The organism is Rhizobium sp. Root483D2, from assembly GCF_001426685.1.
Classification (GTDB): Bacteria; Pseudomonadota; Alphaproteobacteria; order Rhizobiales; family Rhizobiaceae; genus Pararhizobium; species Pararhizobium qamdonense.
This window is the reverse complement of sequence record NZ_LMFB01000044.1, coordinates 251,936-307,124: the sequence shown is the minus strand read 5'-3', so window position 1 is coordinate 307,124 and position 55,189 is coordinate 251,936. Positions and strand designations below refer to the sequence as shown.

Annotated in this window: 62 protein-coding genes (2 of these 62 cut by a window edge); 37 read left to right on the top strand and 25 right to left on the bottom strand. The window is 61.1% G+C overall.

Going from position 1 to position 55,189, the window contains the following annotated elements; translation table 11 throughout:
- Positions 1-519, bottom strand: the 5' portion of a protein-coding gene (locus ASD32_RS28655) for an alpha/beta hydrolase (protein ID WP_060641407.1). Its footprint begins 405 nt before the window's first position; the window shows 519 of its 924 coding nt (coding positions 1-519); it begins with the start codon at positions 517-519; the stop codon falls past the left edge of the window.
- A gap of 324 nt (positions 520-843) precedes the next feature.
- Positions 844-2,946, bottom strand: a complete 2,103-nt coding sequence (locus ASD32_RS28650) for a lytic transglycosylase domain-containing protein (protein WP_060641406.1) — start codon at positions 2,944-2,946, stop codon at positions 844-846.
- A 299-nt stretch (positions 2,947-3,245) separates the two neighbouring features.
- Between ASD32_RS28650 and dapA the strand changes: the two genes are divergently transcribed.
- Together dapA and smpB are read left to right on the top strand one after the other, a co-directional pair.
- The gene (gene dapA, locus ASD32_RS28645; protein ID WP_060641405.1) at positions 3,246-4,130 is read left to right on the top strand and encodes a 4-hydroxy-tetrahydrodipicolinate synthase; all 885 of its coding nucleotides are present in this window, start codon (positions 3,246-3,248) and stop codon (positions 4,128-4,130) included.
- Positions 4,130-4,606, top strand: coding sequence for an SsrA-binding protein SmpB (gene smpB, locus ASD32_RS28640; RefSeq protein ID WP_060641404.1), 477 nt, complete (start codon positions 4,130-4,132; stop codon positions 4,604-4,606). The genes dapA and smpB overlap by 1 nt, the downstream gene beginning before the upstream one ends.
- A 66-nt stretch (positions 4,607-4,672) precedes the next feature.
- Here smpB and ASD32_RS28635 read toward each other — a convergent pair whose 3' ends face one another.
- On the bottom strand, positions 4,673-5,251 hold the full coding sequence (locus tag ASD32_RS28635; RefSeq protein WP_060641403.1) for an NYN domain-containing protein: 579 nt from the start codon (positions 5,249-5,251) through the stop codon (positions 4,673-4,675).
- 585 nt (positions 5,252-5,836) lie between these two features.
- On the opposite strand from ASD32_RS28635, the gene rpoZ reads away from it, so the two are divergent.
- The 8 genes from rpoZ (at position 5,837) to era (ending at position 13,022) form a co-directional block, all read left to right on the top strand.
- Positions 5,837-6,244, top strand: coding sequence for a DNA-directed RNA polymerase subunit omega (gene rpoZ / locus ASD32_RS28630; protein ID WP_060641402.1), 408 nt, complete (start codon positions 5,837-5,839; stop codon positions 6,242-6,244).
- Positions 6,245-6,420: 176 nt separating this feature from the next.
- Entirely contained in the window at positions 6,421-8,643 is a 2,223-nt protein-coding gene (locus ASD32_RS28625) for a bifunctional (p)ppGpp synthetase/guanosine-3',5'-bis(diphosphate) 3'-pyrophosphohydrolase (RefSeq protein ID WP_060641460.1), read from the top strand.
- Positions 8,644-8,884: 241 nt separating this feature from the next.
- Positions 8,885-9,037 carry a DUF3563 domain-containing protein gene (locus ASD32_RS29290; protein WP_082546971.1) on the top strand — a complete coding sequence of 51 codons (153 nt, stop codon included), beginning with the start codon at positions 8,885-8,887 and terminating at the stop codon, positions 9,035-9,037.
- Positions 9,038-9,257: 220 nt separating this feature from the next.
- Positions 9,258-9,836, top strand: a complete 579-nt coding sequence (locus tag ASD32_RS28615; RefSeq protein WP_060641400.1) for a DUF2062 domain-containing protein — start codon at positions 9,258-9,260, stop codon at positions 9,834-9,836.
- 85 nt (positions 9,837-9,921) lie between these two features.
- Complete coding sequence (gene acpS, locus ASD32_RS28610) at positions 9,922-10,329, top strand: holo-ACP synthase (RefSeq protein ID WP_060641399.1); 408 nt, start codon at positions 9,922-9,924, stop codon at positions 10,327-10,329.
- A gap of 190 nt (positions 10,330-10,519) precedes the next feature.
- Positions 10,520-11,266, top strand: a complete 747-nt coding sequence (gene lepB, locus ASD32_RS28605; RefSeq protein ID WP_060641398.1) for a signal peptidase I — start codon at positions 10,520-10,522, stop codon at positions 11,264-11,266.
- Entirely contained in the window at positions 11,263-11,979 is a 717-nt protein-coding gene (rnc, locus tag ASD32_RS28600) for a ribonuclease III (protein WP_060641397.1), read from the top strand. Before lepB ends, rnc begins: the two co-directional genes overlap by 4 nt.
- Before the next feature lie 98 nt (positions 11,980-12,077).
- Positions 12,078-13,022, top strand: coding sequence for a GTPase Era (era, locus tag ASD32_RS28595; protein ID WP_060641459.1), 945 nt, complete (start codon positions 12,078-12,080; stop codon positions 13,020-13,022).
- 36 nt (positions 13,023-13,058) lie between these two features.
- On the opposite strand, the gene arsH is transcribed toward era, so the two are convergent.
- From arsH to ASD32_RS28580, 3 genes are read right to left on the bottom strand one after another with little or no spacing between them, the layout of a single operon-like run.
- Entirely contained in the window at positions 13,059-13,784 is a 726-nt protein-coding gene (arsH, locus tag ASD32_RS28590) for an arsenical resistance protein ArsH (protein ID WP_060641396.1), read from the bottom strand.
- A complete protein-coding gene (gene arsC, locus ASD32_RS28585; RefSeq protein ID WP_060641395.1) occupies positions 13,759-14,181 on the bottom strand; it encodes an arsenate reductase (glutaredoxin) in 423 nt (140 codons plus the stop codon). The genes arsH and arsC overlap by 26 nt, the downstream gene beginning before the upstream one ends.
- A gap of 34 nt (positions 14,182-14,215) precedes the next feature.
- Positions 14,216-14,572: a helix-turn-helix transcriptional regulator gene (locus ASD32_RS28580; RefSeq protein WP_060641394.1), complete on the bottom strand. Its 357-nt coding sequence runs from the start codon at positions 14,570-14,572 to the stop codon at positions 14,216-14,218.
- Positions 14,573-14,757: 185 nt separating this feature from the next.
- Between ASD32_RS28580 and ASD32_RS28575 the strand changes: the two genes are divergently transcribed.
- From ASD32_RS28575 to nadA, 10 genes are all read left to right on the top strand, one after another.
- Entirely contained in the window at positions 14,758-15,756 is a 999-nt protein-coding gene (locus ASD32_RS28575) for a glutathione S-transferase family protein (protein ID WP_060641393.1), read from the top strand.
- A gap of 303 nt (positions 15,757-16,059) precedes the next feature.
- The gene (locus ASD32_RS28570; RefSeq protein ID WP_060641392.1) at positions 16,060-17,316 is read left to right on the top strand and encodes a cyclopropane-fatty-acyl-phospholipid synthase family protein; all 1,257 of its coding nucleotides are present in this window, start codon (positions 16,060-16,062) and stop codon (positions 17,314-17,316) included.
- A 125-nt stretch (positions 17,317-17,441) separates the two neighbouring features.
- Complete coding sequence (locus ASD32_RS28565) at positions 17,442-19,763, top strand: Tex family protein (protein ID WP_060641391.1); 2,322 nt, start codon at positions 17,442-17,444, stop codon at positions 19,761-19,763.
- 95 nt (positions 19,764-19,858) lie between these two features.
- On the top strand, positions 19,859-20,623 hold the full coding sequence (gene recO, locus ASD32_RS28560) for a DNA repair protein RecO (RefSeq protein ID WP_060641390.1): 765 nt from the start codon (positions 19,859-19,861) through the stop codon (positions 20,621-20,623).
- The gene (locus tag ASD32_RS28555; RefSeq protein WP_060641389.1) at positions 20,620-21,129 is read left to right on the top strand and encodes a PaaI family thioesterase; all 510 of its coding nucleotides are present in this window, start codon (positions 20,620-20,622) and stop codon (positions 21,127-21,129) included. The genes recO and ASD32_RS28555 overlap by 4 nt, the downstream gene beginning before the upstream one ends.
- Before the next feature lie 183 nt (positions 21,130-21,312).
- Positions 21,313-24,174, top strand: coding sequence for a DUF2339 domain-containing protein (locus tag ASD32_RS28550; RefSeq protein ID WP_060641388.1), 2,862 nt, complete (start codon positions 21,313-21,315; stop codon positions 24,172-24,174).
- A gap of 39 nt (positions 24,175-24,213) precedes the next feature.
- Entirely contained in the window at positions 24,214-24,870 is a 657-nt protein-coding gene (locus ASD32_RS28545; protein WP_060641387.1) for an HD domain-containing protein, read from the top strand.
- A gap of 81 nt (positions 24,871-24,951) precedes the next feature.
- Positions 24,952-25,797: an MOSC domain-containing protein gene (locus ASD32_RS28540; RefSeq protein WP_060641386.1), complete on the top strand. Its 846-nt coding sequence runs from the start codon at positions 24,952-24,954 to the stop codon at positions 25,795-25,797.
- 228 nt (positions 25,798-26,025) lie between these two features.
- Positions 26,026-27,270, top strand: a complete 1,245-nt coding sequence (locus ASD32_RS28535; RefSeq protein WP_060641385.1) for an MFS transporter — start codon at positions 26,026-26,028, stop codon at positions 27,268-27,270.
- A gap of 169 nt (positions 27,271-27,439) precedes the next feature.
- Complete coding sequence (gene nadA, locus ASD32_RS28530; RefSeq protein ID WP_060641384.1) at positions 27,440-28,519, top strand: quinolinate synthase NadA; 1,080 nt, start codon at positions 27,440-27,442, stop codon at positions 28,517-28,519.
- Here nadA and ASD32_RS28525 read toward each other — a convergent pair.
- On the bottom strand, positions 28,503-29,462 hold the full coding sequence (locus tag ASD32_RS28525; protein ID WP_210171123.1) for a hypothetical protein: 960 nt from the start codon (positions 29,460-29,462) through the stop codon (positions 28,503-28,505). The two genes, nadA and ASD32_RS28525, sit on opposite strands and share 17 nt — an antisense overlap.
- On the opposite strand from ASD32_RS28525, the gene ASD32_RS28520 reads away from it, so the two are divergent.
- Together ASD32_RS28520 and nadC are read left to right on the top strand one after the other, a co-directional pair.
- Complete coding sequence (locus ASD32_RS28520) at positions 29,455-31,053, top strand: L-aspartate oxidase (protein ID WP_060641382.1); 1,599 nt, start codon at positions 29,455-29,457, stop codon at positions 31,051-31,053. The genes ASD32_RS28525 and ASD32_RS28520 overlap by 8 nt on opposite strands.
- Positions 31,054-31,219: 166 nt before the next feature.
- The gene (gene nadC, locus ASD32_RS28515; RefSeq protein ID WP_060641381.1) at positions 31,220-32,128 is read left to right on the top strand and encodes a carboxylating nicotinate-nucleotide diphosphorylase; all 909 of its coding nucleotides are present in this window, start codon (positions 31,220-31,222) and stop codon (positions 32,126-32,128) included.
- A gap of 10 nt (positions 32,129-32,138) precedes the next feature.
- Here the strand turns inward: nadC and ASD32_RS28510 are convergent, their stop codons facing one another.
- Together ASD32_RS28510 and ASD32_RS28505 are read right to left on the bottom strand one after the other, a co-directional pair.
- Entirely contained in the window at positions 32,139-32,351 is a 213-nt protein-coding gene (locus tag ASD32_RS28510; RefSeq protein ID WP_060641380.1) for a DUF6434 domain-containing protein, read from the bottom strand.
- 10 nt (positions 32,352-32,361) lie between these two features.
- Positions 32,362-32,592, bottom strand: coding sequence for a hypothetical protein (locus ASD32_RS28505; RefSeq protein ID WP_060641379.1), 231 nt, complete (start codon positions 32,590-32,592; stop codon positions 32,362-32,364).
- Positions 32,593-32,710: 118 nt separating this feature from the next.
- Here ASD32_RS28505 and ASD32_RS28500 point away from each other — a divergent pair, with 118 nt between their 5' ends.
- Positions 32,711-33,442, top strand: coding sequence for a sulfite exporter TauE/SafE family protein (locus tag ASD32_RS28500; protein WP_060641458.1), 732 nt, complete (start codon positions 32,711-32,713; stop codon positions 33,440-33,442).
- A 132-nt stretch (positions 33,443-33,574) separates the two neighbouring features.
- On the top strand, positions 33,575-34,060 hold the full coding sequence (locus ASD32_RS28495) for a superoxide dismutase family protein (protein WP_244490305.1): 486 nt from the start codon (positions 33,575-33,577) through the stop codon (positions 34,058-34,060).
- Positions 34,061-34,084: 24 nt separating this feature from the next.
- Here ASD32_RS28495 and ASD32_RS28490 read toward each other — a convergent pair whose 3' ends face one another.
- The 9 genes from ASD32_RS28490 to ASD32_RS28450 all read right to left on the bottom strand — a co-directional run bounded on the left by ASD32_RS28490 (position 34,085) and on the right by ASD32_RS28450 (position 40,136).
- Positions 34,085-34,912 carry a mechanosensitive ion channel family protein gene (locus ASD32_RS28490; RefSeq protein ID WP_082546970.1) on the bottom strand — a complete coding sequence of 276 codons (828 nt, stop codon included), beginning with the start codon at positions 34,910-34,912 and terminating at the stop codon, positions 34,085-34,087.
- Between the two features lie 125 nt (positions 34,913-35,037).
- Complete coding sequence (locus ASD32_RS28485; protein WP_156383408.1) at positions 35,038-36,015, bottom strand: NAD regulator; 978 nt, start codon at positions 36,013-36,015, stop codon at positions 35,038-35,040.
- Positions 36,005-36,544, bottom strand: a complete 540-nt coding sequence (locus ASD32_RS28480; RefSeq protein ID WP_060641377.1) for a tyrosine phosphatase family protein — start codon at positions 36,542-36,544, stop codon at positions 36,005-36,007. Before ASD32_RS28480 ends, ASD32_RS28485 begins: the two co-directional genes overlap by 11 nt.
- Position 36,545: 1 nt before the next feature.
- Positions 36,546-37,154, bottom strand: coding sequence for an HD family hydrolase (locus ASD32_RS28475; protein ID WP_082546969.1), 609 nt, complete (start codon positions 37,152-37,154; stop codon positions 36,546-36,548).
- Positions 37,151-37,990, bottom strand: coding sequence for a folate-binding protein YgfZ (locus ASD32_RS28470; protein WP_060641456.1), 840 nt, complete (start codon positions 37,988-37,990; stop codon positions 37,151-37,153). The genes ASD32_RS28475 and ASD32_RS28470 overlap by 4 nt, the downstream gene beginning before the upstream one ends.
- A 73-nt stretch (positions 37,991-38,063) precedes the next feature.
- Positions 38,064-38,813: a hypothetical protein gene (locus tag ASD32_RS28465; protein WP_060641375.1), complete on the bottom strand. Its 750-nt coding sequence runs from the start codon at positions 38,811-38,813 to the stop codon at positions 38,064-38,066.
- 12 nt (positions 38,814-38,825) lie between these two features.
- On the bottom strand, positions 38,826-39,095 hold the full coding sequence (locus ASD32_RS28460; RefSeq protein ID WP_113004128.1) for a hypothetical protein: 270 nt from the start codon (positions 39,093-39,095) through the stop codon (positions 38,826-38,828).
- 126 nt (positions 39,096-39,221) lie between these two features.
- Positions 39,222-39,644: a TIGR02301 family protein gene (locus ASD32_RS28455; protein ID WP_082546968.1), complete on the bottom strand. Its 423-nt coding sequence runs from the start codon at positions 39,642-39,644 to the stop codon at positions 39,222-39,224.
- Positions 39,645-39,698: 54 nt separating this feature from the next.
- The gene (locus ASD32_RS28450; protein ID WP_162252714.1) at positions 39,699-40,136 is read right to left on the bottom strand and encodes an NUDIX domain-containing protein; all 438 of its coding nucleotides are present in this window, start codon (positions 40,134-40,136) and stop codon (positions 39,699-39,701) included.
- A 113-nt stretch (positions 40,137-40,249) separates the two neighbouring features.
- Here ASD32_RS28450 and ASD32_RS28445 point away from each other — a divergent pair, with 113 nt between their 5' ends.
- From ASD32_RS28445 to ASD32_RS28435, 3 genes are read left to right on the top strand one after another with little or no spacing between them, the layout of a single operon-like run.
- A complete protein-coding gene (locus ASD32_RS28445) occupies positions 40,250-40,519 on the top strand; it encodes a hypothetical protein (RefSeq protein WP_244490300.1) in 270 nt (89 codons plus the stop codon).
- On the top strand, positions 40,516-41,202 hold the full coding sequence (locus ASD32_RS28440; protein ID WP_156383407.1) for a nucleotidyl transferase AbiEii/AbiGii toxin family protein: 687 nt from the start codon (positions 40,516-40,518) through the stop codon (positions 41,200-41,202). Before ASD32_RS28445 ends, ASD32_RS28440 begins: the two co-directional genes overlap by 4 nt.
- A 1-nt stretch (position 41,203) precedes the next feature.
- The gene (locus tag ASD32_RS28435; protein WP_060641373.1) at positions 41,204-41,983 is read left to right on the top strand and encodes an SOS response-associated peptidase; all 780 of its coding nucleotides are present in this window, start codon (positions 41,204-41,206) and stop codon (positions 41,981-41,983) included.
- A gap of 4 nt (positions 41,984-41,987) precedes the next feature.
- On the opposite strand, the gene ASD32_RS30425 is transcribed toward ASD32_RS28435, so the two are convergent.
- Positions 41,988-42,125 carry a hypothetical protein gene (locus ASD32_RS30425; protein WP_200953657.1) on the bottom strand — a complete coding sequence of 46 codons (138 nt, stop codon included), beginning with the start codon at positions 42,123-42,125 and terminating at the stop codon, positions 41,988-41,990.
- Between the two features lie 413 nt (positions 42,126-42,538).
- Here ASD32_RS30425 and cysS point away from each other — a divergent pair, with 413 nt between their 5' ends.
- From cysS to cimA, 8 genes are all read left to right on the top strand, one after another.
- Positions 42,539-43,930: a cysteine--tRNA ligase gene (gene cysS, locus ASD32_RS28430; protein ID WP_060641452.1), complete on the top strand. Its 1,392-nt coding sequence runs from the start codon at positions 42,539-42,541 to the stop codon at positions 43,928-43,930.
- A 56-nt stretch (positions 43,931-43,986) separates the two neighbouring features.
- A complete protein-coding gene (locus ASD32_RS28425; protein ID WP_244490299.1) occupies positions 43,987-44,241 on the top strand; it encodes an AbrB/MazE/SpoVT family DNA-binding domain-containing protein in 255 nt (84 codons plus the stop codon).
- Positions 44,238-44,660, top strand: a complete 423-nt coding sequence (locus ASD32_RS28420; protein WP_244490298.1) for a type II toxin-antitoxin system VapC family toxin — start codon at positions 44,238-44,240, stop codon at positions 44,658-44,660. Before ASD32_RS28425 ends, ASD32_RS28420 begins: the two co-directional genes overlap by 4 nt.
- Positions 44,657-45,139 (top strand): GFA family protein, encoded by a 483-nt coding sequence (locus ASD32_RS28415; RefSeq protein WP_060641371.1) that lies wholly within the window; start codon positions 44,657-44,659, stop codon positions 45,137-45,139. Before ASD32_RS28420 ends, ASD32_RS28415 begins: the two co-directional genes overlap by 4 nt.
- Positions 45,136-45,630 carry a GFA family protein gene (locus ASD32_RS28410; RefSeq protein WP_060641370.1) on the top strand — a complete coding sequence of 165 codons (495 nt, stop codon included), beginning with the start codon at positions 45,136-45,138 and terminating at the stop codon, positions 45,628-45,630. Before ASD32_RS28415 ends, ASD32_RS28410 begins: the two co-directional genes overlap by 4 nt.
- A gap of 1 nt (position 45,631) precedes the next feature.
- Positions 45,632-46,102 (top strand): GFA family protein, encoded by a 471-nt coding sequence (locus ASD32_RS28405; protein WP_060641369.1) that lies wholly within the window; start codon positions 45,632-45,634, stop codon positions 46,100-46,102.
- A 35-nt stretch (positions 46,103-46,137) separates the two neighbouring features.
- Complete coding sequence (gene pip, locus ASD32_RS28400) at positions 46,138-47,097, top strand: prolyl aminopeptidase (protein WP_060641368.1); 960 nt, start codon at positions 46,138-46,140, stop codon at positions 47,095-47,097.
- 217 nt (positions 47,098-47,314) lie between these two features.
- Complete coding sequence (cimA, locus tag ASD32_RS28390) at positions 47,315-48,928, top strand: citramalate synthase (RefSeq protein WP_060641366.1); 1,614 nt, start codon at positions 47,315-47,317, stop codon at positions 48,926-48,928.
- A 9-nt stretch (positions 48,929-48,937) separates the two neighbouring features.
- On the opposite strand, the gene ASD32_RS28385 is transcribed toward cimA, so the two are convergent.
- The 3 genes from ASD32_RS28385 to ASD32_RS28375 all read right to left on the bottom strand — a co-directional run bounded on the left by ASD32_RS28385 (position 48,938) and on the right by ASD32_RS28375 (position 51,615).
- Positions 48,938-49,237 (bottom strand): type II toxin-antitoxin system RelE/ParE family toxin, encoded by a 300-nt coding sequence (locus tag ASD32_RS28385; RefSeq protein ID WP_060641365.1) that lies wholly within the window; start codon positions 49,235-49,237, stop codon positions 48,938-48,940.
- Positions 49,234-49,521, bottom strand: a complete 288-nt coding sequence (locus tag ASD32_RS28380; protein WP_060641364.1) for a type II toxin-antitoxin system ParD family antitoxin — start codon at positions 49,519-49,521, stop codon at positions 49,234-49,236. The genes ASD32_RS28385 and ASD32_RS28380 overlap by 4 nt, the downstream gene beginning before the upstream one ends.
- 108 nt (positions 49,522-49,629) lie before the next feature.
- Positions 49,630-51,615: a bifunctional 2',3'-cyclic-nucleotide 2'-phosphodiesterase/3'-nucleotidase gene (locus ASD32_RS28375; RefSeq protein ID WP_060641363.1), complete on the bottom strand. Its 1,986-nt coding sequence runs from the start codon at positions 51,613-51,615 to the stop codon at positions 49,630-49,632.
- Between the two features lie 241 nt (positions 51,616-51,856).
- Between ASD32_RS28375 and rarD the strand changes: the two genes are divergently transcribed.
- Positions 51,857-52,795 carry an EamA family transporter RarD gene (gene rarD / locus ASD32_RS28370; protein WP_060641362.1) on the top strand — a complete coding sequence of 313 codons (939 nt, stop codon included), beginning with the start codon at positions 51,857-51,859 and terminating at the stop codon, positions 52,793-52,795.
- A 92-nt stretch (positions 52,796-52,887) separates the two neighbouring features.
- Here the strand turns inward: rarD and ASD32_RS31045 are convergent, their stop codons facing one another.
- The 3 genes from ASD32_RS31045 to ASD32_RS28355 form a co-directional block, all read right to left on the bottom strand.
- Complete coding sequence (locus ASD32_RS31045) at positions 52,888-53,040, bottom strand: type II toxin-antitoxin system RelE/ParE family toxin (protein ID WP_348270756.1); 153 nt, start codon at positions 53,038-53,040, stop codon at positions 52,888-52,890.
- 68 nt (positions 53,041-53,108) lie between these two features.
- The gene (locus ASD32_RS28360) at positions 53,109-53,345 is read right to left on the bottom strand and encodes a hypothetical protein (protein ID WP_060641361.1); all 237 of its coding nucleotides are present in this window, start codon (positions 53,343-53,345) and stop codon (positions 53,109-53,111) included.
- Between the two features lie 113 nt (positions 53,346-53,458).
- Positions 53,459-54,079, bottom strand: coding sequence for a TIGR00730 family Rossman fold protein (locus tag ASD32_RS28355; RefSeq protein WP_082546975.1), 621 nt, complete (start codon positions 54,077-54,079; stop codon positions 53,459-53,461).
- Positions 54,080-54,337: 258 nt separating this feature from the next.
- Between ASD32_RS28355 and ASD32_RS28350 the strand changes: the two genes are divergently transcribed.
- Positions 54,338-55,189 carry the beginning of a LysM peptidoglycan-binding domain-containing protein gene (locus ASD32_RS28350; RefSeq protein WP_060641450.1) on the top strand. Its footprint extends 1,164 nt past the window's final position, so the window shows 852 of its 2,016 coding nt (coding positions 1-852); it begins with the start codon at positions 54,338-54,340; its stop codon lies off the right edge, out of view.

Sequence of the window (55,189 nt, the reverse complement as noted above, 5' to 3'; positions counted from 1 at the left end):
CAGCGGCTGCTGCGCCTGCAGATAGTGCCGGATCTGCAGCAATCCGGCGATTTCGATGACCGGTCCGATGTCGTTGAGCGCGGCGCCTGCAAGCAGGGCGGGCCGCATGGCGGCGAGAAAATGCAGGATCAGGCCGCCGCGGGACGTGCCGATGAAGATTGCCTTTGCAATACCAAGATTTTCGCAGGCGCTGAGGACATCTTGCGCCTCCACGGGAAGCTGGTACCGGCTTTTGTCCGTGTCCCAGTCCGACGATCCGCGCCCGCGATAATCCAGCGCGATGACGCGGCGTGGGCGCTGCGGCTGGGTTGAAAGCTGCATTGCCAGACGATGAAAATCACGGCTGTTACGGCTGAGGCCCGGCAGGCAAACGATGGGCAACGATGCCGCCGTTTGCGGATCGGCATGGCCATAATCGCGCGCATAAAGCTGCAATCCGTCGCTGGATGAAAACCGGTGTTCCTGAAAGCTGATCCCGTTCGTCACGATGTCTCCCTTCGCACATGTTGGGAGAAGCATAGCGGCTAACGCCGGACCTGAAAGAGGGACGGCGGGAGTTTGTGCTTTATGCTGTTCAGTGCTGTCCCAGCTTGAGGTGCTCTAACAGGATGCTGACAAAGCATATTCCCGGAATTTTGCAGTCCATTTGGGAAATTGCGCGAGCTGCAAAATCCCCTCATCGCCCTTGTGGTGGGGATCCAGTCAGCTCAAGTCTTTGAGCTGAAAGAGTTTTTTGACCCGACGGACGTCGGGTCGATGGATCCCCGCCACAAGGGCGAGGATGACGGAGAGTGGGGTATCGCTCTCGTCAAACAAGCGTCAACAGGGTTTGTCGGCAGCCTGCTAACGCCCCACGCGCAGATCCTGGACGATATCGGCGGTCTGTCCAAGCCTTGATTTATAGACCTGATAATTCTCCATCACCCGCTGCACATAGTTGCGGGTCTCGGCAAAGGGAATGCGCTCGATCCAATCAACGACATCGTCGATAGATTTGCCGCGCGGGTCGCCATAGCGGTTGATCCAGTCCGGAACGCGTCGGGGACCGGCATTATAGGCGATGAAGGTCAGAACGTAGGAGCCGCCGAAATCGTCGATCTGTTCGCCGAGATAATGCGCGCCGAGCGTGGCATTATAGGCGGTGTCGGTCGTCAGGCGTTCCTGGGAATAGGCAAGGCCGTGCCGCCCGGCGACACCCTTGGCCGTTCCCGGCAGGATCTGCAGCAGTCCGCGCGCATTGGCCGGCGAGATCGCGGCCGGATTGAACGCGCTTTCCTGGCGGGCGATGGCATAGGCGAGTGCCTTGCCCGCACCGCTGATATTGGCATTGGCCGGAATGACGCCGATCGGGAAGGCAAGGGCCGCAACGTCGATGCCGCGGCCAAAGGCAATCTTGCCGATCTGCAGCGACAGTTGATGGCCGCCGGCTTTTTCCGCGCGCGCCGAAAGAATGGCGAGTTCTCCCGGGCTCGTCAGCTCGTCGGCCAGCGCCCGGTAGAGATTGTCAGCCCGCCAGCCATGCCCCGCCGCCTCCAGCCGTGCAATCGCCTGCACCGCCTCGCGGCCCTCGAACCGGGCGCGATCGTCGCCTGACGGCGATGGATAGGTGACATTCAGCCCCTTGCGCCCGAGCTTCGCTGCGGCAAGCTGTCCGTAAAAGGTGCCGGGAAGGGTGGCTGCCTTGGCAAAATAGTCCTTTGCATCGCCGGGAGCGCCGGCTTCGGCGGCACGTCCCAGCCAATACCAGGCGCGCGAAACCGAAATCGGCCGGTTGGAGGCCTGCAGGATGCGTTGAAAGTGCTGCGCGGCGGTTGGCGCGTCCTTCAGACCCCGCAGGGCATACCAGCCGGCATGGAATTCGGCATCGACAATATCGGCCGGATTGACGGCCGAATGGTTTGCAGCGATCGCATAGGCAGCCTTGAATTTGCCCTGGTCGAGCAGACCCCGGCTGATGATCCGCTGTTCCACCCACCATTCGCCCGGATTGACCAGCGCATCCTTGTCTTTCGAAAGCCCGGCGAGAAGCTTGGCCGCTTCCTCATATTTCTGCTGCTTGCGCAGATATTCGACCCGGATGAACAGATAGGCCGGCTCATTGGCCCATGAACGGTCGACAGCCGCAATCAAAGCCTCCGCATTTGCAGCCTTCTTGGCAACGGCGATCCAGGCGCGGTACAAAGATTGCGCCTTGCCGAGATCGCTGAAACGGCTGGCCTGGTCGAGGCGGCCGCGATAGAGCAGCATTTCCATGCGCTGCTTGTGGTCGCCTGCCGTCAGAAGGCTTGGAAATTCCGCCAGGATCTTGGTCTCGGTTTCCGTGTCGAGCGCATCTTTCAGCCAGAGGCCGCGTAACAATTTTGCTGCCGCGCTGCGCTCGCCCGTCTCCTGCAGAGCCCGCGCCAGAATGATCGTGCCATCCGGCGTTTCCGGCCGCGTCGTGCCGAACGCGGAGAGAATATCGGCGGGCGCCGGATTTTCGCGGTACATGGCGCGTTCGGAATTGGCACGCAATGCGCTCAGCCCCGGCCAGCCCTTCAATTCCTGCTGCGCGGCGGCGATCTCATAGGACGGAACGCCCTTTTGACCGGACGTGGCAATCGCCCAGGTCAGGATATGACGGTCGAGCGTGCCCTTGGCCATCGCGTCGCGCGCAAGAATGGCTTTTGCCGCATCCCGGTTGGAGAGCGCGTCAAGGCCGGTTTTCAGGTTCGAATTGACCGGGATCGCGGCGGTGGCAGAGATGATGGAGCCGGTAACCTCGGAACTTGCAACACCGGAGGAGGGTGCCCGTCCGGTCTTCACCAGCGTTTGCCCTACCAGTGCCTGCGGCTTCGACCGGGGCAAGGGCACCTGAAGGCCCTGCGCTGAAGCGGAAATGGCGGAGAACAGCACGGCCGACGCGCTGAGCGTCGCAATCATGCGGCGTAACATTTGCCCACGCATCCAGAACCCCACGCTTGCCCCTGACAGTCTCTCATTTGGCGATGCAATTGCTAACGAAAGGTTACCGGTTTTCATTCAATCCCATAAATATCGCCGCGTCTATTCTGGCCGATGGACCTACCCTGAAAAGTGCGAAACTGCCGCTCAAACCGGCGCAATAGACGGGAACCGGCAACGAATGGCGCGATAGAGAGCTTGCCGCAGGCATTGCACATGATTAAGGTGCGCCAGTTTTCTAACCATGAAATGCGGCTAAAGCGTGGGTTGGTTTCAAGCTCCCGGGCCGTCAGGAGTCGTGCATGTTCAAGGGATCCATTCCCGCACTCGTCACCCCGTTCACCGCCTCCGGCGCTGTGGATACGGATAGCTTTGCCGCGCATGTCGAATGGCAGATCAGCGAAGGCAGTCACGGTCTGGTGCCGGTCGGCACGACCGGTGAATCGCCGACTTTGTCCCATGCCGAGCATAAACGTGTGGTGGAACTGTGCATCGAGACGGCGGCCAAGCGCGTGCCGGTGATCGCCGGCGCCGGCTCCAACAACACGACAGAGGCTGTCGAATTGGCGCAGCATGCCGAAAAAGCCGGCGCAGACGCCGTTCTGGTGGTGACGCCCTATTATAACAAGCCGACCCAGAAGGGGCTGTTCGCCCATTTTGCCGCTGTCGCCGAAAGCATCAAGCTGCCTGTTGTCATCTATAACATCCCCGGCCGGTCGGTTGTGGATATGAGCGTCGAGACGATGGCCGCCCTGCACAAGGCGTATCCGTCGATTATCGGCGTCAAGGATGCGACCGGCAAGATCGAGCGCGTCTCCGAGCAGCGCCTGTCCTGCGGCGCCGGCTTCGTGCAACTGTCCGGCGAGGACGCGACCGCGCTCGGTTTCAACGCCCATGGTGGCGTCGGATGCATCTCGGTCACCGCCAATGTGGCGCCGCGCCTGTGCGCGCAGTTCCAGGAAGCAACGCTTGCCGGTGATTACGCAACTGCGCTCGACTACCAGGACAAGCTGATGCCGCTGCACAAGGCGATCTTCATGGAGCCCGGCCTATGCGGCGCTAAATACGCGCTCAACCGCCTGCGCCAGATGAGCCGGACCGTCCGTTCGCCGCTTCTGTCCACCTTAGAGCCGGCAACCGAGGCTGCCATCGATGCGGCCCTTGTCCATGCGGGGCTGATCAACTGATGGCACCGAAGGGCAGCCAGCGTGTGGTCAAGAAAATTGTCGCGGAGAACCGGAAGGCCCGCTTCAATTACGAGATCATGGATACCTACGAGGCCGGTCTGGTTTTGACCGGAACCGAGGTCAAGTCGCTGCGCGAAGGCAAAGCCAATATCGCCGAATCCTATGCCACCGACGAGGGTGGCGAGATGTGGCTGATCAATTCCTATCTGCCGGAATATCTGCAGGCCAACCGTTTCAACCACGAGCCGCGCCGCCGCCGCAAGCTTCTCCTGTCCAAACGGGAAGCCCACCGGCTGCAAAGCGCGATCAACCGCGACGGCATGACGCTCATCCCGCTCAAGATCTATTTCAACGATCAGGGCAGGGCGAAACTGGAACTGGCATTGGGCAAGGGCAAGAAGCTGCACGACAAGCGCGAGACCGAAAAGGAACGCGACTGGAACCGACAGAAGAGCCGGTTGCTGAAGGATCGCTAAGCGGCAAGCGGCATTCGCATATTAAAAAAAAGGACCGGCTGGATGATCAGCCGGTCCTTTTTCATGTCAATCGTGGAATTCGTCGTGGACCGGCTCGGTCACCCGCACGGGGCGTTCCGAAGGGTCGCGGCCGACTTCGGCTTTCAGGCTCACAAGCTCGATGAAATGGTCGGCTTGGCGGCGCAGGTCGTCGGCGATCATGGGGGGTTGCGTCGACATGGTGGAGACCACGGAAACCTTGCGGCCCTTGCGCTGCAGCGCTTCCACCAGGGTGGTGAAATCGCCGTCGCCGGAAAAGATCACCAGGTGATCCACGGTTTCGGACTGTTCCATCGCATCGATGGCCAATTCGATATCCATGTTGCCTTTGATCTTGCGGCGGCCGAGAGAATCAGTGAATTCCTTGGCCGGCTTTGTCACAACCTTGTAACCGTTATAGTCTAGCCAGTCGATCAATGGCCGGATTGATGAATATTCCTGGTCTTCGATCAGCGCCGTGTAATAATACGCCCGAAGCAGGTAACCCCGCTTCTGGAAGGCTTTGAGAAGCTTGCGATAATCAATGTCGAAACCAAGGCTTTTCGAAGCGGCGTACAAGTTGGCCCCATCGATAAAGAGCGCGATTTTTTCGCGTGGGTCGAACATCGTAATTCCTTTTTGTTGTCTCAATGTTTTTTGTTTTCAACCCAGGCGAGTATAAACGTCCTTGCGGCAGAACAGTCCGAATACATTAAGATTTCATCATATTCCAGCTTTCTAAAGCCAGCATTCGCTTTAGTCTAAGAAAATTGCGCTTGGAATAGCTATTTCTCGCAGTTTTTTGCCAGAAATAAGAGAGATCCGGCTTTGTTTAGATTTTTTTTCTGATGGGCGGGGCCGGGCGGCATCGGCGCGAATGTCAATTTCTCCATGGCCCATCAGGGTTTAGCGATATTCAATCATCATTTCGGCAGATGTCAAAGCCAATCGATGCGCCGTGGTTACCGGATTTTAATTTTATCGCAGCCGCGCGTTCCGCAAGGATTTCCGGATATCTTTTTCCCCATTGCAGGAAAAACTTGAATTTATGTGGGTTTGATTGTATCGGGCAGGTTAATTCCTGAAATCGGAGCTGTGCATACCGTCAAGCCGACGGCTGGGCGGGTTCCGGTGTTGTTAATCGGCGCAGCAACGGGTTGTCGAACGGCATCCGTGATTTGAGTTGCGCTCTTGAGATCCAAAGGACAGGCAATGGCCCGCGTCACCGTTGAAGATTGCATCGACAAAGTCGATAACCGTTTCGAGCTTGTGCTTCTGGCAAGCCACCGTGCCCGCCTGATCTCGCAGGGCGCTGCCATCACCATCGATCGCGACAACGACAAGAACCCCGTCGTGGCGCTGCGCGAAATCGCCGATGAGACGCTGTCGCCGGGCGATCTGAAGGAAGACCTGATCCACTCGCTGCAGAAGCATGTCGAAGTCGATGAGCCCGAGCCCGATCCGGCTTCGATGATCAGCGGCGACGCTGCTTCCGTTTTTGCCGATCAGTCGGGCGAAGACGATCAGCCGGAAGTCGTCACATTCGACCGCATGTCGGAAGAAGAGCTGCTGGCCGGCATCGAAGGCCTGGTTCCGCCGGAAAAAAGCGACGATTATTGAGCCAAATGCGGTGTCCGGCCTTGCGGCCGGACGCGCTGCTCTGATGCAATGCCGCGTTTTCGTTTGGAATTCGCGCGGCGCCGGTATTTGCAAAGCAGTGCGCCACTCCTATGATTGGCGCACTTTTTGTTTTCCGGACCTCTTTTTTTCCGGACCTCTCCTGGAGCCCCTCGCGGATGATGCGCCAATACGAGCTCGTTGAGCGCGTTCAAAAATACAAGCCCGATGTGAACGAGGCGCTTCTCAACAAGGCCTATGTTTACGCCATGCAGAAACATGGCCAGCAGAAGCGGGCGAGCGGCGATCCCTATATCTCCCATCCTCTCGAAGTCGCAGCCATTCTCACTGAGATGCATCTCGATGAATCGACCATCGCGGTCGCTCTTTTGCACGACACGATCGAGGACACGACGGCGACCCGCGCCGAAATCGACGATCTTTTTGGCGAGGATATCGGCGCGCTGGTCGAGGGGCTGACCAAGATCAAGAAGCTCGATCTCGTCACCAAGAAGGCCAAGCAGGCGGAAAACCTGCGCAAGCTGCTCCTGGCGATTTCCGATGATGTGCGCGTCCTGCTCGTCAAGCTCGCCGACCGGCTGCACAATATGCGCACGCTCGATCATATGTCGGCGGAAAAGCGCGCGCGGATTTCTGAAGAGACGATGGATATCTATGCGCCGCTGGCCGGCCGCATGGGTATGCAGGACATGCGCGAGGAACTGGAAAACCTCTCCTTCCGCCATATCAATCCCGAAGCCTTCGAGACGGTCACCCGCCGCCTTGAAGAGCTGTCGACCCGCAATGAAGGGCTGATCAAGAAGATCGAGGACGAGCTTGGCGAACTGCTGCAGGCGAGGGGCCTGACGGGCACTCTGGTCAAGGGGCGCCAGAAGAAGCCCTATTCCGTCTTCAAGAAGATGCAGTCGAAGTCGCTCTCCTTCGAACAGCTGTCCGATGTCTGGGGCTTCCGCATCATCGTTGCCGATATTCCTGATTGCTACCGGGCGCTCGGCATCGTCCACACCCGCTGGCGCGTCGTTCCCGGCCGGTTCAAGGATTATATCTCGACGCCGAAGCAGAACGACTACCAGTCCATCCACACCACCATCGTCGGTCCGTCCCGCCAGCGCATCGAGCTGCAGATCCGCACGCGGCTGATGCACGAGATCGCCGAATACGGCATTGCCGCGCACACGCTCTACAAGGATAGCGTCGAGCCGGTCGGCGAGGTGAAGCTGTCGCCGAAGTCGAACGCCTATTCCTGGCTGCGCCGGACGATAGAATCGCTGGCCGAAGGGGATAATCCCGAAGAATTTCTCGAGCACACCAAGCTCGAACTGTTTCAGGACCAGGTCTTCTGCTTCACGCCGAAGGGTCAGCTGATCGCTTTGCCGCGTGGCGCGACGCCGATCGATTTTGCCTATGCGGTGCATACCAATATCGGCGATACCTGCGTCGGCGCCAAGATCAATGGCCGCATTATGCCGCTGGTCACCCGTCTCAACAATGGCGACGAGGTCGAGATCGTGCGTTCCGGCATCCAGGTGCCGCCGCCGGCCTGGGAAGAGATCGTCGTGACCGGCAAGGCCCGTGCCGCCATCCGGCGTGCAACCCGTGCCGCCGTGCGCAAGCAATATTCCGGCCTCGGTTACCGTATTCTCGAGCGCACGTTCGAGCGCGCCGGCAAATCGTTCACCCGCGAGGGCATGAAGCCGGTCCTGCACCGGCTCGGCCACAAGGAGATCGAGGATGCCATCGCTGCCGTTGGCCGTGGTGAATTGTCTTCGCTCGATGTGCTGCGCGCGGTCTATCCCGATCACCAGGACGAGCGTGTCACCATCAAGCCCAGCGACGATGGCTGGTTCAACATGCGCAGCGCCGCCGGCATGGTCTTCAAACTGCCCGGCCGTCCCAAGGACATGTTCGATGTCCTGGATGGAGAGGGGCCGGAAGCCCTGCCGATCCGCGGCCTGTCCGGCAATGCCGAGGTGCATTTCAGCGCGTCCGGCGCAGTGCCCGGCGACCGCATCGTCGGGATCATGGAGAAGGACAAGGGGATCACCATCTACCCGATCCAGTCGCCGAGCCTGCAGAAGTTCGACGAGGAATCCGAGCGCTGGATCGATGTGCGCTGGGATCTGGATGAGGCCAACAACACCCGCTTCATGGCGCGCATCCAGATCAACGCGCTCAACGAACCCGGCACACTGGCCGAAATCGCCCAGGCCGTCGCCACCAGCGATATCAATATCCGTACCCTGTCGATGGGGCAGGTGGCGGCCGATTTCAGCGAGTTCCAGCTGGATATCGAAGTCTGGGACTTGCGCCAGCTCAACCACCTGATCACCCAGATCCGCGACCTGCCAAGCGTCTCCACGGTCAAGCGGGTGTTCGAGTAAGGGCTCGAGTGCGCTTGCCTATCGTTTGACGGCGGCCCAGTCCGGCGGCGCCTCTGTTTCGCCGGAATTGACAGCTCTTGCGCATAGCTTGGCGGCAATTGCCGTTTGATTGTGCATTCTTTGAGGCGAAAATAGGCTGGCCATGCGCCGAGTGCATGGCTGCCGCCTTTTAGTAGCTCTGGTGCATAAACGCCGCGTCCACTATCTTCAGCGTCGGGAGGTAAACGAAAGAAGGTTTACCATGTTTAAGCAACTGAAGAAGATCACCAACGCCCTGCGCGTCCCGTCTGTCGAAGACCGCGAACTGAACTATCTGAATGGTTCGCTCGACCGGATCGACCTGGAATACCGTCAGCGTCAGATCGACCGCGGCCTGTTCCGCAACTCGTTCTAATCTCTGCCATCACTGCCCTGTCCGGCTGCCTGCTTCGGCAGGCTGCCGGGACCTATGCAAAGAGCGTATAGCAGCTCGTCTTTTTGCGCCTGATGCGCAGCTTCTGGACTACCCGCCAATATCAGCGCAAGCGCGGCGTTTTTGCACCTGTAGCGCTTGAAATGCCGATTTTCGCGCAGCCGCCATTGAACAGCCATATCCGCATCGTCTATCAGAGCCTATGTTGTTCAGACGTAAAAAACCGCCGACCTGGTCGGGAAAGCTCCGTGAATTCCTGTGGCCGCGAAAGGGTTTTTCGCGCGGGCTGCGGTATCTGTCGATGCGCGTGCTGCGCCTGTCGTCCTCGCCCCATTCGATCGCGGTCGGCGTTGCCGCCGGTGCTGCCTCCTCCGCCACGCCATTTGTCGGCTTTCACATTCTCATCGCGCTCGCCTTTGCCTATCTCCTGTCCGGCAACATGATCGCAGCCGGCATTTCAACGGCTCTAGCCAATCCGTTGACCATCCCGTTCATCCTGGCGGCCACCTATGAGGTTGGCCTGATCGTGCTGGGGACGGAGGGCAATGGTGCGATGGCCGGTCAGGATATCCTGCATATGCTGCGCCATCTCGAATTCTCGCATCTTTGGGAGCCGGTCTTGAAGCCGATGCTGATCGGCTCATTGCCGCTTGCGGCGGTCAGCGCGGCCGTCTTCTACGTGGCAGCCTTTTATGCCGCCAGGCTGTTCCAGTCCCGCCGCCAGATGCGCCGTCAAAACAAGCTGCGCGCCCGCAGCGTCGCCTTCGCTGAGGACGTCTGAGCGCTGACGGCTGTTGAACCGCAATATTTGGCAAAGGGCGTACGGGTGCGCCTGTGGCCCCCTCTTTTAAGGTATTTTCATTTCGATGATTATCGGCATCGGCAGTGACCTGATCGACATCCGGCGTATCGCCAGTTCGCTTGAACGCTTCGGTGAACGTTTCAGCCATCGCTGCTTCACGGATGTCGAGATCCGCAAGTCGGAAGGCCGCAAGAACCGCGCCGAATCCTATGCCAAACGCTTTGCCGCCAAGGAGGCCTGTTCTAAGGCCTTGGGAACCGGTCTTTCGCAGGGCGTGTTCTGGAAGGATATGGGCGTCGTCAACCTGCCGGGCGGCAAGCCGACCATGCAATTGACCGGCGGGGCTGCCGCGCGGCTGGCCGAAATCCTGCCGGATGGCCATCGCGGTGTCATCCACTTGACCATCACCGACGATTTTCCCCTGGCGCAGGCCTTCGTCATAATTGAAGCTCTGCCCGTTGCTCAAGATTGAGGAAGCGTTTAGAGCATGTCTCGATGACGTGGACCGTATAATCGGGCTGAGGTTCATTTGAAAGGACGGCGCCGCGCACGATAGGCGTGAAGGCAGCCTCCGATCGGATGACCTGGCAGGATACGGAACATCAAGCAATTCTCCGCCCGGCTTTCAAGCGCGGGCGGGACCAGATCAAGGAACAAGTCGCGTGGCAGAACATATCGACAAGAAGCAGGCCGGCGGCCTTTGGGAAAACGTCAAGGTCATCATCCAGGCGCTTCTCTTGGCCGTGGTGATCCGCACGGTATTTTTCCAGCCGTTCACCATCCCGTCGGGCTCGATGATGCCGACGCTGCTCGTCGGCGACTATATCTTCGTCAACAAGTTCGCCTATGGCTATTCGAAATACTCGCTGCCGTTCTCTCCCGACCTGTTCGAAGGCCGGATCTTTGCCAGCGAACCCAAGCGCGGCGATGTCGTGGTGTTCCGTTTCCCGCCGAACCCGGACATCGACTATATCAAGCGCCTGATCGGCCTGCCGGGCGATAAGGTCCAGGTGCGCGACAGCATTCTCTATGTCAACGACAAGGCCGTTGAGCGCGTGCCAGACGGCATGTTCCGCGCCGACGATCAGTATGACACCGGCGCCGATGTGCCCGTGTATCGCGAGACGCTCGACAATGGCGTCAACTTCGACACGCTCGACCAGTTTCCCGATTCGCGCGGCGACAATACCCGCGAGTTCATCGTTCCCGCAGGCCATTATTTCATGATGGGCGACAACCGCGACAATTCGGCCGACAGCCGTTTTGACGTCGGCTTCGTGCCGGCGCAAAACCTGATCGGCCGCGCCTCGATGATCTTCTTCTCGCTCGGCAACGACACGTCCTTCCGCGAAATCTGGAAATGGCCGGCCAACCTGCGCTACGACCGCCTGTTCAAGGGCGTCGAATGAGCAAGGGCCGTTCGCTGAACACCGAGGACCGGCAGCGGCTGGAAGTCACGATCGGCTACAGCTTTGTCCAGAAGGAACGGCTCGACCGGGCGCTCACCCATTCCAGCGCCCGCAACGCCAAGGGGTCCAACTACGAGCGGCTGGAATTTCTGGGCGACCGCGTGCTGGGGCTCTGCGTTGCCGAACTTCTGTTCGACACGTTCAAGGATGCCGACGAGGGCGAGCTTTCGGTTCGCCTCAACCAGCTCGTCAGCGCCGATAGCTGCGCGCTTGTGGCCGATTCCTTGTCCCTGCATCTGTTCATCCGTACCGGCGCCGACGTGAAGAAACTCACGGGAAAATCGATGCTCAATGTGCGCGCCGATGTGGTAGAGTCGCTGATCGCGGCGATCTATCTCGACGGCGGGCTGGAGGCGGCCCGTGGCTTCATCCAGAGGCACTGGTCGTCGCGGGCAAGCCGGGTTGATGGCGCGCGGCGCGATGCCAAGACCGAATTGCAGGAATGGGCCCATGCCAAGTTCGGCGTGACGCCAAGCTACCGCATCGACGACCGCTCCGGCCCGGATCACGATCCGCGCTTCACTGTGACGGTCGATATACCCGGCATCGGCCCCGAAACGGGCATCGACCGGTCCAAGCGCGCTGCCGAACAGGTGGCCGCCACGAAAATTCTGGAGCGCGAAGGCGTCTGGAAGAAAGCGACGACGGCCTGATCTGTCCGGAGGCACGGTTCCTCCCGAAAGATCAGGCAATCCTTTGACGGACAATGCGATTTTGCGCGCCGCAGCGGCGCCCGGTCGCCCAATCGGAAATGACGGACACGATGAGCGAAACAGAACCAACAGCAGTAGACACCGGAGAGGGCCCGACCCGGTCCGGTTTCGTCGCCCTGATCGGCGCCACCAATGCCGGCAAATCGACGCTGGTCAACAAGCTGGTCGGCGCCAAGGTGTCGATCGTCAGCCACAAGGTACAGACGACCCGCGCCATCGTGCGCGGCATTGCCATTCACAAGCGCGCCCAGATCGTTTTCATGGACACGCCCGGCATTTTCAAGCCGCGCCGCCGTCTGGACCGCGCCATGGTGACGACCGCCTGGGGCGGCGCCAAGGACGCCGACGCGATCATGATGCTGATCGACAGCGAACGCGGCCTGAAAGGCGATGCGGAAACCATCCTTGAAGGGTTGAAGCATGTTGAACAGCCGAAGATGCTGGTTCTCAACAAGATCGACCAGGTCGAGCGCGAAGACCTGCTGAAGCTTGCGACCGCCGCCAACGAATTCGTCGATTTCGAGCGCACGTTCATGATCTCGGCGCTGACCGGTTCCGGCTGCGACGACGTGCTCGACTATCTCGCCATGAAGCTGCCGGAAGGCCCCTGGTACTATCCGGAAGACCAGATTTCCGATCTGCCGATGCGCCAGCTCGCCGCCGAAATCACCCGTGAAAAGCTGTTCCTGCGCCTGCATCAGGAACTGCCCTATTCGTCGCATGTCGAAACGGAGAAATGGGAAGAGCGCAAGGACGGCTCGGTGCGCATCGAGCAGGTCATCTATGTCGAGCGCGACAGCCAGAAAAAGATTGCGCTCGGCAAGAACGGCGACGCCATCAAGGCGATCTCCATGGCGTCGCGCAAGGAACTCTCCGAAATCCTCGAACAGCCGGTCCACCTGTTCCTGTTCGTCAAGGTCCGCGAAAACTGGGGCGACGACCCCGAACGTTTCCGCGAAATGGGCCTGGAATTCCCGAAGTAAGACGAAGGCGCCGGAAACGGCGCCTTTTTCACTTCGTCAGATGCTCTTCAGCGCGACACGCTGTTCTAGTTTGCCTGCCTCTTCCTTGCGTTCGTTGTAGCGGTCGGTGAGATAGCTTGAGGCATCGCGCGTCAACAGCGTGAACTTCATCAGTTCCTCCATCACATCGACAACGCGGTCATAATAGGGCGATGGCTTCATCCGGCCGTCGGCGTCGAATTCCTGGTAGGCCTTGGCGACGGAGGACTGGTTGGGGATGGTGATCATCCGCATCCAGCGGCCGAGAATGCGCATCTGGTTGAGCGCGTTGAAGCTCTGCGAACCGCCGCTGACCTGCATGATCGCCAGCGTGCGCCCTTGCGTCGGCCGCACCGATCCGACCGAGAGCGGGATCCAGTCGATCTGCGCCTTCAGGATGCCGCTCATGGCGCCGTGCCGCTCCGGGCTCACCCAGACCTGACCTTCCGACCACAAGGATAGCTCCCGCAATTCCTGCACTTTCGGATGACTGGCCGGGGCGGCGTCGGGCAGGGGCAAGCCTTCCGGATTGAAAAATTCCACCTGCGCGCCGAAATGCGTGAGCAGGCGGCCCGCCTCCTGCGCCAGAAGACGGCTGTAGGACACACTCCGCAAGGAGCCGTAGAGGATGAGAATGCGCGGCGGGTGGCTGGAAAATGCCGGCCGCAAAGCCGCGATATCCGGTTGGGCAAGATGGTCGGTGCTGGCTGCGGGAATATCAGACAATGCGCTTGCCCCCAGCATCGAGCACCTGTTCGCCGTCTTCCTTGGCAAAAGCGCCTTGATGCGTATCGGGCAAGATGCCGAGCACGACCTCGGACGGCCGGCATAGCCGTGTGCCCATCGGCGTAATCACGAAAGGCCGGTTGATGAGGATAGGATGCGCCAGCATGGCATCGAGCAGCTGGTCGTCGCTGAGTGCAGGATCGGCAAGCCCGAGCGCGTCGAACGGCGTGCCCTTTTCGCGGATTGCGGCGCGCACGCTAAGGCCAGCCGCCGCGATCATCGCCTTGAGTTCGTCCCGTCCCGGCGGATTGTGCAGATACTCGATCACATCTGGCTCGATCCCGGCATGGCGGATCATCGCCAGCGTGTTGCGCGACGTGCCGCAATCCGGATTGTGGTAAATGGTGACGGTCATGGCTGGCTCTCGTTGCGGGCGTTCGTATGTGTGTTCAGGCATGGCCCTGTTCCTTTGGCGCGCAGCAGGGCACGAGGTCGTCGATCAGCGGTGCGCAGAGATCGGGATGGCTCGAGCAGCAATCCTTGACGAGAAACGTCACCACGGTGCGCAGGCTGTCGAGGCTGGCGCGGTAGACGATCGACCGGCTCTGCCGCTCCGCCGTGATCAGCCCGGCACGCTGCAGGATCGCCAGATGGGTGGACATGGTGTTGTGGGGAACGTTCAGCTGCCGGGCGATTTCGCCGGCGGGCAGTCCGTCCGGTTCGTGGGTCACGAGCAGCCGGAAGGAATCCAGGCGCGTGGTCTGGGCAAGGGCTGCGAAAGCCGCGATAGTGTCAATATTGTCCATATGTCGAGATTTATCGACATGATACTCACTCGTCAAGCATTTTGCCAGGCCGAACGGCGGTGCCGATCATCGAACAGTCTGTTGCGGGTCTGCACCCTTGCCGTTTTTGCAGGCCCATGAGATTTCAGAGGGAGTGACGGCCCGGCAGTTCCGGGCTTTTGCCGGGACAAGGACGGGACGAGACAATGCCGCAGCTGGTCGATGGAAAATGGGAAACCGGGGATGTCGCCGCCAGCGAGATGAAGAACGGCGCCTTTCACCGCGAGCCGACCAGCTTTCGCAGCTGGATCACGGCCGATGGATCGCCGGGGCCGGAGGGGCAGGCGGCTTTTCCAGCTGAAGCCGGGCGCTATCAGCTCTTCGTCGCCTTCATCTGCCCCTGGGCGTCGCGCACGCTGATGATGCGCGCCCTGAAAGGACTGCAGGATATTGTTGCAGTGTCGATCTCCGAGCCGGAACTTGGCGAAAACGGCTGGACCTATCAGGAGCCGCAGGATGCCGGTCCGCGCGCCGGCAAGATCCGCTATCAGCATGAACTCTACACCGCATCGGACCCGCACTATACCGGCAAGGTGTCCGTGCCGGTGCTGTGGGATCGCAAGCAAGGCCGAATCGTCAACAACGAGTCCGCCGATATCATCCGCATCCTCAACACGGCCTTCAACCATCTGACGGGCGATAGCCAGGATTTCTATCCGCAAAGCCTGCGGCCGGTCATCGACCGCTGGAACGCGCCGATTTACGACCGGGTCAACAACGGTGTCTACCGGGCAGGCTTTGCCAGGACGCAAGGCGCCTATGAGGAAGCGGTCACCAGCCTTTTCGGCATGCTGGATACGCTGGAAGAGCATCTTTCGAGCAACCGCTATATTGCGGGCACCCATTTCACCGAAGCCGATATCCGCCTCTTCGTTACGCTGATCCGCTTCGATGCCGCCTATCACGGCGCTTTCAAATGCAATCTGCGGCGTCTGGAGGACTATCCCAGCCTGTCGAATTACCTGCGGGAAATCTATCAATGGCCCGGCATCCGCGAGACGGCGCGGATCGATCATATCAAGCGCGGCTATTACTCCATCGCCCATATCAACCCAACCTTGATCGTGCCGCTCGGCCCAGAGCTCGACCTCGATCGTCCGCATGATCGCGAAAGGCTTGCAGGCGAGGGTGTAATGGCGGTTTGACCGCGAAGGATTTGCTAAGCAAATAAATCCTTGAGGGACCAGTGCACCTATTGCGCAATGCTAAAATGGAATTATCCTAGCGGATGTTCTGATGGATAGAGCTCCCCGGCCGGGGTGCCCAGACGATCTGTCCGGCAGCCGGACGGCGACCGTTTCAGTGTTGCCGCACATCCCGTCTGTCCCGGACGACGCCGACGGCGCTCCAGCTGCGGTTCTTCTCGTTTCCGAACGTCCGGCATAACCAAGGCCGGCGGCACGTGACCATTCACCAGAATGTTTTAGCATCTGTGGTCGAGGTCCGGAATGAACACGACATTTCTGAGAATTTTCCGCCGGCTGGTTCAAAAAGGCAATCTGACACTCATCCTCTCGTCTGGAGAACGTGCCATTCTCGGCGACGGGTCCGGCATTCCCGTCACCGTGCGAACGCTGGATGAGGAGGCCGAAAAGGCCATCCTGCGCGATCCGGGCCTGCGCTTCGGCGAAATGTATGTCGAAGGCCGCATCGTTATCGACGAGGGCAATATCTTCGATCTGATATCGATGGTGAAGGCCAACGGCCTGGAAAAGGCGGCCACCATCAGCAATACGGCAACAGCGCTTCTGCATGTGGCCGAACAGCAGATCAAGAGCCGCCTGCCGGTCAATCGCAACAAGCACAATGTCGCCCATCACTACGATCTCGACGGCAAGCTGTTCGATTTGTTTCTGGATCAGGACTGGCAATATTCCTGCGCCTATTTCGACCCGCCCGGCATCAGTCTGGACGAGGCACAGGCGGCCAAGAAGCGCCATATCGCCGCCAAGCTCCTGCTGCAGCCCGGACAAACGGTGCTGGAGGTCGGTTCCGGCTGGGGCGGCATGGGCATGTATCTGGCCGAATCCTCTGGCGTGAATGTCACCGGCATTACGCTCAGCGAGGAACAGCTGAAAGTCTCGCGCGTCCGGGCGCAAAAGCGCGGGCTTGAGGACCGCGTCCGCTTCGAGCTGCAGGATTACCGCACGATGGTCGATCGCCAGTTCGACCGCATCGTCTCTGTCGGCATGTTCGAGCATGTCGGCATGGCAAATTACGGCAATTTCTTCACCAAGATGGCCGGCCTTTTGGCGCCCAAGGGCGTGATGGTACTGCATTCGATCGGCCAGGCGGAAAAGCCCTGGGCGACCAATCCCTGGATCGAGAAATATATCTTCCCCGGCGGCTACATGCCGGCGCTGTCGGAAGTGGTGCCCGCGATCGAAAAGGCGCGGCTGGTGATCCGCGATATCGAAATCCTGCCGATGCACTATGCCCACACGCTGCGGGCCTGGCGCGAGCGGTTCACCGCCCGCAAGGAAGAAGCGATCCGGCTTTACGACGAGCGGTTCTTCCGCATGTGGGAGTTCTATCTCGCCTCGTCGGAAACGGCCTTCCTTTACGACAACCTGTCGATCTTCCAGATTCAGCTGTCGCACGAGCTGGAGGCGGTGCCCTTTACGCGCAACTATATTTCCGAGCGGGAAGCGGCCTTGCGCGACTTCGAAAAGACCCGTGCGCCGCTCGAGCCGGTGGAATTCTGAGCCACCGGCGGCCACGTCATCGCCATCCATCTGTGGACGCCCCCGTGATGGCTTGCGCCTTCACTTGGCCTTGAAGGCATGTGCATCTATGGTTCCCGCCAAATCACCGCAAACCACGGAATGCCATGTCCCTGCCATCAAAATCCATCGCTGTCCTCATCGCCCAGGAAATCAAGGCGACGCCCGCCCAGGCGATCGCAGCCATTGAGCTTCTGGACGAGGGCGCGACCGTTCCCTTCATCGCCCGCTACCGCAAGGAAGTGACCGGTGGGCTGGACGATACGCAGCTGCGCAATCTCGCCGAACGGCTGGTCTATCTGCGTGAACTCGAGGCGCGCCGGACCTCGATCCTCGATTCAATCCGCAGCCAGGACAAGCTGACGGCGGAGCTGGAAGCCAAGATCGCCGGTGTGACGACCAAGGCGGAACTGGAAGACATCTATCTGCCCTATAAGCCCAAGCGCCGCACCAAGGCCGAGATTGCCCGCGAACGTGGCTTGGGGCCGCTTGCCGAAGCCATCCTGGCCGACCGCACGATTGCACCCGCCGACCGCGCCGGCGCCTATATCACCGCCGAGGTGCCGGATGTAAAAACAGCGCTCGACGGCGCCCGTGACATCATTGCCGAAGGTATCAGCGAAAATGCCGATCTGCTCGGCCGGCTGCGTGCCCATATGCGCCAGGTGGCGCAGATCCGCTCCAAGGTTGTCGAGGGAAAGCAGGAGGCCGGCGCCAAGTTTTCGGATTATTTCGATCATTCGGAAAAATGGGCGACGGTGGCCGGGCACCGCGCGCTGGCCATGCTGCGCGGCTGGAACGAGGAATTCCTCTCCGTCGATATCGTCGTCGATCTCGACGACACGTCCCCGGTCAAACCCGTCGAGCGCACCATCGCCGCCGTCTACAAGATCGGCGGCACGCTGCCCGGCGATACGTGGCTGATGGACATGATCGGCTGGACCTGGCGCGTCAAGCTCTCACTATCGCTGTCGCTCGACCTGATGCGCGAATTGCGCGAGCGGGCCGAAGAGGAGGCGATCCACGTCTTTGCCCGCAATCTGAAGGACTTGCTGCTTGCAGCCCCCGCCGGATCGCGCGCCACGATGGGCCTTGATCCGGGTATCCGCACCGGCGTCAAGGTGGCCGTCGTCGATGGTACCGGCAAGCTGCTGGAAACCACGACCGTCTATCCTTTCCCGCCCAAGAACGACATTCGTGGCACGCAGGCCGAACTGGCGAGCCTGATCCGCAAGCACAAGGTCGAACTGATCGCCATCGGCAACGGCACCGGCAGCCGCGAGACCGAACGCCTGGTCGCCGATATGCTGACGCAATTGCCGGCCGGTTCCAAGCCCACCAAGGTGATCGTTTCGGAAGCGGGCGCATCGGTCTATTCCGCATCGCAGGCCGCTGCCGATGAATTTCCAGGCCTTGACGTCTCCCTGCGCGGTGCCGTCTCGATTGCCCGCCGCCTGCAGGATCCGCTCGCCGAACTGGTGAAGATCGAGCCGAAATCGATCGGCGTCGGCCAGTATCAGCATGACGTCGATCAGGGCCGTCTCAACCGCTCGCTCGAGGCCGTCGTCGAAGATGCGGTGAATGCGGTGGGCGTTGATCTGAATACGGCGTCCGCCCCGCTGCTGGCCCGCGTCTCCGGTCTCGGCAAGTCCTCGGCTGAAGCCATCGTCGCCCATCGCGATGCGACCGGCGCCTTTACCAGCCGCAAGGAACTGATGAAAGTGCCGCGTCTCGGCGCCCGCACGTTCGAACAATGCGCCGGCTTTCTGCGCATCCGCGATGGCAAGGAGCCGCTCGATGCTTCGTCTGTCCATCCGGAAGCCTATGGCGTGGCCAAGAAGATCGTTGCCGCCTGCGGCCGCGATCTGCGCGCCATCATGGGCGATAGCGCCGCACTGAAGAGCCTCGATCCGAAAACCTTCGTCGATGAGCGCTTCGGCCTGCCGACCGTCAAGGACATTTTCGCCGAACTCGAAAAGCCCGGCCGGGATCCGCGCCCGTCCTTTAAGACGGCCACCTTTGCCGATGGCGTCGATGACATCAAGGATCTGAAGCCGGGCATGCTGCTCGAAGGCACGGTCACCAACGTTGCCGCCTTCGGCGCCTTCGTCGATATCGGCGTGCATCAGGACGGGCTGGTGCATGTCTCGCAACTCGCCGACCGTTTCGTCAAGGACCCGCATGAGGTGGTGAAAGCCGGCGATGTCGTGCAGGTGCGCGTCACCGAGGTCGATATCCCCCGCAAGCGCATCGCGCTCACCATGCGCAAGGAAGGTGCCGCAGAGTCAGGCGGGCGCGAGATGAAGAGCGATCCGAAGGCGGCTGCACAGGCGCGCCAGACCTTGTCCCGGGTCCAGCAGCAGAAACCGCAGGCCCCGTCGCAAGGTGCGTTTGGCGCGGCACTCGCCGAGGCCATGAAGCGGAAATAGGATTTTGATCACCGGGACGTCCGGTTGCGCGGACCTCCGGCAACTGCGTTTCGTCCGGATTGTCTTCGCCTGCCGCCAGGGGTAAAACTGAAGACATGCAATGGAGCGATCAGGCCATCATCATCGGCGTCAAGCGTCACGGGGAAACCTCCGTCGTGGCCGAGGTGATGACGCGTGCGCGCGGCCGCCATCTCGGGCTGGTGCGCGGTGGCCGGTCGCGGACGATGCAGCCGGTGCTGCAGCCCGGCAACGAGGTCGAGGTCACCTGGCGCGCACGGCTTGACGAGCATCTCGGCGAATTCAAAATGGAGCCGGTCCGGCTGCGCGCCGCCCGGCTGATGGAAGCGGCAACCTCGGTCTATGGCGTCCAGGCCATGGGCGCGCTCCTGCGGCTTTTGCCCGAGCGCGATCCGCATCCGCATCTTTATGAAGCGCTCGATGTCATCCTGGAAAACCTGCACGATCCGAGCGACGCGGGCGAACTGTTCGTCCGCTTCGAGATCGCCGTCCTGAACGATCTCGGCTTCGGGCTGGACCTTGCCGAATGTGCCGCAACCGGCACGCGCGAGGACCTGATCTATGTCTCGCCGAAATCCGGCCGTGCCGTCAGCCGCACTGCGGGCGCGCCCTATGCCGGCAAGATGCTGGCGCTGCCGGGTTTTCTGGCCGATGGCGGTGCCGCCGATTATGACAGCCTGGCCGCCGCCTTCCGCATGACGGCCTTCTTTCTGCACCGCCATGTCTACGAGCCGCGCGGCCTTGGCCTTTCAGCCGCCCGCGATGGTTTCGTCCAGGCCGCACTCAAGGCCTTGAAGCCGCAAGGCGCCACGCCCCCGCCATCAGGAATCCCGACAGCATGAGCATCGAACTCTACCCCGGAATGACCGTGTCCGGCATCGGCACGGTGCCGCTTGACATTGTGGCGCGCGACGGCGGACTGAAGGCGATGCGGGATCTGCTGGCGGGCGTGCACCCGGCACCGCCGATGGCCGCGACTCTCAAATTCGGATTGACCGAGGTCGAGGAGGGCAGGGTGGTCTTTACAGGCCTGCCATCCGCCGAGCATCTCAATCCGCTCGGCACCGTGCATGGCGGCTGGGCGGCGACGATCATGGATTCAGCACTCGGCTGCGCCGTGATGACAACGCTGAAGCCGGGCGAAGCCTATACGACGGTCGAGTTCAAGGTCAATCTCGTGCGCCCGCTGCTGCCTGGAATGGGGGAGGTTTACTGCGAAGGCAAGATCGTCCATCGCGGCCGCACGCTCGCCACCTCGGAAGCCCGGCTGACGGACAGGAATGGCAAGCTTCTGGCACATGGCACGGAAACCTGCGCGATCTTTCCGATCGAGAACCTGATGCGATAGGCTCTTACAGGTCCCGTCCGGCCGGGTGCGGTTGCAGTCTCCCTAAGATTTATCCGGAAATGATCAAAATTTGGCAATTATCCCGTGAAGAGATTGCCGGGCTCAGCCGTCTCCGATTTGGCCTTTGATTGAAAAGCTGTATGGTCGGCAGCGTTGCGCCGGTCCAGGTGCCTGGGAGAAAACATGCTCGAAGTCATTGCTTTCGTTGCTTTTGGTCTAGCGCTTGCAGCGCTTCTCAACGGACGCAAGACTGCCGAAAGGCTGGATGGCGAGATCGCCGCGCTCAAGGAACAGGTGGCGCAGCTTGAGGCAGTCCGTCCGGTTGCCCCCGCCGCTTATACGGCCCCGGCCGCCGATGCGAATGTTGAAGCCGCCGCTCAGCCGCAGGATGGGGCAGAGCCGCTGGAGGCAACACCGTCTCAAACCCGGCAGATGTCTGAAATCAGCAAGGGCGATGCCATTTTCGGCGGACCGCCACCCAGCCAGGACGCCGTCGAAAAGGCATCGCGTGGCGAACCCGTCAGCGCCCGTGCGCGTGCAACAACCGCCATCGATGCGGTCGTACCCCGCCAGAAGGAAAGCCTCGAAAGCCGCCTTGGCGCCCGCTGGGCCGTCTGGGTCGGCGGTATCGCGCTGGCGCTCGGCGGCGTTTTCATGGTCAAATATTCCATCGACGCCGGATTGCTGAGCCCCGCCGTGCGCCTGTCCATGGCGGCCGTGTTCGGTCTCGTGCTGATGGCGATCGGGGAGTTCGTGCGCCGCCGCGCGGTGCCCCTGGTCGCAGATGCGTTCCAGAACGCGATGATCCCCGGTATTTTGACGGCTGCAGGCGCGGTCACATTGTTCGGCGTCTGCTATGCCGCCCATGGTGTCTATGGTTTCATCGGGCCGGTGACGGCTTTCGTGCTGCTGGCCATCGTATCGCTCGCCACCGTCGGTCTGTCGCTTTTGCATGGGCAGGCGCTGGCCGGTCTCGGACTGCTCGCCTCGCTGATCACCCCGGCGCTGGTCTCGTCCGAAAGCCCGAGCCCCTGGAGCCTGTTCGGGTTTCTCGCCGTCGCCTGGACTGCCACTCTGCTCGCCGCCCGCATCCGCCGCTGGACCGTCGTGCCGTCCATGGCCAATATCGGCCTAAGCCTCTGGGCGCTCGCCTATATCGCCTCGTCGACACCGTTTGAAACCCGGCCGGTGACCCTGATCATGCTGGTCATGATCGCCGGTATCGCCTTCATCTGGCCCGGCCGTTTCGCTGACGGCGCAGAAAACGAGCCTGCAGAGACCGGTCAGCCACTTTTGGATACGCGTTTCTCCTTTGAGCGCATCATGACGCCGCCTTTTGCCGCCGTCACGGTCACCACCGGAATTTCCGCGCTGCTGACGGCGCTGGCGATGATCAGCCCGCTTGCCACCGCCTCCGGTTATCCCGTGGTCGAATTCAGCCTTGTCGTGACCGCTCTTGCAGCCCTTGGCGCATCGCGCGGTTATGCCGTCTATCCCGCCATCCTGTCGGCCGTGGTTGCCATTGTCGGTGTCTGGAGCATGACGGCGCTGAGCGGCCTGTTGACCTATATCGACCCGACCATTCCCGGTCATATCGTGACCTTCGCGATTTCCGGCCACACCGCGATGCTGGCCGCGATGGCGCTTTCCTGCGTCTTCGTGGCGCTCGGCGCTTTCGCCATTCAGCGGCATCGAAACGGCAGGCCGCCTCTGGCAACGATCTGGGCCGCGATTGCGGCGATCGTGCCGATCGCGCTCACCGGCATGTCGCTGCTGATGACCGGCAACCTGACATTCGATCTGCCGCATGGCCTGTTTGCGCTGGCAGCTGGCCTTACCCTTCTCGGCCTCGCCGAGTGGTTTTCGCGTAAGGAGAAGGAGGGTGAGGGCCTCGATCTGCCGCAGGCCTTCCTGGTCGCCGGTTCTCTTGGCCTCATCGTCATTGCGCTGCATGCGTTGACCGACGGTCTTGCGACCACGATCCTGATCGCACTCGTGGGCGCCGCCTATGTTGCGGCAACACGGGTGCGCGTTTGGCCGGCATTGCCCTGGATGATGGTGGGTGCCGCTGTCATCGTCCTTGCCCGCATCGCCTGGGAGCCGACCATTGTCGGCGCGCTCAATCTTGGCCGAACCCCGGTCTTCAACGCGCTTCTCGCCGGCTACGGCATTCCGGCGCTGCTGCTTGTGCTCAGCGCCTTTGAGCTCCGGAGCTGGCCGGATCTGCGCGTGCGCAACCTGTTGCAGGCGCTGGCCAGCCTGTTCGTGCTTCTGACGGTCGCCATCCTCGTGCGCCATGCCATGAACGGCGGCGTGCTCGACAGTGCCGTACCGACGCTTGGTGAACAGTCGATCTACACGCTGCTTGCCATAGGCGGTTCCGCCATCCTGATGACGCTCGACCGCAAGTCGCCAAGCCCGGTCTTCCGCTACGGCAGCATGGCCATCGGCGTCCTGTCGATCGTGTCGATCCTGGGCGCCCATCTGATCGGCCTCAATCCCTATTTCAGCGGCGAGCTGCTCGGCGCCATACCGTTCTTCGATCTGTTGCTGATCGGCTATCTGCTGCCCGGATTGGGCTATGCCGGCCTTGCCTGGTACGCGAACGGCAAGCGGCCCGTGCCCTATGTGACGGTGCTGGCCGTTGCCGCCGCCGTGCTCGTCTTTGCCTGGGCGACGCTCTCGGTGCGCCGTTTCTGGCAGGGCCAGAACATTGCCGACTGGAAGGGTTTTCTGGCGGGCGAGACCTACACCTATTCCGTCGTCTGGCTGCTGCTCGGCGTCCTGCTCCTGGTTCTGGGCTCCCGCTTCAATGCCAAGAGCATCCGCATCGCCTCGGCGGTTCTGGTCTTCGTGGCGGTGCTGAAGGTGTTCCTGATCGACATGGCCAATCTTGAAGGCTTCCTGCGCGCCCTATCCTTCATCGGCCTTGGCGCCGTGCTGATTGGCATCGGGCTGTTCTACCAGAAGATCCTGTCGGGCAAGGCCACATCGCAACAGGATACGCCGGTGGACATCGAGGCGCAGTCTGGCCAGACTGGCTGACGCCATCAAGGGAAACGGGTCTTTCTGCATGGATTTGACATGAGCCAAACTGCCTTGCTTTCCGCCGCTTTCGCGCCTCACCAGGTCCTTGCGGAACAGTTGCTGCCCCATGCCTTCTCCGGCAATGACGGCTCGCATGATGCCGCCCATCTCATCCGGGTCTGGAAGAATGCGCTGCGCATCCATGGCTCCGAGGGCGGCGACCTGCGGCTGATCGCGGCCGCCGTCCTGCTGCATGATTGCGTCGCGGTGGAAAAGAATGCGCCGGATCGCGAGAGGGCGTCGCGACTGGCGGCGGAAAAGGCTTTCGAGGTGCTGGATGCGCTGGGCTGGCGCACCATGGAAATCTCAGCGGTCGCGCATGCGATCATCACCCACAGCTTTTCCGCCAATATTCCGCCGGAAAGTCTGGAGGCGAAAATCCTGCAGGATGCCGACCGGCTGGATGCGATCGGCATGATCGGCGCTGCCCGTTGCTTTTATATTGCCGGGCGGATGGGAAGCGGGCTCTATGATCCGCTGGACCCGCTGGCGGAAAACCGGCCGCTGGACGACAAGGCCTTTGCGATCGACCATTTCGAAACCAAACTGTTCAAGCTGACGGACGGTTTCCAGACGGCGGCCGGCCGCGCGCTGGCAAGGCAGAGGCAGGAAAGACTGCGCACGGTGCTTTCCATGATGCTCGAAGAAATCTAACTGGAACAATGCGTTGTCCGGCTTGCCGGAATCAATCTGCGATGCGCTTGAATCACACTATAAACGCCTGGGAGTGACGATATGAAGGTGACCGGTCTCAACATCCATCCACTGAAAAGCGGCCGCGCCATCGCCCAGACCTCGATTTCGGTCCAAAAGGACGGGCTGGCCGGAGACCGGCGCTTCATGCTGGTCGATCCCGATGGAAAATTTATCACGCAACGCGAATTGCAGCTTTTGGCGCAGGTCGAGGCCAAGCCGGTGACCGGCGGCGTGCATCTGACCCTGGGCACGCGCACGGCAAACGTCACGTTTGATCCCGCAAGACGGCTTGATGTCCGCGTCTGGGATAGCGAGGTCAATGCCGCCGTGTCTGAAGACAGCGTCAACGAAACGCTGTCCGGCTGGTTCGGCCGCGCAGTCAAGCTCGTGCATATGGACGAGGAGGCGAAACGCCTGGTGGGCGAGGAATGGGCAGGCGAGGCAGCACCCGTCGGCTTTGCCGATGGCTTTCCGGTCTTGATCACCACCACCGCGTCGCTCGCCGATCTCAATGTCACGCTGGTTGCAAAGGGGCAGGAGCCGGTTGGCATGGACCGCTTCCGCACCAATATCCTCATCGACAATGATGCGCCCTGGGAAGAAGACGTCTGGGAAAGCGTCGAGATCGGCGGCATCACCTTCGATCTCGTCAAGCCCTGCGCCCGCTGCATCATGACGACGCAGGACCAGGTGACCGGCGAGCGCATCGGCGGCAATCCGATCCAGGGGCTCGCTGAAAAGCGCATGTCGGCCGACCGCCGCGTGCCCGGCGTCCTGTTCGGCTGGAATGCCGTGCCACGCACCGTGGGCACCATCCATCTTGGCGACGGAATGCGGATCGTCACGGAGCGCAGCGATCGGTGGCCGATGAAGATCAGGGCGTAGTCCGATCCGCCAGGTGGCGTCCGACCGCGCGGCTCGTCTGCCGGAATTCACTGCCGGTTCAAGACGTTGAAGATTCGCTGACAACGGCACTGCCGCACCCGTTTCCTCACGCGCCACTGAGCCCTGCCGGTCATCCATCAATCCGGCTGATCGCAAGGTCATTTTATTTCGCTTTTTTAACCGTGTGCTGCGGCGTAGATTGCAACTCCCGTTCTATGGAGTCGCTGAATGTCCGCCGTTTCCACCGCGTCCACAACCCGGACGCCCACCGCCAATCCAGGTCTGCCCTGGCTGATCATCATTGCCGGCTCCCTCATCGCCGTTCTGACATTCGGGCCGCGTTCGGCCATGGGTTTCTTCCAGCTGCCGATGCTTGCCGATACCGGCTGGGACCGCACCACGTTCGGTCTCGCCATGGCCTTCCAGAATCTCGCCTGGGGCGTCAGCCAGCCGTTCTTCGGGGCGATCGCCGATAAATACGGCTCCTGGCGGGTGCTGGCCTTTTCCGGCCTCGTCTATGCCGCAGGCCTGATCATCATGGCTTATGCCGATGCGCCGATCTGGCTGCATATCGGCGGCGGCGTCATGGTCGGGCTGGGCGTCGGTTCCGGCTCTTTCGGCATTCTCCTCTCGGCCTTTGCCCGCAACGTCACGCCGCAGCAGCGCTCCATGGCTTTCGGCATCTGCACGGCCGCCGGGTCTGCCGGCATGTTCCTGTTTGCGCCTTTGAGCCAGGGGCTGATTTCGGCCTTCGGCTGGTCGGACAGCCTGATCTACATGAGCGCGCTGATGCTGCTCGTGCCGCTGTTTGCCATTCCGCTGCGCGGCAATTCATCCTCCGGCACGCAGAAGGAAGCGCAGTACAAACAGTCGATCGGCGAGGCGCTGAAGGAAGCACTGGGTCACAAGAGCTACCTGCTGCTGATCACTGGCTTCTTCGTCTGCGGCTATCAGGTGGCCTTCATCACCGCGCATTTCCCGGCCTATATCGGCGATATCGGTATCGATGCGCGCTATGCGGTGATTGCGCTGGCGCTTATCGGTTTCTTCAATATCATCGGGTCGCTCGCCGCCGGTTTTATCGGTCAGCGCTATTCCAAGCCCCAGTTCCTGTCATGGATCTATATCGGCCGCTCGATCGTCGTCTCCGCCTTCCTGCTTTTGCCGCAGTCGCCGGCATCGGTGATCATCTTTGCCGCCGTCATGGGGCTGCTCTGGCTATCGACGGTGCCGCCGACCAACGGTCTCGTCGCCATCATGTTCGGCACGCGCCATCTCGGCCTGCTCGGCGGCATCGTGTTCCTGTCCCACCAGGTCGGCTCGTTCCTTGGCGTCTGGATGGGCGGCTATCTCTATGATCATTTCGGCTCCTACGATCCGGTCTGGTGGTTTGGCGTGGTGCTCGGCATTTTCGCCGCCATCGTCCATTGGCCGATCCAGGAAAAACCGGTCGCCCGCCCGGCCATCGCCTGAACGCATGAATTTTGCCTTCCCGCAGAAATAGCGGGAGGGCATTCTTGAAAACCGTCACAAAACCTTATAAATCTGATGCACCGGCCATGCCGGTTTTGTTTTGACGCTATTATGCTCATTTTGAGCAAAATAGGTCTGCCGCCGGAGGGGCGGCAAGAGGAGCAGGACGATGACCATTGCACAAAGCACGGTGAGCCTTGAAGCGTCGGGCGCGGTCAGAACCGCCGCCGAACGTTTCGGCATCCTGGAGCGGCCGGACCTGACATTCACGCCGGAGATCGCCCGTGAGACGGCCCATCTCTACGAGCGCGTCAAGCAGTTCGTGCCCGCCTTCGAATGGCCCGTCTATGCGCCCTATGTCCATGCCATCAACCGGCTGAAGAAGGAGCGCGGCGCCGTTATCCTCGCCCATAACTATCAGACGCCGGATATTTTCCACTGCGTTGCCGATATTGTCGGCGACAGCCTGCAGCTTGCCCGCGACGCCACCAAGGTCGATGCCGAGATCATCATCCAGTGCGGCGTGCATTTCATGGCCGAGACCTCCAAGCTGCTCAATCCTGAAAAGACCGTGCTGATCCCCGATGGCAGGGCCGGATGCTCTCTGTCGGAATCGATCACCGGCGCGGATGTGCGCCTGTTGAAGCAGCGCTATCCCGGCGTGCCGGTCGTCACCTACGTCAACACCTCGGCCGACGTGAAGGCCGAGACCGATATCTGCTGCACCTCGTCCAATGTGCTCGCCGTGGTCGAAAGCCTGGAGAGCGACACGGTCCTGTGCATCCCCGACGAATATCTGGCCATGAACGTCGCCAAGCAGACCAACAAGAAGATCCTCACCTGGAAGGGCCATTGCGAAGTGCACGAGCGCTTCACGGCGGCCGAACTGCTCGCCTACAAGGAAGCCGATCCCACCATCGAGATCATTGGCCATCCGGAATGCCACCCGGACGTGATCGCCGTCTGCGATTTCGCCGGATCGACGGCCGGCATGATCAATTATGTCAAGGACAAGCGCCCGCCACGCGTGCTGCTCGTCACCGAATGCTCGATGGCCTCCAACATCCAGGCCGAGATCACCGGCGTCGATTTCATCAAGCCCTGCAATCTCTGTCCGCACATGAAGCGCATCACGCTGCCGAAGATCCTCGACAGCCTGCTGTTCATGACGGAGGAAGTCCTGGTCGATCCGGCGATTGCCGGCCGCGCAAGGCTGGCAGTCGAGCGCATGATCAATTTGAAGAGTTGAACGAACGATAGGCGTTTGCTATCTTATGAGCAGCTTTAATGAAGTCCTGGAGGTCTATCGTGTCGGGTCCGCTACCGCCGTTGCTCTGAACCGGCAGGCTGCTTTTCGGTGCCTGCTGCAACAGCCTCATCTTGATATCGACAAACGCTTTGCGGCCGGTGTCGAGGGCCGTCATCTCGGCAAGAATATGATCGAAAACGTGGTCTGGATGGGGCTCCCACCAGTCCCGGTTCAAATCCTTGAGCACTTTTATTCCCAGATAGTCGACGAGTTGCGACGTTTCCCTGTAGCTCGCCAGAGCGCGCAGCTTTCGCGGCTTGTCAAATTCGGCGAGGCTGGAGGACAGCACCACCGCCGTGGAACCCTGAAGCTTGCTGTAGAGAATATATGTGCGGATCAGCCGTGCCTGGTTCGGATGCATGCGGTGGATGAATTTCATCATCTCCTCGCTCTCGGAATCGTCCGAAGAGGGAACGGAAAACTTGAAGTCGTCCGGGCCATCGATGATCTGCTGAACCATGATGTCGAAGGCATCGTCGCTGTGGCTGTTCTTGAAGTCATGGCCGCGGATGACGACGTCGTTCTTGAAAAGAGCCGTGGCGTTGCGGAACAGTTTCCTGTCTTCGCGGCGCGCAACGATTGCCGTCAGAATCACCTTGCCGAAATAACCCAACGCGCCGATCGAGCCCGAAAGCAGGGCGACGACGATGGCGGCAAGGAACGTATCTCCCTCCGCGCCCGCCAGCCAGGCAAAGACGGCGCTGTATCCGCTGAGTGCGGGATCGGTCTGTGGCTGCATGCTCAACCTTCGCATGCGTTGTGGGTGACGGAAAAAATCTACCATTGCTTGTATGATTTGCAAGCGCCCCTGAAGCCGCGCAGAAGGCGCGATCCCTGCCGTCCTCACAGGTCTGGCAGGAGCGGAGACAGCACCCATGCTCACTGATCATTTCCGCCCGCAATCCTTCAATGGTATTGACGATATCGTTATCGTCGGCGGTGGCCTGGCCGGGCTCTTTTGCGCGCTGAAACTCAGCCCGCGTCCCGTCACCGTGCTGGCGGCCGCGCCCATTGGCCATGGTGCCTCGTCGGCCTGGGCGCAAGGCGGCATTGCGGCTGCCATGGGGCTTGGCGATACCGTCGACAAGCATGTTGCCGATACGCTGATTGCCGGTGCGGGGATCGTCGATGAAAAGATGACGCGGATGATGGTGGCCGAAGGCCCGGCCCGTATCCATGACCTGCTCGGCTACGGCGTGCCGTTCGATTGCGACCTTGAGGGCCAGCTTCTCCTGTCGCGCGAGGCTGCCCATTCCGAGCGCCGCATCGTCCGCGTCAAGGGCGACATGGCCGGCAAGGCGATCATGGAAGCCCTGATCGCGGCCGTGCGCAACACGCCCTCGATCCGCGTGCTGGAAGGTTACGTCGTCGAGGAACTGGTGCGCCAGGGCCGGTTCATTTCAGGCGTCATCGCCCGCCCCGATGCGGGCCAGTCGAAGAAGCGCGTGTCGTTTCCGGCCCGTGCCGTCGTGCTCTGCTCGGGCGGCGTCGGCCATCTGTTTTCCGTCACCACCAATCCGACCGAGGCCTGCGGCCAGGGCGTCGGCATGGCCGCGCGCGCCGGTGCCATCATCGCCGATCCGGAATTCATCCAGTTCCATCCGACGGCGATCAATATCGGCCGCGATCCCGCACCTTTGGCAACCGAAGCGTTGCGCGGCGACGGTGCGCACCTCATCAACGCGGCCGGCGAGCGCTTCATGCTGGATATCCACCCCGACGGCGAATTGGCACCGCGCGACATCGTTTCGCGCGGCGTCTTTGCCGAAGTTCAGGCCGGGCGCGGCGCATTTCTCGATTGCACCAAGGCGGTCGGCGCCCATTTTCCGCAGGCATTCCCGACCGTCTATGCCTCCTGCATGTCGGCCGGCATTGATCCCGTCACGCAACCGATCCCGGTGGTTCCGGCAGTGCATTACCATATGGGCGGCGTGCTCACCGATGCGGAAGGCCGAACCTCGATCGATGGCCTCTGGGCCGCAGGCGAGGTGACCTCCACCGGCGTCCACGGGGCCAACCGGCTCGCCTCCAATTCGCTGCTTGAGGCAGTGGTCTTTGCCGCCCGCATTGCCGAAAACATCAAGGGCATGCTGCCGGAGCCGAAGATCACCGGCTGGGGCGACAATGCCGGTGAAAACGACGATCCGGTTACGCTGGAAGACAGCCCGCCGCTGACGGCGCTGCGCCATGTCATGAGCGATCATGTCGGCGTGATCCGCAGCCGCGAGACGCTGGTCAAGGCCATCCGGGCGATCGCCAATCTGGAACGCCAGAACACCCGGCTGCGCTTCAGCAATATCGTTACGACAGCCAAGCTGATCGCCACCGGCGCTTACCTGCGCACCGAAAGCCGGGGCGGTCACTACCGCTCCGATTGCCCCGACCCGCGCCCGGAATGGAAGCACCGGACCTTCCTGACCCTTGCAGACGCGGACCGCGTTGTGGCGGAGGTGACTGAAATGGAAAGCACGTAGAACTTCCCTTCTCCCCAACGGGGAGAAGGTGCCCGAAGGGCGGATGAGGGGGCCAAACACGCGAAATGTGCCGTGCCGCCCCCTCATCGCCTCGCATCCGCTCGGCACTTCTCCCTGCTTAGGAGAAGAGGCACGCCGCCCAGTTCGAAACCGGAAATATTGAGCCATGACCCCAACCGCCCTTCGCCCCGAACTGCCCGCCCTGATGGTCGAGGACCAGGTCCGTGCGGCGCTTCTGGAAGATCTCGGCCGCGCCGGTGATATCACCACCTATGCGACGATCGCGCCGGACAGGACCGCAACTGCGGCAATGAACGCCCGTGAAGACGGCGTGGTCGCCGGCATGGAGCTTGCACGGACAGCCTTTCGCCTGATCGATCCGGCGATCCGCTTCGAGGCCTTCGTGACGGATGGCGACCGGATCGGGCCCGGCACGGCGCTGGCACGCATCTCCGGAAAGGCCCGTGGCCTCCTGTCGGCCGAGCGTGTGGCGCTGAATTTCCTCATGCATCTCTGCGGCGTCGCCACCTATACCGCGAAATTCGCAGACGAGATCGCCCACACGCGCGCCAAAGTCTGCTGTACGCGGAAAACCCTTCCAGGACTCAGGGCATTGGAGAAATATGCGGTCCGTCTCGGCGGCGGGTCCAACCATCGGTATGGCCTGGATGACGCGATCCTGATTAAGGACAATCATATCGCCGTCTCCGGCGGCGTCGCCTCCGCCGTCCATGCCGCGCGCGCCTATTGCGGCCATTTGGTCAAGATCGAGGTCGAGGTGGATGGGCTCGACCAGATGCGCCAGGCCCTGACGGCCAGTCCCGATGTGATCCTGCTCGACAATATGGGGCCGGATCTGCTCAGCCAGGCCGTTGCCCTCAATGCCGCCCATTGGCAGCTCTCAGCCGAGGCCTATGCCGCCGATCCGCGCCGGACCAGGCTGGAGGCCTCCGGCAATGTCAATATCCAGACCATCCGCGCCATTGCCGAAACCGGCGTCGATTACATCTCGACCTCGAAGATCACCATGGCCGCCCCGACGCTGGACATCGGGCTGGACGTGGTCATCGGCTAGGAAAGACGCGTCACCCGGCGTGACGGCGTGTCCATTCGTCGGCGACGTCGCCCATCGTCTTTTCCGTGCCGTCCTTGATAAAGGCCATGAAGGCGCGGTCGAACACAAAGCCCGCGCCGCATTCTGCGGTCAAAAAACGGCGGACATTCTGGGTGTTGCGATAGGCCGGTGTTACCGGCGTATCGCGGCTAATTGCATCGGCATGCCAATCGAAAGCCGTCATCGCTCAACGCCTACCGCTGCAAGATGAAGGGGCAGACCACATGTGCGCCAATGGTCAGCGTCTTGCCGCAATCGTAACGGCAGGTTTTGAATTGGCCATTCACGTCATCGCTGGTGAGATTGCACTCTGAGATCACCGGTTGGCCGGTAGCGCCGTTGCCATCGAAATAATTCGGGATGGCCGGCTTGTCCTCAGGTGCCGTCAAAAGCGTACCCGCAAGGAGAAGAGCGATCATCGTCATGGGTGCTTCCTTTATCGCACAGCGCTTGTGAATTGCCGTTCTGGAACCTTTACCTATAGGACAGTGTTGGCGCAAATAAGCCGGGTTTTAAACGGTTGGATTTGAAGAAGGATTGTTCGTGCCGGCAGATTTCTGGATGTTCGTCGTCATCGGTTTTTTCGCGCAATTGGTCGATGGCGCGCTCGGCATGGCCTTTGGTCTTTTGTCCACCACCAGTCTGCTCGCCGTCGGCATGCCGCCGGCAACGGCGAGCGCCATGACGCATATCGCCGAGATTTTCACCACTGCCGCCTCCGGCGCCTCCCATACCTACCAGCGCAATATCGACTGGCGCCTTGTTGCGCGCTTAGCGCCGGCCGGCATGATCGGCGGGGCGCTGGGTGCCTATGGCGTCTCCAATGTCGATGGCGAGATGATCGAGCCGTTCGTCTCGGCCTATCTGGTGCTGGTCGGCGTCTATATCCTGTTCAAGGCGTTCCGGCCGCTGTGGCTGCGCGAGGTCCGTGATTGGGCGGTGCCGTTCATCGGTCTTGGCGGCGGCGCGCTGGATGCGGCCGGCGGCGGTGGCTGGGGACCGATCGTCACGACCTCGCTGATCGGCCGTGGCCATGATCCGAAAAAGGTCATCGGCTCCACCAGTCTCACCGAATTCGCCGTCACCCTGACGATTTCGGCGACGTTCGTGATGACGCTCGGCTGGTCGGATCTGGGCTCCGCCATCGGTCTCGTCCTTGGTGGTGTGCTCGCGGCTCCGATCGGCGCGCTTGTCGTCAAGCACCTGCCGGTGCGGCCGCTGATGATTGCCGTTGCGCTTATCATCATCGCCACATCGGCGGTGCGGATTTTCTGATCCGGCGTTTGCTGCAAGCGAGAGGTGCGCTGCGGTTGATGATGGAACCGCCGGCGTCATCAGGCGTTGCATCTTGAGGACATCACCCCACCGGAGGACTCTCTCATGAAACGCCTGATCACCACACTCGCCATGGTTCTCGTCACGACGGGTGCCGCCTTTGCACAATCGTCATCGCAGACCGCGGTCGCCAATTTCGTCGGCAAGGACGGCAAGGAAACCGGACGTGCGTCGCTGACGCAGGGCAAGAACGGTGTGCTGATCGAGGTGGAAGTGACAAACCTGCCGCCGGGAAAATGGGTGGCCTTCCATGTGCACGAAACCGGCAAATGCGACGCGGCCCACAATCACGAATCAGCCGGAAAACACTTCAATCCCGGCGAGACCGAACACGGTTTCCTCGCGGCGAATGGCCCGCATGCCGGCGATATGCCCAATCAGTATGTTGGCGCGGACGGCGTCATGCGCGCGCAGGTGTTCAACAGCATGGTGGTGCTCGACAATGCCGAAAACGGCATTCGCGGCCGCGCTCTGATGGTGCATGCGAAGTCGGATGACAATCGCAGCCAGCCGTCCGGCGATGCCGGCGACAGGCTCGCCTGCGCCGTCATCGAGTAACCGGCTGACCGGCGAGGCTCCGGCTTACACCGCTGCCGGTTCCTCCTCGCCGGGCTGCTCCGGCAAATAGAAGACGCGTTTTGCCGCCCGCAGCATCTCGCGTGTCGTCGCCCACCAGCGTCCGGTCGCAACCCAGTAACGCAGTGTCAAAGAGGTGCCGTCCTTGCTGAGGTCGGCAATGAAGGTCGAGGGGGCGGGCGCCTGCTCGATTGCAGGATGGTCCTTGGCAAGCTCCAGCAGAGTGGCCTGCGCCGCGTCCAGATCCTCATCATTGCCGATCACCACTGTCAGATCATGACGGCGCAACCGCTCGCGGCTGTAATTGGTAACGGGTACATTCCAGAGCGTCGAATTCGGCGCCAGCCGGTAGAGACCGTCGGCTGTACGCAGTTCCGTGGCAAACAGGCCGATTTCGGTGACCGTGCCGGTCACCGCTGGGGTCTCGATCGATTCTCCGACCCGGAACGGCCGCAGCACGAGAAGCATGATGCCAGCAGCAATATTTTGCAGCGTTCCCTGCAGCGCCAGTCCGACGGCGAGGCCTGCGGCGCCCAATGCCGCGATGATCGAGGCCGTCTGGACTCCGAACTGGCCGAGAACAGTGATGAAGACGAGGAGGAGGATTGCGTACCGCACGATGTTGGAAAAGAACCGTGCCAGCGTCTCGTCGATGCCATGGACCCTGGAAAGCCCGGAATAGGCCCAATTGTGCAAAACGCGCGATATGACCCAGCCGAGGAACAGCAGGATGACCGCCCCGAACGTCGAGAAGGAATATTGAACCGCGAGCGCGCTTGCCTGGCTCAGCGCCGTGCGCGTCGCGATGATGACGTCCGTTGCCTGTTGTTCCATCGTGCCTTTCCCTTGTCATGCTCGAAGGGGAGGGAGATGGAGCGCAGGGCGGATGGGTCAACCCTGAAATGACCGGCTTTGCGTCATCATCCGCCGACTTTAGAGCCTCGTACGATCAATGCGTCTCATTTACCGTACGAGGCTCTAAGCCCTGGTGCGGGGCGTTCGTCGAGGATCTGGCGGCGAAAGCGGAAGAGTGCTGCGGGCCGCCCGCCGGTCGCAGCCGTCAGCATGCCGGTCGGTTCGACCAACTCGGCACCCTCGACCAGGCGGCGGAAATTCTGCTTGTGCAGATGCCGCCCGGAAATCGCCTCGACCGTCGCCTGCAGGTCCGTCAGCGTGAATTCCGGCGGCATCAGTTCGAAGATCACCGGCCGGTATTTGATCTTGCCGCGCAGCCGCGCCACGGCGGTGGCAACGATACGGCGATGATCGTGGCGCATGGTCAGGCCAAGCGGTGGTGTACTGCCCGGTGCCGCGCGTCCGTCGATGATGGCTTCGCCGACAAGACCCGCCTCATACAAAAGCTCGTAGCGCTCCAGAACGCGCTCCTCGTCCCATGGGAAATCGTCGAGCCCGAAGGCAAGGCGGATGCGGGTGCGCCGCTGCGGCAGTCCCAGGCGCTCCTCCTGATGCCCGCCCTGTTCCCATTGGCGCAGCGCCGGAAGAATAAGCTGGTCGATCAGGAGAGGCCGGCCCTGCCGCCAGTCCTCCCAGGGCAGGTAGCTGTACCAGTCGCGCCAATGGGCGCCGGCCTCGGCCAGCCGTGCATTGTTTTCCGCATCGGTGCGGGTGAGCGCGAGATAGCCGACCGACACCATATGGGTGCTGCTGTCGCCGGCCATGCGGTGGCGGCCCTGGTCGCCGAATGTATAGAGCTGTTCGATATAACCAAGGTCGAGCGCCGTCTGCTGTTCGACGCTGTCGCGCAGACTGGTTTCGAACGTCCGATGACGGGCGGGATCGAACGGACCGAAGGGCAGGCCGTCGCGGCTGTTTCCATGCTCGTCGCTGACGGCGAGAATGCGCGGCGAACGGCTGGTGACGGCGACGATCGCCGCATTAAGGCCGATCTCGACGGCGGCGGTCCGCTCAGCCGGCATGAACGGCGGGCTCCGGCACGGGGGAAAAGATGAAGGGCACATTGCCATCCGTATCGGCCCCACGGCCGATCGCCTTGATCGCAGCCACCAGCCGGCCATTGCGCGACAGCAACCGGTCGCCAATCTCGATCAGCCGGGAATTGGGCGTGACATAGGCAGAGGCGGCGCGCAGGCGCAGCGCAAGCTCCGTCTCGTCCTGATCGGGCGCGACCGCGAGCGCAGCAATGACGGCTGCCGCTGGCGAGCGCGAAATCCCCATCCAGCAATGGATCAGCAGCGGCGCCGACCGGTCCCATTGCCTGGCAAAGTCGATGATCTCCAGCACATGCTCTTCGCCCGGCGCCACCAACGCGGCATTTCCGGCAAAGGTAATATCGTTCATGCCCAAAAGCAGATGACGGCTGGCCGCAATCACCGCCGGGCGATGGAAGCTCTGCTCCTTCGCCATCAGGCTGATCATTTCGCAGGCGCGGTGACGCACGGCCATCTCGGCGATACGCGACAGGGGCGAGACGACGATCACCGGCATCTCACGGCACCGCCCGCAAAGCCGACCGTTCCGCCTCGATGGCGTCGAACCGTTCGGCAAACAGCTTTTGCGCCTCAAGGGCCGGAAGCGGATCGATCAGGATCATCTCGCGGGTAATGCCGCGCGGCTGGCCGAAGAATTTGCGGGCTTCGCTCAGCGAAAACCCGGCCAGAACGGTCGCCTCGAAATAGGCGGCGATCTGGTCGGCCTTCTTGATCCGGGTCTTCAGCTCGGCAGGCGTTGTAGCGGGAAGCCCGAAACGCAGGTGGATCGCGCCTTCCAGCCGTTTTTCGACGACCTTGTAGCCGCCACCGACCACCGCCTTGAACGGCGAGATCATGTCGCCGATCACATATTCCGGGGCATCGTGCAGCAGCGCCATCTGGCAGTCGTCGGCCGTGCAGGGAAACTGGCGGCGGAAGATTTCTTCGACAACGAGGCTATGCTGGGCAACGGAAAACGCATGGTTGCCATTCGTCTGGCCGTTCCAGCGCGCAACGCGGGCCAGCCCATGGGCAATATCGGACAGTTCGACATCGAGCGGCGAGGGATCAAGCAGATCGAGCCGCCGTCCGGAAAGCATGCGCTGCCAGGCCCGGGCAGACATCAGGCGGTGGCCTCATCGGCCTCGGTCGGGAAATCGAGCCCGGTCCAGGCGGGCAGGGTGAGCGTTACCGCGACATCGCCGGCAAGGATCGGCTCGCCCGAGGCGATGGCTTCGCCAGCCTTGTCGATGCGCACGATCGCCAAACCCGAGCCGCCGATAACGCTGCCAAGCACGCCGATCGAGCGGCCCTTGGCGGTGAGCGGGGTGCCGGTTTCCGGCAGTGCCGTTTCCGCCGCGACGATCACGACACGGCGGCGCGCGGTGCCCCGGTGCTGCATGCGCGACACAACTTCCTGGCCAACATAGCAGCCTTTCTTGAACGACAGCGCGCCGTTCTTGTCCATCAGCACGTCATGCGGAAACGCGTCCTGCAGCGCATAGTCGGCACCCGACACCGCAATGCCGTTCGAGATGCGCAGGCGGTCGTAATCGCCGGCGCCCGAGGTGTCTCCAGCCGGTCCATAGACGCGGTAGACGGCCTGTCCGGCCTTGGCAAAGCGCGCATCGGCGTAAGCGCCGGGGGTCGCATCGAAGCGGATGGTCACATCGGCGGGATTGGTAAGCGCCAGCGAAATGGGCGCGCGCAGCTTGTACATGGTCAGCCGCTTCAACAGCGCCTCGGCCTGCTCGGTGCCGGTTTCCAGGCGGATTGTTGTGCCGTCGCGCGTGACCATGAAATCGAAGAGGATCTTGCCCTGCGGGGTCAGGAGCGCGCCCGGCCTGGCTTCGGCATCCTCGAGAAGGTCGAGATCGGTCGTGATCAGCGCCTGCAGGAAGTCCTGCGCGTCCTGTCCCGACACGGTAATCACGGCACGATCTTGAAGGGTGGCGGGCTGCATGGCATTTGTCCTGTTCATCAGGTCAAACAGGTAGGATTTCGCAAGCGTCGCGGCAAGCGCTTTGCGTGAGACGTCAGTCGCCGGCGACAAAAAATTTCCACTGTCCGTCGGGTGTGATGCCGACGCGGTAGAAATTATAGTTGCCGCCTTCTTCCATCTCGGCAAAATCGCCTGCTGTCACCAGCCGGAACAGATCGACCTTTTCAGGCGGCGTCAGCGATGCCAGCGGCTTTTCGGTAAAATAGGGCCAGACATAGGCTTCGTCGGGCGTGCCCTTTTCCGTGAGCACGAAGCCGGTCGAGAGCACGTCAAGCAGGATCGCCAGGATCTCGATACCCTGCGGATCGCCGGACAGGCCCTTCAGCGTCTCAATGGGATCGGCATCGATCTCGCCGACCTGGGTCTGGGTCGGGCCTTTGCCGAGCAGGGGGCGCAGGCGCTCGATATCGCCGGAGGCGGCAGCTTCCACGATCAGTTCGCGCATCCGGGCGACGGCGGGGGGGATTTTCGAAACGTCCGACAAAACTTCGACAGGGCCGGCAGGAGGCTGATCGTCGACGGTGTCATCCTTGACCGTGCGTGCGGGCTTGTTGACCAGCGGATCCGGCATCGGGATCTGCATCGGCACTTTTTCGGCAGGCTTTTCTTCGGCCGGAACGTCCTTGGCCTTTTGGTCCTGGCTGACTTCGCCGGGGATCTGCTTCAATTCGCTCAGCGCAAAAGCGGCAGGCGGCGTGAGCAGGGAGAAGGAAAAAAGGCTGGCGAGCAACAACGCGGAAAGGCGAACCGCACGCATCCGGCATGCTGATATCTGACGTTCCATGATGGCCTCGAATTACTGCAGGGTGCGTTCCGGCGAGAATTCACCGGCCAGCATGCGCTCGCGAAGCGAATTCAGCATGGCCTCGGCCCCGTCTTCGCCATGAAGGCGGATCGTTTCACGCATGGCAAGCGCAATGGCAGCATCGGCAATGATTTCAGGTTCGATACCGTCTGCCATGCCATCCGCCCAGGCCTCATTCTGGTGTTCCAGGGCTGCCTGCATCTTCTCATGAACAATCATGTCGTCGATGTCATTCAGACTGGGTTCCATCATTCGTTCCATGCCGTTTCACGCTCTTTACTTGACACCAGACTCAAGGGAGATGCCACTTCTTACCACTCTCTTAACAACCTTAGCAGCCTTTTCCCAAAACGACACGGGCTCCTGAAGAAAGAGGTTAATTTATCGTTAATTTCCAAAGCGGGCGGTTATTTCTGACGCAAGTGTTGCTCCTTCGGCACGGTATCGCTCGTCGGCAACGACGGCCGGCGGCGTGCAGGCCGTGTAAACCGAGGCAAATGTGCGGTAGCCGCGGTTGAACGCAGCGGTCATGCGTGCCCGCCGCCCGGCTTCGCCCTTGGCCTCCTTGTCGAGCAATTCCTGCATCGATTGCCGCCAGCCATCGGCGGCCGGATCCTTGCAGAGCGTGCGCAAATAGTGAACGGAACCAAGGATTTCCGACAGGCGCAACAGGCGCGCATCATAGGGTGCGGGCTTCTCGGTGGCGGTAGCAGGCGTCTCCGATGGCGCAACGGTCTGCGCCTGCGCAATAAGCGGCAAACAGGCAAAAGCCAGGAGAAGATACGATCGTGCGGCTTGAAAACGGATCATGGTCCTTTCAAGCCCCGAATCACGCCCAAGGGCAAGCGGATTTTGGCGCGGCTGTTATGGCTGGCGCAGGGCTTCGAGTTTTTCCACGCATTCCCGGACGCTGTCGGGGATTGGCAGGCCAAAGATCTCATCGGCCGTATACCAGCCGATATCGGCCGCATCGTCGGCGGCGATCGCAACCGACAAGGCATCGGCCTCGACCCTGAACACCGAAAGAAAGAAATGCCGTGCACCCGCCCCGTCGGATATGTTGGCGGGCAGGTCGTAGGTCTGAAATAGCAGCGGATTGCGCGGCAAAATGCCGGTCTCTTCCTGAAACTCGCGCACGGCCGTCTGTGCCGGTGTCTCGCCAGCCTCGGCACGGCCGCCGGGAAAGGCATACATGTCGGCCGAAGGCGGATTGGCGCGGCGCACCAGCAGATAGCGTCCGTCCCGTTCGAGGATGGCGGATGAGGCAAGTTGGGGAGCGGCCGGGCTCATGTCGTCTTTCATCGAAGCAATTCCTATATGCTGGTATATATTCCGGCTGATCAACCAAATACAATCAGAGCCAGCGAAGCAAGAGCATGGATATGACGGCACGCAGGATAGATCGGGAGGGCCTTATGCTCCTCGCCCAAAAATACATCTGGTGGAAATCCCCAAGCGATGCGGCGGATCAGCCGGAGCGCGTCATCGCGCAGGTCATGAACATCGGAGATTTCGAAGACATCCAGCGTCTCGAAGCCTTGGCCGGAAACGATATGCTGGTCGAGGTTCTGAACCGGGCCGAGATCGGACAATTCACGCCGCGTTCCTGGACCTATTGGCATTACCGGCTCGGTATTGCCGATATCGACCAGGTGCCGCCACTGCCCTCGCGGAGATTTGTGTGACTGCTCTCATTCCTCATCTGGAGACATTGCCTTTTGAGCAGCAGTCCATCTGGCCGCTGCTTCGGCCTGCGGCAAAGCTGGGTTTTGTCCTCTACGGCGGAACGGCAATTGCGCTGCGTCTTGGACACCGGCAATCCATCGATTTTGACTTCTTCATAGAGAAGACGCTGGATTTTGACGCACTTTATGACGCTATGCCGTTTCTGAGGACAGCCACCGTCGTTCAGCATGAACCAAATGCGCTCACGGTGCTTGCATCTGTATCGGGCCAGGCAGAGGCACCTGTAAAAATATCCTTCTTTGGCCCTGTTCGGACAGGCAGACTGGACATTCCGCAATTCACAGAGGACGGCGTCCTGGCTGTTGCATCGATCCTTGATCTATTCGCGACCAAGGTGAAAGTCCTGCTTCAGCGTATTGAAACGAAGGACTATCGGGATATCGCTGCCCTGATCACCGCAGGCGAGGATTTGGCACATGCGCTTGGTGGCGCGAGGGCTCTCTACGGGTTATCGTTCCAGCCGAGTGAAAGCTTGAAGGCGATGACCTATTTTGAGGGTGGTGACCTTCATCAGCTATCGCGACAGGAACGGCTCGTGCTTGTCAATGCGGCAAGCGCCGTAAAAACAATTCCTGATGTGGAAATTGCCGGTAAAAGCCTTTTAGCCGGGATGGGGACCTGAGATGTGCGGTCGATTTGCGCTGACGGCGGCACCGGAACAGGTCGGGGAACGGTTCGCAATTCTTGAAAAAGAAGATTTTCCGGCGCGCTACAATATTGCGCCGACGCAGCCGATCCTTGTCGTCATGTCCGGCGAGCGCCAAAGGCCGGGCAGTAATTTGCCGGATCGCCGTGCGCTTCTGGTGCGCTGGGGGCTGACGCCGTCCTGGGTCAAGGATCCGCGTGATTTTCCGCTTCTGATCAATGCACGCGCTGAAACGGCGGCTGAAAAGGCCTCGTTCAAGGCGGCCATGCGTCACCGGCGGGTGTTGATCCCGGCCTCGGGCTTCTATGAGTGGCACCGGCATTCGAAGGACAGCAAAGAGGCGTCGCAGGCCTATTGGATCAAACCGAGAAACGGCGGCATCGTCGCCTTTGCCGGGCTGATGGAGACCTGGTCTTCGCCGGACGGATCTGAAGTCGATACCGGCGCCATCCTGACGACACATGCCAATGCGAGAATTGGCGATGTGCACGACCGCATGCCGGTGGTGATCAAGCCGGAGGATTTTGCCCGCTGGCTTGATTGCAGGACGCAGGAACCGCGCGATGTCGCTGATTTGCTGTCGCCGGCCGATGACGATTATTTCGACGTCATCCCCGTGTCGGACCGGGTCAACAAAGTGGCTAATACCGGCGCTGATCTTCAGACGCCGGTGCATGTGGCTGAACGGCCCCAAGCAAAGCCGTCCGCCGCAAAGCCGAAAGACCCGCCTGCAGATCCGCAGCTTTCGCTATTTTGAGCGATCAGGCTGGCTTTTTCACCGGCTTCGGCTTGATCTGCAGCGCGGCGGCAAGCACGGCCTTGAGGCCGAGCGGACGGTATTGCTCGACGAGATTGGCCGCCGCTCGCGGACTGTTCCCTTCGGTTTTTGTAGCAGGCATTTCAAAGTCTCCTCAGATGCTTTCCCTAAGCGGTTACGCTTCGTTCCAAGTGGTTTGCATCAGAACGGCGTTCCTTATTGTGCCCCAGGAAACAGGCTTTAATGTGCAAGTGCTCAAAGCCCTGTATCCCCGGACATCCGGCGTCTCCAGATAAGCTCAATCATGACAAAACAATGACGAACTATCCACTATCAGACTATAAGATGCTGGAGCGCGGCTGACCTCTTGACCGGAACCGATCGAAGCGCGATAAAGCACCCCATGAAAACGGTTATCTGCATTATCTGCCGGATTATTATTCGCTAGCCCCAACGCTGGCCTGGCCGTTTTCGTCTCCCAAAAATCAAGATGACAACGCGATGGTCCAGCCGGGCGCCTGCGTGATTCGGTCCTATGCGGAAGGGGAGATTGGAATGGACGGACTGCCGGAATTGAAATTGTACAACACGCTGACGCGGGAGAAGGCGGTCTTTGCGCCGATCGATCCCGGCAATGTCCGCATGTATGTGTGCGGCCCGACGGTCTATGACTTCGCCCATATCGGCAATGCCCGCCCGGTCATCGTCTTTGATGTGCTCTACCGGCTGCTGCGCCATGTCTATGGCGCAAGCCATGTGACCTATGCCCGCAACATCACCGACGTCGACGACAAGATCAATGCGCGGGCGCTGCGGGATTTCCCCAACCTGCCGCTGAACGACGCCATCCGGGCGGTGACCGAAAAGACCGAAACGCAGTTTCTGGACGATGCCAAGGCTCTCGGCACGCTGGAGCCGGACGTGCAGCCGCGCGCCACCGACAATATTGCCCAGATGATCGAGATCATCGAGGCGCTGATTGCCAAAGGCCATGCCTATGCGGCGGGTGACGACGTGCTGTTCGATACCCGCTCGATGGCGGACTATGGGCAATTGTCGAAGCGCAATCTCGAAGAACAGCAGGCCGGCGCCCGCATCGCCGTCGATGCGCACAAGAAGAACCCGCAGGATTTCGTGCTGTGGAAACTCTCGTCCGACAATGAGCCCGGCTGGGAAAGCCCATGGGGCAGGGGGCGTCCGGGCTGGCATATCGAATGCTCGGCGATGAGCCAGCGCTATCTCGGCGAAACCTTCGATATCCATGGCGGCGGGCTGGACCTGATCTTCCCGCACCACGAAAACGAGATCGCCCAGTCGCGTTGCGCCCATGGCACCCAAGTGATGGCCAATGTCTGGATGCACAACGGCTTCGTGCAGGTCGAAGGCCGCAAGATGTCGAAATCGGACGGCAATTTCGTCACCATCCATGACCTGCTGCACACGGAGAATTTTGGCGGCCGCAAATGGCCGGGCGAAGTGCTGCGCCTGGCCATGCTGATGACGCATTATCGCGAACCGATCGATTTTTCGATGAAGCGGCTGGAGGAGGCCGAGCGCCTGCTGGCCAAGTGGCCTGCGGGAAAGCCCGGCGATGCCGCCCCGGATGCGTCCGTGCTCACCGCCCTGGCCGATGATATCAACACGGTCGCAGCGGTGCAGGCCCTGCATGCACTGGCTTCCGCCGCCAATGCCGACCCGTCCGTGCTGCCGGTTTTCGCCGCAAGTGCGGCTTTGCTTGGTGTTTTGCCGCAGGAGACGGAAGTTGATGGCGCGGTAGCATCGGCCGTTGACGCGCTGGTGGCCATGCGGCTTGAAATGCTGAAGGCCAAGAACTTCGCCGAAGCCGACAAAATCCGCGACGATCTCGCCGCCAAGGGCATCCAGCTCAAGGACGGCAAGGATGCTCAAACGGGAGAACGGGTCACGGCGTGGGAGGTCAAGCGCTGACCTTGTGTTGCTGACAATCAAGGCATATGCTGAGGCCTATGCTGAAGGAGCCTGTCATGACTGTGATCCATGTGGATGAGGGACGCGAGGTCAAACTCTTTCGCAACGGCCGTAACCAGGCCGTCCGCATTCCCGTGGAATTCGAACTGCCGGGAAACGAGGCGATCATGCGCAAGGAAGGCGACCGCTTGATCATCGAGCCGAAAAAGAAGAGCGGCTTGCTGGAATGGCTGGCCACGATAGAACCCTGGGATGAAGAGTTTCCGGATGTCGATGACGGGCAGTTGCCGGTTGAGGACGTCGAGCTGTGAGCACGTGGCGCTACATGCTGGATACCAATATCGTGTCGCACATGATCCGCGTTCCCGAAGGCGCAGTGGTGAGCCGTGTCAGAGACGTTGGAAGTGACACGTTGTGTGTCAGCGCGCTCGTGGCGTCAGAGCTGCGGTATGGCGCAGTCAAGCGAGGATCGGAACGGTTGTCGTCGTTGGTGGAAAGCACGCTGGAACGGTTGGACATCATCGCCTATGAAGCGGCCGCTGCCGTACATTACGCGGAAATTCGCGATCAGCTCAGTCGCAGCGGCAATCTTATTGGCCCGATGGATATGCTGATTGCAGCCCATGCCCGTGCGCTGGAACTCGTTTTGGTGACCGATAACACCCGTGAATTTTCGCGGGTCGAGGGTTTGACCATCGAAAACTGGCTGGCGGCGGAGGAGCATCCATGACCGGTCCCGTCCATACCGGCGGCTGCCAATGCGGCGCCGTGCGCTTCCGCGTCGAGGGTGAGCTTGGCGACGCTTCCGTCTGCCATTGCCGGATGTGCCAGAAGGCTGCGGGGAATTTCTATCTGCCGCTGGTTTCCGTCCGCCAGGCAAAGCTGTCCTGGACACGCGGCGAACCCAAACGCTTCCAGTCTTCCAATGCTGCATCACGCGGCTTTTGCAGCGATTGCGGCACGCCGCTCACCTATGAAGCGCCGGATGGCGTGGCGCTGACCATCGCCGCCTTCGACAGGCCGGAAGGTATCGTGCCGGTGATTCAGTGGGGCATCGAGGCCAAGCTGCCCTATGCCGACCACATCCCGCAACTGCCGGGCGAAGACACTATGGCCGATCAGGATGCCACATCGTTCCTCGCCGATCTCGTCTCCTATCAGCATCCCGACCACGATACGGAAACATGGCCGCCGGGAGAGCAAAAATGAGCATCGGCCGCATCTATACCGGCGGCTGCCAGTGCGGCGCGGTGCGTTACCGGGCGCAGGGAACGCTTGGAGATCCGCATCTCTGTCACTGCCGCATGTGCCAGAAGGCATCCGGCAACTACTTCATGCCACTCGCCAATGTGCCGCGCGTCAGCTTCTCCATCACCCGTGGCGCGCCGGGCTGGTTCCGCTCGTCGCATCTGGTGCGGCGTGGTTTCTGTTTTCTGTGCGGCACACCGCTGTTTTACGATGTGCCGGAAGCCGATTTCATCAATATCGTGCTGGGCTCGCTCGATGATCCCTATGATGTACGACCACTGACCCAATCCGGCGTCGAATCGCGCATGCCGTGGTTTTCGCACCTTTCGGGATTGCCGGGCACAGAAACGGATGACGGCAGCGGTGCGAGCGCGGAGCGGCATATTGCCATTCTGGAATCCAACCGGCAGCATCCCGACTACGATACGCAACATTGGCCATCGGAGGACTGACATGACAGAGACAACGAGAACCGGGGGCTGCCAGTGCGGCGCCGTTCGCTTCAAGATCCATGGTGCGCTCGGCCGCCCGTCGATCTGCCATTGCCGTATGTGCCAGAAGGCCTTCGGCGGCTTTTTCAGCCCCCTTGTCACCGCCAAGGGCGAGACGGAATGGACCCGCGGCGAGCCCACCTATTTCCAGTCTTCCATCAATATTGCCCGCGGCTTTTGTGCCGCCTGCGGCACGCCCTTGACTTATAAACATCCCGGCGGACTGGAAATCGCCATCGGCGCCTTCGATGACCGCAGCGATCTCGCGCCGCAGATCCAGGTCAATTTCGCCGCCCGCAATGCCTGGGTGACGACGATCTTCGACCAGCCGGTGCATGAGGACCCCGACTTTTACATGCAGCAGGAGCAGATCATCTCCTTCCAGCACCCTGACCACGATACGCAGGTCTGGCCGCAATTTCCCGATGCCTGATTGAAACGCCCGCAATTCCCCTGAAAGCAGACAGCATGACCGAAATTTTCCGCACGCTCTATCCTGAAATCGAGGCCTATGCCTCCGGCCATCTCGACGTTGGCGACGGCCACATGGTCTATTGGGAAAAGTCCGGCACGCCGGGGGCCAAGCCCGCCGTCTTTCTGCATGGCGGCCCCGGCGGCACGATCTCGGCCAGCCATCGCCGGCTGTTCGATCCGAAGCTCTATGACGTCACGCTGTTCGACCAGCGCGGCTGCGGCAAGTCGATGCCGCATGCGGAACTGGACGCCAACACCACCTGGCATCTGGTCGATGATATCGAGCGGCTGCGCGAGATGGCCGGCGTCGAGCAATGGCTGGTGTTCGGCGGCTCCTGGGGCTCGACGCTGGCTTTGGCCTATGCGCAGAAGCATCCGCAGCGCGTGTCCGAGCTTGTCGTGCGCGGCATCTATACGCTGACCAAGGCAGAGCTGGACTGGTACTATCAGTTCGGCGTCTCGCAAATGTTCCCCGACAAATGGGAACGCTTCCTGGCGCCGATCCCGGAAAATGAACGCCATGAAATGATGCTTGCCTATCACCGGCGCCTGACCAGCGATGACCGCGCGACCCGTCTTGCCGCCGCCAAGGCCTGGAGCATTTGGGAGGGCGAGACGATCACGCTTCTGCCGGAGCCTTCGACCTCGACGCCGTTCGAGCAGGAAGACTATGCCCACGCCTTTGCCCGCATCGAAAACCACTATTTCGTCAATGCCGGCTGGCTGGACGAGGGGCAGCTGTTGCGCGATGCGCACAAGCTCCACGGCATCCCCGGCGTCATTATCCACGGCCGCTACGACATGCCATGCCCGGCGACCTATGCCTGGGCGCTGCACAAGGCCTGGCCGGAAGCCGAATTCCACCTGATCGAAGGCGCGGGGCATGCCTATTCCGAGCCCGGCATTCTCGACCAGCTGATCCGGGCGACGGACCGGTTTGCCGGGAAGGTGTGATCGACATGATGGATTTGAGTGTGCTGCGGCTTACCCCCCTCTGTCACGTCGTGACATCTCCCCCTCAAGGGGGGAGATTATCCTTTTCCCTCGTTTCCGTTGGAGAGGCGCAAAGCGTGCGGCCGATCTCCCCCCTTGAGGGGGAGATGCCGGCGTCGCCGGCAGAGGGGGGTATGTTGCGGCAAACTCAGAGCGCTCCTTTGAGGGAGATGCTGCAATGAGAGAACGCATCCACCTCTTCGACACCACGCTGCGCGATGGCCAGCAGACGCCGGGCATTGATTTTTCCGTCGAGGACAAGATCGCGATTGCGGCGATGCTGGATGATTTCGGCATGGATTATGTCGAAGGCGGCTATCCCGGTGCCAATCCGACCGATACCGAATTCTTCAGCAAAAAGCGCACGAAGAAAGCCCGTTTCGTCGCCTTCGGCATGACCAAGCGCGCCGGCGTGTCCGCCTCCAACGATCCAGGGCTGACAAGCCTTTTGCAGGCGCAGAGCGATGCGATCTGTCTTGTCGCCAAGAGCTGGGACTATCACGTCCGCGTCGCACTTGGCTGCACCAACGCGGAAAATCTCGAATCGATCCAGTCCTCGGTCGAGGCTGTCATTGCCTCCGGCAAGGAAGCGATGATCGACTGCGAGCATTTCTTCGACGGCTACAAGGCCAATCCGCCCTATGCGCTGGCCTGCGCCAAAACCGCCTATGATGCCGGCGCCCGCTGGATCGTTCTGTGCGATACCAATGGCGGCACCCAGCCGCCGGAAATCCGCGAAATCGTCACGGCCGTCATTGCCCATGGCGTGCCCGGCGCCCATCTCGGCATCCATGCGCATAACGACACGGGCCAGGCGGTCGCCAATTCGCTGGCCGCCGTCGAGGCAGGCGTGCGCCAAATCCAGGGCACGCTGAACGGCATTGGCGAGCGTTGCGGCAATGCCAATCTGGTGACGCTGATCCCGACCCTGGCGCTGAAGGAAGCCTATACCAGCCGTTTCGAAACGGCGATCGATGCCGACCGGCTGCAGGAACTGACCCAACTGTCGCATTCCTTCGACGAGCTTCTCAACCGTTCGCCGGATCACCAGATGCCCTATGTCGGCGCGTCTGCCTTTGCCACCAAGGCCGGCATCCACGCCTCAGCTTTGTTGAAAGACCCGCGCACCTATGAGCACGTGACGCCCGAAAGCGTCGGCAACCTGCGCAAGGTCATGGTGTCCGACCAGGGCGGCAAGGCCAATTTCATCAACGCGCTGAAACGCCGCGGCATCACCGTCTCCAAGGACGACCCGAAGCTCGACCGGCTGATTTCCATCGTCAAGGAAAACGAGGCGACCGGCTATGCCTATGAGGGCGCCGACGCGAGCTTTGCCATCCTGGCCCAGCGAATCCTCGGCTCGGTGCCGGATTTCTTCCATGTCGAAAGCTTTCGCGTCATGGTCGAACGGCGCTTCGATGCCAATGGCAACCTGAAGACCGTCTCGGAAGCGGTGGTCAAGGTCTCGGTCGATGGTGAGGCCACCATGTCTGTCGCCGAGGGCCACGGCCCCGTCAACGCACTGGATCTTGCGCTGCGCAAGGATCTCGGCAAATACCAGTCGGAGATCGAGGATCTCGAACTGGTGGACTACAAGGTCCGTATCCTCAACGGCGGCACCGAGGCCATCACCCGCGTCCTCATCGAATCCGTCGATGGCACCGGCGCCCGCTGGTGGACGGTAGGCGTTTCCGACAACATTATCGACGCGTCTTTCCAGGCGCTGATGGATTCGATCGTGTTCAAGCTGTTGAAGAACCGCGATCAGGCGGGGCTGGCGGCGGCAGAGTAGGGAGCGTTTTTATTCGTCTGAGAATCGAATGTCGCGCCCTCCGTAAAAGACGCGGATGATGAACACATTTGTATCTTCAATGAGAAAAGCAATCGTTGCTTGATGTTTGAAACCGACGAGACGCAGGCCGGGCAAAAGATCGTCCCGGCCCGTGCCACGATGCGGAAAAGTGTCGAGGCCGAGGCAATACCGGTAGATCTCAGCCACGTAGTTGCGCGCAATTTGCTCGCCTGAATTCCCTGCAATGTAATCGAAGACTTCTTCGAGATCAGCTGTCGCAGTCGGGGCGAAGGAGACCGCATAGTTCACGGCAAGCGGGTTCCCTTTCTGGGGGAATCCATATGTGCCTGTAACCGCTTCCAGGCGTCTTGCGGCGATAAGGCGCTGCCAGGATCGCTCTTTATCTGCTGCGCGATAGGCACGACGTCTTCACGCAGCCATTTCTCGATCGCGGCATCTCTGGCTGCCAAACTTCGAAGGCCGTCTCGAATGACCTCGCTCTCGGTGGCATATTCACCGGACGCGACCTTGTCTTTCACCATTTTGGCCATTTCGAGCGGCAGGGTGATACTGAGAGATTGTGTTGTTCGCATGGATCATCTCCGCATTTTCTGCAGCCTATCATAACGCACGATTTAATCCTACGCAGCGCTCTTCTCAAGACAAGCGAAGTCGATCCTGAGCGAGGACGTCATCTCACCTCACAACACCAACCGAAACTTCGCGAACCCGTCGGCGCCGTCGCCCGCATCCTCGATCTTTGCGCCCTTCACATCCCCGATCAGCCCGCGCGCCTTCGGACCACTCTCGAACACTGCCGTAGCGCCCTTTACCGGCGCAAAGCTCCAGTTGCCGTCGGCGGACGGGTTGATCGTGCCTTCGGCGATGATGTAGCGGACGATCACGTCGCGGTTGGTGTCGGGGGCGGCGAACACCACCTTGTCGGCGGCGATCTCCGGGAATTTGCCACCACCGCCGGCGCGATAATTGTTGGAGGCGACAACGAATTTGCGTGTTGGGTCGATCGGCTTACCCTCGAACGAGAGGTTCCGGATCCGGTTTGAATCCGGGTTCACGGCCCTGCCGTCACCGTCATATTTGGGCGGTTGCGACAGGTCGATCTGGTAGGTGACGCCGTCGATGATATCGAAATTGTAAGAGGGGAAGCTGGTATTGAGGAGCGCCACGTCCTTTTCGCCGGAGGCGACAGTGTTGAACATGCCGGCCGACATTTCCAGCCAGTTCTTCACCTGCGCCCCGGTAATGACCACGGCCTGCACAGTATTGGGATAGAGGTAGAGATCGGCGACGTTCTTGATGGCGATATCGCCGGCGGGCACATCGGTATAATAATCGGCGCCGCCGCGTCCGCCCGCCTTGAAGGGGGCCGCTGCCGAAAGCACCGGCAGATCCTTGTATTCCGTGTCTTTCAGCATGTCCTTGATGTACCAGGTCTGGGCATTGGAGACGATCTGCACGGAGGGATCGTCGGCCACCAGCGCGAAATAGGAATAGAGCGGGGCCGTGGTCTTGCCGACGGGCGTGCGGACATAGGCCAATGTCGCCTCATGCTCGGCGCTCGCGGCCGCGAGGATATCGGCGCGGTCGGGCACGTCGGCAATCACCTTCTTGTCCTCGCGGTGATAGATCGGCCGCGCCTCGGTGGTGAAATCGGCGATCCTCCAGCGGTTTCCGTCCTTTTCCAAAAGCAGGTCGATGAGGCCGAGATGCGAACCCCAGAAGCCGGCCATCACGGCCGGTTTGCCAAGCAGCGTCCCCTTGACGGGATCGACCCCTTCGATGCCGTCAAAGCTTTTCGGCCCAGGAAAGACGAGGTGCTGGTGGCCGGTAAAGACCGCATCGATACCCTCGACGCCGGCCAGATAAAGCGAGGCATTCTCCATCCGGGCGCTCTGGCCCGAACCATCGATGCCGGAATGCGAAAGCGCGATGATGAGATCGGCGCCTTGCTCCTTCATGACGGGCACCCAGGCCCTGGCGGCCTCAACGATATCGCGGGTCTGTGCCTTGCCTTCGAGATTTTTGATATCCCACAGCATGATTTGCGGTGGCACGAAGCCGATAATGCCGATCTTCAGCTCGCTTGCGGCGCCGGCGCCATCGGTAATGGTTTTTTCGACGATCGTGTAGGGCTTGAAGAACAGGTCGTCGTCCTTCGGATTGGCGGCAAGCTGGCCCTTCGTCAGGTTGGCGCAGACATACGGGAAATTGGCCCCGCCCAGAACCTTAAACATATAGTCGAGGCCATAGTTGAACTCGTGATTGCCCAGCGTTCCCGCCTCGTAGCCGAGCACATTCATCGCCTTGATGACCGGATGGAGATCGCCTTCCTTCATGCCGTGCTGATAGGCCATGTAGTCGCCCATCGGGTTGCCCTGCAGGAAATCGCCATTATCGACGAGGAAGGAATTGCCAGCCTCGGCGCGGATCGCGTCGATGATCGAGGCGGTGCGGGCAAGGCCCAGCGTGTCGTTCGGCTTGTCGCCGTAATAGTCGTAGGGAAAGACATGGACGTGGATATCGGTGGTTTCCATGATGCGCAGATGCGCCTGATTGGCGGCCGCGCGCGCAGCAAAGGGGTGCAGCAGGATGAGGGCAGAGGTGGCTGCGGCACCGCTGAGAAGCGAGCGGCGTGTGATCGGATGGAGCGCAGGGATGGATGACATCTTTGAAGTTCCTTCGTCTGACCGGATATTGCCTGCGGGACCGTAGAGCGCCACACCGTGGAATGCACCCCGTAAAATCTGGCGTATCCCGCAAGGTTCCGTCACGATCTCCTGACAACGCTTTGTCAGCTTTGCTGTATTAAGGTTCACGGAAATGAATTGGTTGATCAATGGTCTTTGGAGTACGACGGCCACAACGACTGAGAGCTGCCATTGGGCGGCCGTACCGGGATGAAACGCCATGTCTGACGCGAAACAAACACCAGCGGTGCACAATGGCGATTCCCCGCGCGGGTTTGCCTTTGCGCTGACTGCCTATCTGCTCTGGGGTGTCTTGCCGTTCTTCATGAAGGCCGTCGCGCATATTCCGGCATCCGAGGTCGTCGCCCACCGGATCGTCTGGTCCGTGCCGCTGGCTGGCGCCGTGCTTATCCTGCTTGGCCGCACCGATGATATCAGGGTGGCGCTGCGCACCCCGCGCATGCTGAAGATGGCGATGCTGACGGCGATCCTGGTCACCATCAACTGGGGCATCTATGTCTGGGCGATCGGGGCAGGGCGGGCGCTGGAAACGGCTCTCGGCTATTACATCAATCCGCTATTCTCGATTTTCCTCGGCGCGGTCCTGTTGAAGGAAAAGCTTAATCCGGCGCAGATCGTCGCCATCGTTCTCGCCGCCATCGCCGTCGTCGTCCTTGCATTTGACGCGGGCGGCCTGCCGTGGGTTTCCATTAGTTTGGCGCTATCCTGGGGCTTGTATGCCTTCTTCCGCAAGACGCTGCCCGTCGGCCCCAACCAGGGTTTCTTTCTGGAAGTGCTGCTGCTCAGCATCCCCGCTCTTTGCTATATCGCCTATCTGGAATTCACCGGTCAGGGACATTTCACCGATACCGGCTGGGCCGATGTCGGCTGGCTTCTGGCCTGCGGCGTCGTGACGGCGGTGCCGCTGATGATCTATGCCAATGGCGCCAAGCTGCTGAGGCTCTCCACCATCGGCATCATGCAGTATATCGCCCCGACCATGATCTTCATCATCGCCGTCTTCGTGTTCCACGAGCCCTTCGGCACATCGAAGCTGATCGCTTTCATCCTGATCTGGGCGGCGCTGGCCGTCTATTCGACATCGATGATCATGGAAAGCCGCGCCCGCCGGGCAAACGTGCCAAATCCGGCCGAGTAGCGAACCACGGATCGCGCTGCTTATGCGTCCTCCGGCCATTCCCGCGCGCCGTGCTGGACGAAGAGAATTGCGATGTGTGTGTCTTCAACCCGTTAAGCAACAATGTACGGCGTGCCGGGGATGACAAGTTCGCGTGTGCCCACGATCTCCCCCCGGCGGCCGAGGAATGGATTGTTGGAGAGCAGGCCATGCGTTTTGGAGTGGATGTCGTTGACGATGCGATTGGCAGCTCGTGGGTTATGCATCGCGATGTATCACCGATGCGGGCCAGCTCCAGCAGGTAGCGTTTCGTCCATACGATCCGCACCGCCGTTTACGTGGCGTCGTATCTGTTGAGAACGGCGGCGATGTCTTCGGCGCTGGCAAAGTTACCGCGGTCAGCATCCTCGATGCCGTCCTGCACGCCCTCGATCCACTTTTCCTGCCAGGCAAGAGAGCGGCCATGCGACAAGGCATCCTCGATGATCTGCTGGCGCGTCAGGGCAGAGCGGGCTGCCAGCTTGTCGATGCGGCGGCTGAGGTCCTCGGAAATGACGTTCTTGTCGCTCATGGAATGATGGTCCCGGCTCACTATCGCCGGTAGAATACAACGCTGCGTCCAAGCGATCAACTCTGCAGAAACCGGCCCGAAGAGCATACCATATGCCGTCCGGGCCGAATGCATCACAGCTTAGCGATGATCCCGTCGTCGCCGTCGCGGTCGACCTGGCTTGCCCAATGGGCCAAAAGTGCCGGCACGACTTCCTCGGCTTTATCGATGACCAGCGGCTGGACGAGATGGGCGGTGTGGATGAAGCCGCTGTCGGCCATGTGGTGGATGAGCTTCATCAGCGGATCCCAGAAACCGTTGATGTTGACCAGCACGATCGGCTTGCGGTGGCGGCCGAGCTGCGCCCAGGTCATCACCTCGACGATTTCCTCCAGCGTGCCAATGCCGCCCGGCAGGGTGACGAAGGCATCCGAGCGCTCGAACATCTTGTGCTTGCGCTCATGCATGTCGGGTGTGACGATCAGTTCGCTGAGCTGTCCCAGCGAATGACGGGTGGCCTCCATATCCATCAGGAATTCTGGTATAATGCCGGTAACACGGCCGCCATGCGAGAGAACGCCACTGGCGACGGCGCCCATGATGCCTTTCGTGCCGCCGCCATAGACGAGGCGAAGATGATTTTCGGCGATGGATTTGCCAAGAATCCGGCCGGCTTCCATGAAGGACGGATCGCGCCCCGGCTGGGAGCCGCAATAGACACAAATGGATCGAATCGGGGTATTTTGCTCACTCATGGCATAAAGAGACATCGCGGGGCTGCATGCGTCAAGAAAAATGACGGGAAACAGGGCTTTCCGGCGGTCTGAACATGCGGTGATGCTTGTGGAAAACCTCGGGAATCGTTAGCAATTTTTAAGCATGATCTGACGTTATGGACAGGCTGATTCCGTCCAGCAAGAACAGGCGGAAAGCTACGGGCATAAGGCTTGGAAAAAGCTGTCCCTCTGCGCCCATGGCGGGCGCTGATGGTTCCGGGTCATTTGGAGATGTGCATGATGAAGAACAAGGCCGGCTGGGTGGCCCTTATCGTCCTGGCAATTGCGTCGCTGCTGATGATTTTCTTTGTCATGCCCAATATCAACGGCGGAAAGGACAAGGTCACGGCGCAAGCGCCTGCCAATGATGCGGCCGGAGTGACGGCGAACGAGCCGGGTGCAAAGCCAGCCTCGCCTGCGGATGCCGCAACGGCAGACGCCAAGGGCGCGCGCCCGACGGCTGGCGGCGAAACGGCGAATGCTCCGGCAACCGGGACAGCACCTGCCGGGACAAACGGGACGGATCCAGCTGTCGCACTGACGGTACCGGGCTTCGACGTCCTGCGTGTCGAGCCGGACGGCTCCACCGTGATTGCCGGGCGGGCAGAGCCCAATAGCAAGGTTGAGATCGTCAATGGCGAGACGGTGGTCGGAACGGCAGATGCCGGTGCCACCGGTGATTTTGCCGCGATCTTCGACAAGCCGCTGCCGGCCGGTGACTATCAGCTGACGCTGCGCAGCACCGGCGAAAATGGCGTGACAAAATCCTCCGAAGAGGTCGCGACCGTTTCGATCCCGAAGGACAAGGCCGGCGAATTGCTGGCCATGGTGGCCAAGCCCGGCGAGGCAAGCCGCATCATCACCAAGCCCGAGGCTGACGGCAGCGCTGCGGCCGCAAAGTCCGCCGGGACGGAAGCAACCTCTGGCGAGGTAGCCAAGGCCGAGCCGGCACCGGCAACGGCGGCAACCGGTATTGCCAAGCCTGCACAGCTCGCCACGCCCACGCAGACCCTATTGACTGGCGATGCGGCTGGCGATGCGGCGGCCGTCGCGGCAACCGGCGAGACACCGGCCGTCGCGGTTTCCGCC

Coding starts and splice junctions, on each gene's coding strand:
- ASD32_RS28650 (WP_060641406.1), bottom strand. CDS start 2,946: ATGCGTGGGCAAATGTTACGCCGCATGATTGCGACGCTCAGCGCGTCG.
- dapA (WP_060641405.1), top strand. CDS start 3,246: ATGTTCAAGGGATCCATTCCCGCACTCGTCACCCCGTTCACCGCCTCC.
- smpB (WP_060641404.1), top strand. CDS start 4,130: ATGGCACCGAAGGGCAGCCAGCGTGTGGTCAAGAAAATTGTCGCGGAG.
- ASD32_RS28635 (WP_060641403.1), bottom strand. CDS start 5,251: ATGTTCGACCCACGCGAAAAAATCGCGCTCTTTATCGATGGGGCCAAC.
- rpoZ (WP_060641402.1), top strand. CDS start 5,837: ATGGCCCGCGTCACCGTTGAAGATTGCATCGACAAAGTCGATAACCGT.
- ASD32_RS28625 (WP_060641460.1), top strand. CDS start 6,421: ATGATGCGCCAATACGAGCTCGTTGAGCGCGTTCAAAAATACAAGCCC.
- ASD32_RS29290 (WP_082546971.1), top strand. CDS start 8,885: ATGTTTAAGCAACTGAAGAAGATCACCAACGCCCTGCGCGTCCCGTCT.
- ASD32_RS28615 (WP_060641400.1), top strand. CDS start 9,258: ATGTTGTTCAGACGTAAAAAACCGCCGACCTGGTCGGGAAAGCTCCGT.
- acpS (WP_060641399.1), top strand. CDS start 9,922: ATGATTATCGGCATCGGCAGTGACCTGATCGACATCCGGCGTATCGCC.
- rnc (WP_060641397.1), top strand. CDS start 11,263: ATGAGCAAGGGCCGTTCGCTGAACACCGAGGACCGGCAGCGGCTGGAA.
- era (WP_060641459.1), top strand. CDS start 12,078: ATGACGGACACGATGAGCGAAACAGAACCAACAGCAGTAGACACCGGA.
- arsH (WP_060641396.1), bottom strand. CDS start 13,784: ATGCTGGGGGCAAGCGCATTGTCTGATATTCCCGCAGCCAGCACCGAC.
- arsC (WP_060641395.1), bottom strand. CDS start 14,181: ATGACCGTCACCATTTACCACAATCCGGATTGCGGCACGTCGCGCAAC.
- ASD32_RS28580 (WP_060641394.1), bottom strand. CDS start 14,572: ATGGACAATATTGACACTATCGCGGCTTTCGCAGCCCTTGCCCAGACC.
- ASD32_RS28575 (WP_060641393.1), top strand. CDS start 14,758: ATGCCGCAGCTGGTCGATGGAAAATGGGAAACCGGGGATGTCGCCGCC.
- ASD32_RS28570 (WP_060641392.1), top strand. CDS start 16,060: ATGAACACGACATTTCTGAGAATTTTCCGCCGGCTGGTTCAAAAAGGC.
- ASD32_RS28565 (WP_060641391.1), top strand. CDS start 17,442: ATGTCCCTGCCATCAAAATCCATCGCTGTCCTCATCGCCCAGGAAATC.
- recO (WP_060641390.1), top strand. CDS start 19,859: ATGCAATGGAGCGATCAGGCCATCATCATCGGCGTCAAGCGTCACGGG.
- ASD32_RS28555 (WP_060641389.1), top strand. CDS start 20,620: ATGAGCATCGAACTCTACCCCGGAATGACCGTGTCCGGCATCGGCACG.
- ASD32_RS28550 (WP_060641388.1), top strand. CDS start 21,313: ATGCTCGAAGTCATTGCTTTCGTTGCTTTTGGTCTAGCGCTTGCAGCG.
- ASD32_RS28545 (WP_060641387.1), top strand. CDS start 24,214: ATGAGCCAAACTGCCTTGCTTTCCGCCGCTTTCGCGCCTCACCAGGTC.
- ASD32_RS28540 (WP_060641386.1), top strand. CDS start 24,952: ATGAAGGTGACCGGTCTCAACATCCATCCACTGAAAAGCGGCCGCGCC.
- ASD32_RS28535 (WP_060641385.1), top strand. CDS start 26,026: ATGTCCGCCGTTTCCACCGCGTCCACAACCCGGACGCCCACCGCCAAT.
- nadA (WP_060641384.1), top strand. CDS start 27,440: ATGACCATTGCACAAAGCACGGTGAGCCTTGAAGCGTCGGGCGCGGTC.
- ASD32_RS28520 (WP_060641382.1), top strand. CDS start 29,455: ATGCTCACTGATCATTTCCGCCCGCAATCCTTCAATGGTATTGACGAT.
- nadC (WP_060641381.1), top strand. CDS start 31,220: ATGACCCCAACCGCCCTTCGCCCCGAACTGCCCGCCCTGATGGTCGAG.
- ASD32_RS28510 (WP_060641380.1), bottom strand. CDS start 32,351: ATGACGGCTTTCGATTGGCATGCCGATGCAATTAGCCGCGATACGCCG.
- ASD32_RS28505 (WP_060641379.1), bottom strand. CDS start 32,592: ATGACGATGATCGCTCTTCTCCTTGCGGGTACGCTTTTGACGGCACCT.
- ASD32_RS28495 (WP_244490305.1), top strand. CDS start 33,575: ATGGTTCTCGTCACGACGGGTGCCGCCTTTGCACAATCGTCATCGCAG.
- ASD32_RS28490 (WP_082546970.1), bottom strand. CDS start 34,912: ATGGAACAACAGGCAACGGACGTCATCATCGCGACGCGCACGGCGCTG.
- ASD32_RS28485 (WP_156383408.1), bottom strand. CDS start 36,015: ATGCCGGCTGAGCGGACCGCCGCCGTCGAGATCGGCCTTAATGCGGCG.
- ASD32_RS28480 (WP_060641377.1), bottom strand. CDS start 36,544: ATGCCGGTGATCGTCGTCTCGCCCCTGTCGCGTATCGCCGAGATGGCC.
- ASD32_RS28470 (WP_060641456.1), bottom strand. CDS start 37,990: ATGCAGCCCGCCACCCTTCAAGATCGTGCCGTGATTACCGTGTCGGGA.
- ASD32_RS28465 (WP_060641375.1), bottom strand. CDS start 38,813: ATGGAACGTCAGATATCAGCATGCCGGATGCGTGCGGTTCGCCTTTCC.
- ASD32_RS28460 (WP_113004128.1), bottom strand. CDS start 39,095: ATGGAACGAATGATGGAACCCAGTCTGAATGACATCGACGACATGATT.
- ASD32_RS28455 (WP_082546968.1), bottom strand. CDS start 39,644: ATGATCCGTTTTCAAGCCGCACGATCGTATCTTCTCCTGGCTTTTGCC.
- ASD32_RS28450 (WP_162252714.1), bottom strand. CDS start 40,136: ATGAAAGACGACATGAGCCCGGCCGCTCCCCAACTTGCCTCATCCGCC.
- ASD32_RS28445 (WP_244490300.1), top strand. CDS start 40,250: ATGCTCCTCGCCCAAAAATACATCTGGTGGAAATCCCCAAGCGATGCG.
- ASD32_RS28435 (WP_060641373.1), top strand. CDS start 41,204: ATGTGCGGTCGATTTGCGCTGACGGCGGCACCGGAACAGGTCGGGGAA.
- ASD32_RS30425 (WP_200953657.1), bottom strand. CDS start 42,125: ATGCCTGCTACAAAAACCGAAGGGAACAGTCCGCGAGCGGCGGCCAAT.
- cysS (WP_060641452.1), top strand. CDS start 42,539: ATGGACGGACTGCCGGAATTGAAATTGTACAACACGCTGACGCGGGAG.
- ASD32_RS28425 (WP_244490299.1), top strand. CDS start 43,987: ATGACTGTGATCCATGTGGATGAGGGACGCGAGGTCAAACTCTTTCGC.
- ASD32_RS28415 (WP_060641371.1), top strand. CDS start 44,657: ATGACCGGTCCCGTCCATACCGGCGGCTGCCAATGCGGCGCCGTGCGC.
- ASD32_RS28410 (WP_060641370.1), top strand. CDS start 45,136: ATGAGCATCGGCCGCATCTATACCGGCGGCTGCCAGTGCGGCGCGGTG.
- ASD32_RS28405 (WP_060641369.1), top strand. CDS start 45,632: ATGACAGAGACAACGAGAACCGGGGGCTGCCAGTGCGGCGCCGTTCGC.
- pip (WP_060641368.1), top strand. CDS start 46,138: ATGACCGAAATTTTCCGCACGCTCTATCCTGAAATCGAGGCCTATGCC.
- cimA (WP_060641366.1), top strand. CDS start 47,315: ATGAGAGAACGCATCCACCTCTTCGACACCACGCTGCGCGATGGCCAG.
- ASD32_RS28380 (WP_060641364.1), bottom strand. CDS start 49,521: ATGCGAACAACACAATCTCTCAGTATCACCCTGCCGCTCGAAATGGCC.
- ASD32_RS28375 (WP_060641363.1), bottom strand. CDS start 51,615: ATGTCATCCATCCCTGCGCTCCATCCGATCACACGCCGCTCGCTTCTC.
- rarD (WP_060641362.1), top strand. CDS start 51,857: ATGTCTGACGCGAAACAAACACCAGCGGTGCACAATGGCGATTCCCCG.
- ASD32_RS31045 (WP_348270756.1), bottom strand. CDS start 53,040: ATGCATAACCCACGAGCTGCCAATCGCATCGTCAACGACATCCACTCC.
- ASD32_RS28360 (WP_060641361.1), bottom strand. CDS start 53,345: ATGAGCGACAAGAACGTCATTTCCGAGGACCTCAGCCGCCGCATCGAC.
- ASD32_RS28355 (WP_082546975.1), bottom strand. CDS start 54,079: ATGAGTGAGCAAAATACCCCGATTCGATCCATTTGTGTCTATTGCGGC.